The organism is Clostridium sp. FP1 (assembly GCF_011065975.2).
In the GTDB taxonomy this organism is placed as follows: Bacteria; Bacillota; Clostridia; order Clostridiales; family Clostridiaceae; genus Clostridium_AD; species Clostridium_AD tagluense.
Map to the genome: position 1 here is coordinate 3,483,803 of NZ_JAAMNJ020000001.1, position 57,671 is coordinate 3,541,473.

58 protein-coding genes and 2 pseudogenes (2 of these 60 running past the window's edge) are annotated in these 57,671 nt (G+C 30.6%); 1 reads left to right on the forward strand and 59 read right to left on the reverse strand.

Translation table 11 applies throughout. The features are described from left to right. The 30 genes from G9F70_RS17040 to G9F70_RS17185 all read right to left on the reverse strand — a co-directional run. On the reverse strand, positions 1–551 hold the 5' portion of the coding sequence (locus G9F70_RS17040) for a flagellar hook-basal body complex protein (protein ID WP_164944320.1). It extends 232 nt beyond the left edge of the window; 551 of the gene's 783 nt are visible here — the first part of the coding sequence; its start codon is at positions 549–551; its stop codon lies off the left edge, out of view. Between the two features lie 196 nt (positions 552–747). After that, positions 748–1,212 (reverse strand): DUF6115 domain-containing protein, encoded by a 465-nt coding sequence (locus G9F70_RS17045; protein WP_164944321.1) that lies wholly within the window; start codon positions 1,210–1,212, stop codon positions 748–750. Positions 1,213–1,229: 17 nt separating this feature from the next. Next, positions 1,230–1,961, reverse strand: a complete 732-nt coding sequence (locus tag G9F70_RS17050) for a FliA/WhiG family RNA polymerase sigma factor (RefSeq protein ID WP_164944322.1) — start codon at positions 1,959–1,961, stop codon at positions 1,230–1,232. An 11-nt stretch (positions 1,962–1,972) separates the two neighbouring features. Beyond that, the gene (locus tag G9F70_RS27315) at positions 1,973–2,617 is read right to left on the reverse strand and encodes a flagellar brake protein (protein ID WP_164944323.1); all 645 of its coding nucleotides are present in this window, start codon (positions 2,615–2,617) and stop codon (positions 1,973–1,975) included. 12 nt (positions 2,618–2,629) lie between these two features. After that, positions 2,630–3,490: a MinD/ParA family protein gene (locus tag G9F70_RS17060; RefSeq protein ID WP_164944324.1), complete on the reverse strand. Its 861-nt coding sequence runs from the start codon at positions 3,488–3,490 to the stop codon at positions 2,630–2,632. Then, positions 3,484–4,686, reverse strand: coding sequence for a flagellar biosynthesis protein FlhF (gene flhF / locus G9F70_RS17065; RefSeq protein WP_164944325.1), 1,203 nt, complete (start codon positions 4,684–4,686; stop codon positions 3,484–3,486). The genes G9F70_RS17060 and flhF overlap by 7 nt, the downstream gene beginning before the upstream one ends. Further along, a complete protein-coding gene (gene flhA / locus G9F70_RS17070) occupies positions 4,683–6,725 on the reverse strand; it encodes a flagellar biosynthesis protein FlhA (RefSeq protein WP_164944385.1) in 2,043 nt (680 codons plus the stop codon). The genes flhF and flhA overlap by 4 nt, the downstream gene beginning before the upstream one ends. Before the next feature lie 36 nt (positions 6,726–6,761). After that, a complete protein-coding gene (locus G9F70_RS17075; RefSeq protein WP_164944326.1) occupies positions 6,762–8,600 on the reverse strand; it encodes a fused FliR family export protein/FlhB family type III secretion system protein in 1,839 nt (612 codons plus the stop codon). 11 nt (positions 8,601–8,611) lie between these two features. Continuing rightward, positions 8,612–8,881, reverse strand: coding sequence for a flagellar biosynthesis protein FliQ (gene fliQ, locus G9F70_RS17080; RefSeq protein ID WP_164944327.1), 270 nt, complete (start codon positions 8,879–8,881; stop codon positions 8,612–8,614). Positions 8,882–8,891: 10 nt separating this feature from the next. After that, positions 8,892–9,716, reverse strand: a complete 825-nt coding sequence (locus G9F70_RS17085) for a flagellar type III secretion system pore protein FliP (RefSeq protein ID WP_411956023.1) — start codon at positions 9,714–9,716, stop codon at positions 8,892–8,894. Continuing rightward, a complete protein-coding gene (fliO, locus tag G9F70_RS17090; RefSeq protein WP_164944329.1) occupies positions 9,706–10,071 on the reverse strand; it encodes a flagellar biosynthetic protein FliO in 366 nt (121 codons plus the stop codon). Before fliO ends, G9F70_RS17085 begins: the two co-directional genes overlap by 11 nt. An 11-nt stretch (positions 10,072–10,082) precedes the next feature. Beyond that, positions 10,083–10,538 (reverse strand): flagellar basal body-associated protein FliL, encoded by a 456-nt coding sequence (gene fliL, locus G9F70_RS17095; RefSeq protein ID WP_164944330.1) that lies wholly within the window; start codon positions 10,536–10,538, stop codon positions 10,083–10,085. Beyond that, positions 10,535–11,269, reverse strand: coding sequence for a flagellar motor protein MotB (locus tag G9F70_RS17100; RefSeq protein WP_164944331.1), 735 nt, complete (start codon positions 11,267–11,269; stop codon positions 10,535–10,537). The genes fliL and G9F70_RS17100 overlap by 4 nt, the downstream gene beginning before the upstream one ends. Beyond that, positions 11,262–12,074: a motility protein A gene (locus tag G9F70_RS17105; protein WP_164944332.1), complete on the reverse strand. Its 813-nt coding sequence runs from the start codon at positions 12,072–12,074 to the stop codon at positions 11,262–11,264. The genes G9F70_RS17100 and G9F70_RS17105 overlap by 8 nt, the downstream gene beginning before the upstream one ends. Before the next feature lie 11 nt (positions 12,075–12,085). Then, positions 12,086–12,277, reverse strand: a complete 192-nt coding sequence (locus tag G9F70_RS17110; protein ID WP_164944333.1) for a flagellar FlbD family protein — start codon at positions 12,275–12,277, stop codon at positions 12,086–12,088. A 147-nt stretch (positions 12,278–12,424) separates the two neighbouring features. Further along, on the reverse strand, positions 12,425–13,510 hold the full coding sequence (locus G9F70_RS17115; protein ID WP_164944334.1) for a flagellar hook-basal body complex protein: 1,086 nt from the start codon (positions 13,508–13,510) through the stop codon (positions 12,425–12,427). Between the two features lie 122 nt (positions 13,511–13,632). Next, the gene (locus G9F70_RS17120; RefSeq protein ID WP_164944335.1) at positions 13,633–14,034 is read right to left on the reverse strand and encodes a TIGR02530 family flagellar biosynthesis protein; all 402 of its coding nucleotides are present in this window, start codon (positions 14,032–14,034) and stop codon (positions 13,633–13,635) included. A gap of 12 nt (positions 14,035–14,046) precedes the next feature. Next, positions 14,047–14,838 carry a flagellar hook capping FlgD N-terminal domain-containing protein gene (locus tag G9F70_RS17125; protein WP_164944336.1) on the reverse strand — a complete coding sequence of 264 codons (792 nt, stop codon included), beginning with the start codon at positions 14,836–14,838 and terminating at the stop codon, positions 14,047–14,049. A gap of 47 nt (positions 14,839–14,885) precedes the next feature. Then, positions 14,886–16,562, reverse strand: a complete 1,677-nt coding sequence (locus tag G9F70_RS17130; protein WP_164944337.1) for a flagellar hook-length control protein FliK — start codon at positions 16,560–16,562, stop codon at positions 14,886–14,888. Positions 16,563–16,567: 5 nt separating this feature from the next. Continuing rightward, the gene (fliJ, locus tag G9F70_RS17135) at positions 16,568–17,014 is read right to left on the reverse strand and encodes a flagellar export protein FliJ (protein ID WP_164944338.1); all 447 of its coding nucleotides are present in this window, start codon (positions 17,012–17,014) and stop codon (positions 16,568–16,570) included. Positions 17,015–17,084: 70 nt separating this feature from the next. After that, entirely contained in the window at positions 17,085–18,401 is a 1,317-nt protein-coding gene (gene fliI, locus G9F70_RS17140) for a flagellar protein export ATPase FliI (RefSeq protein WP_164944339.1), read from the reverse strand. A 16-nt stretch (positions 18,402–18,417) separates the two neighbouring features. Then, on the reverse strand, positions 18,418–19,170 hold the full coding sequence (locus tag G9F70_RS17145) for a flagellar assembly protein FliH (protein WP_164944340.1): 753 nt from the start codon (positions 19,168–19,170) through the stop codon (positions 18,418–18,420). Continuing rightward, on the reverse strand, positions 19,154–20,167 hold the full coding sequence (gene fliG / locus G9F70_RS17150; protein WP_164944341.1) for a flagellar motor switch protein FliG: 1,014 nt from the start codon (positions 20,165–20,167) through the stop codon (positions 19,154–19,156). The genes G9F70_RS17145 and fliG overlap by 17 nt, the downstream gene beginning before the upstream one ends. Positions 20,168–20,173: 6 nt before the next feature. Next, the gene (gene fliF / locus G9F70_RS17155; protein ID WP_164944342.1) at positions 20,174–21,733 is read right to left on the reverse strand and encodes a flagellar basal-body MS-ring/collar protein FliF; all 1,560 of its coding nucleotides are present in this window, start codon (positions 21,731–21,733) and stop codon (positions 20,174–20,176) included. Positions 21,734–21,747: 14 nt separating this feature from the next. Beyond that, a complete protein-coding gene (gene fliE, locus G9F70_RS17160) occupies positions 21,748–22,047 on the reverse strand; it encodes a flagellar hook-basal body complex protein FliE (protein ID WP_164944343.1) in 300 nt (99 codons plus the stop codon). An 11-nt stretch (positions 22,048–22,058) separates the two neighbouring features. Beyond that, entirely contained in the window at positions 22,059–22,493 is a 435-nt protein-coding gene (gene flgC, locus G9F70_RS17165; RefSeq protein WP_164944344.1) for a flagellar basal body rod protein FlgC, read from the reverse strand. A 6-nt stretch (positions 22,494–22,499) separates the two neighbouring features. After that, positions 22,500–22,904 carry a flagellar basal body rod protein FlgB gene (flgB, locus tag G9F70_RS17170; protein WP_224617639.1) on the reverse strand — a complete coding sequence of 135 codons (405 nt, stop codon included), beginning with the start codon at positions 22,902–22,904 and terminating at the stop codon, positions 22,500–22,502. Between the two features lie 460 nt (positions 22,905–23,364). Beyond that, positions 23,365–24,213 carry a flagellin gene (locus G9F70_RS17175; protein WP_164944345.1) on the reverse strand — a complete coding sequence of 283 codons (849 nt, stop codon included), beginning with the start codon at positions 24,211–24,213 and terminating at the stop codon, positions 23,365–23,367. A gap of 141 nt (positions 24,214–24,354) precedes the next feature. Beyond that, positions 24,355–24,696, reverse strand: coding sequence for a hypothetical protein (locus G9F70_RS17180; RefSeq protein WP_164944346.1), 342 nt, complete (start codon positions 24,694–24,696; stop codon positions 24,355–24,357). Positions 24,697–25,059: 363 nt separating this feature from the next. Beyond that, complete coding sequence (locus tag G9F70_RS17185; RefSeq protein ID WP_164944347.1) at positions 25,060–25,221, reverse strand: hypothetical protein; 162 nt, start codon at positions 25,219–25,221, stop codon at positions 25,060–25,062. 405 nt (positions 25,222–25,626) lie between these two features. Here G9F70_RS17185 and G9F70_RS17190 point away from each other — a divergent pair, with 405 nt between their 5' ends. Further along, entirely contained in the window at positions 25,627–25,800 is a 174-nt protein-coding gene (locus tag G9F70_RS17190; protein WP_164944149.1) for a hypothetical protein, read from the forward strand. Positions 25,801–26,083: 283 nt separating this feature from the next. Here the strand turns inward: G9F70_RS17190 and G9F70_RS17195 are convergent. From G9F70_RS17195 to G9F70_RS17335, 29 genes and pseudogenes are all read right to left on the reverse strand, one after another. Beyond that, positions 26,084–27,382 (reverse strand): annotated as a pseudogene (locus tag G9F70_RS17195) (transposase). 402 nt (positions 27,383–27,784) lie between these two features. Continuing rightward, on the reverse strand, positions 27,785–28,072 hold the full coding sequence (locus G9F70_RS17200; RefSeq protein ID WP_224617641.1) for a hypothetical protein: 288 nt from the start codon (positions 28,070–28,072) through the stop codon (positions 27,785–27,787). 270 nt (positions 28,073–28,342) lie between these two features. Next, the gene (locus tag G9F70_RS17205) at positions 28,343–28,522 is read right to left on the reverse strand and encodes a YjfB family protein (protein WP_164944348.1); all 180 of its coding nucleotides are present in this window, start codon (positions 28,520–28,522) and stop codon (positions 28,343–28,345) included. 189 nt (positions 28,523–28,711) lie between these two features. Then, the gene (locus tag G9F70_RS17210) at positions 28,712–29,518 is read right to left on the reverse strand and encodes a flagellin (protein WP_164944349.1); all 807 of its coding nucleotides are present in this window, start codon (positions 29,516–29,518) and stop codon (positions 28,712–28,714) included. Positions 29,519–29,633: 115 nt separating this feature from the next. Beyond that, positions 29,634–29,842 (reverse strand): annotated as a pseudogene (locus tag G9F70_RS17215) (polysaccharide biosynthesis protein); the annotation flags it as partial. A gap of 14 nt (positions 29,843–29,856) precedes the next feature. After that, positions 29,857–30,864, reverse strand: a complete 1,008-nt coding sequence (locus G9F70_RS17220) for a dTDP-glucose 4,6-dehydratase (RefSeq protein ID WP_164944350.1) — start codon at positions 30,862–30,864, stop codon at positions 29,857–29,859. 36 nt (positions 30,865–30,900) lie between these two features. Beyond that, the gene (locus tag G9F70_RS17225; RefSeq protein WP_224617643.1) at positions 30,901–31,068 is read right to left on the reverse strand and encodes a hypothetical protein; all 168 of its coding nucleotides are present in this window, start codon (positions 31,066–31,068) and stop codon (positions 30,901–30,903) included. Between the two features lie 367 nt (positions 31,069–31,435). Next, positions 31,436–32,452, reverse strand: coding sequence for an SDR family NAD(P)-dependent oxidoreductase (locus G9F70_RS17230; protein WP_164944351.1), 1,017 nt, complete (start codon positions 32,450–32,452; stop codon positions 31,436–31,438). 123 nt (positions 32,453–32,575) lie between these two features. Continuing rightward, positions 32,576–33,532, reverse strand: a complete 957-nt coding sequence (locus G9F70_RS17235) for an SDR family NAD(P)-dependent oxidoreductase (RefSeq protein WP_164944352.1) — start codon at positions 33,530–33,532, stop codon at positions 32,576–32,578. Next, positions 33,529–34,860: a UDP-glucose dehydrogenase family protein gene (locus tag G9F70_RS17240; protein WP_164944353.1), complete on the reverse strand. Its 1,332-nt coding sequence runs from the start codon at positions 34,858–34,860 to the stop codon at positions 33,529–33,531. The genes G9F70_RS17235 and G9F70_RS17240 overlap by 4 nt, the downstream gene beginning before the upstream one ends. A 54-nt stretch (positions 34,861–34,914) precedes the next feature. Then, positions 34,915–37,179, reverse strand: a complete 2,265-nt coding sequence (locus G9F70_RS17245) for an alpha-amylase (RefSeq protein WP_164944354.1) — start codon at positions 37,177–37,179, stop codon at positions 34,915–34,917. A 23-nt stretch (positions 37,180–37,202) separates the two neighbouring features. Next, the gene (locus tag G9F70_RS17250; protein WP_164944355.1) at positions 37,203–38,408 is read right to left on the reverse strand and encodes an ATP-grasp domain-containing protein; all 1,206 of its coding nucleotides are present in this window, start codon (positions 38,406–38,408) and stop codon (positions 37,203–37,205) included. Between the two features lie 69 nt (positions 38,409–38,477). Beyond that, a complete protein-coding gene (locus G9F70_RS17255; RefSeq protein ID WP_164944356.1) occupies positions 38,478–39,230 on the reverse strand; it encodes an SDR family NAD(P)-dependent oxidoreductase in 753 nt (250 codons plus the stop codon). A gap of 15 nt (positions 39,231–39,245) precedes the next feature. Further along, positions 39,246–40,955, reverse strand: coding sequence for a biosynthetic-type acetolactate synthase large subunit (ilvB, locus tag G9F70_RS17260; RefSeq protein ID WP_164944357.1), 1,710 nt, complete (start codon positions 40,953–40,955; stop codon positions 39,246–39,248). A gap of 248 nt (positions 40,956–41,203) precedes the next feature. Beyond that, entirely contained in the window at positions 41,204–42,289 is a 1,086-nt protein-coding gene (locus G9F70_RS17265; RefSeq protein WP_164944358.1) for a pyridoxal-phosphate-dependent aminotransferase family protein, read from the reverse strand. Between the two features lie 152 nt (positions 42,290–42,441). Continuing rightward, positions 42,442–43,152 (reverse strand): sugar phosphate nucleotidyltransferase, encoded by a 711-nt coding sequence (locus G9F70_RS17270; protein ID WP_164944359.1) that lies wholly within the window; start codon positions 43,150–43,152, stop codon positions 42,442–42,444. A gap of 120 nt (positions 43,153–43,272) precedes the next feature. Further along, on the reverse strand, positions 43,273–43,812 hold the full coding sequence (locus G9F70_RS17275) for a DUF2284 domain-containing protein (RefSeq protein WP_164944360.1): 540 nt from the start codon (positions 43,810–43,812) through the stop codon (positions 43,273–43,275). Positions 43,813–43,928: 116 nt separating this feature from the next. Then, complete coding sequence (locus tag G9F70_RS17280) at positions 43,929–45,713, reverse strand: sulfatase-like hydrolase/transferase (protein ID WP_164944361.1); 1,785 nt, start codon at positions 45,711–45,713, stop codon at positions 43,929–43,931. 114 nt (positions 45,714–45,827) lie between these two features. After that, positions 45,828–46,805 carry a radical SAM/SPASM domain-containing protein gene (locus tag G9F70_RS17285; RefSeq protein ID WP_164944362.1) on the reverse strand — a complete coding sequence of 326 codons (978 nt, stop codon included), beginning with the start codon at positions 46,803–46,805 and terminating at the stop codon, positions 45,828–45,830. Further along, on the reverse strand, positions 46,806–48,017 hold the full coding sequence (locus tag G9F70_RS17290) for a methyltransferase domain-containing protein (RefSeq protein WP_164944363.1): 1,212 nt from the start codon (positions 48,015–48,017) through the stop codon (positions 46,806–46,808). Between the two features lie 17 nt (positions 48,018–48,034). Next, positions 48,035–49,186, reverse strand: coding sequence for a class I SAM-dependent methyltransferase (locus tag G9F70_RS17295; RefSeq protein ID WP_164944364.1), 1,152 nt, complete (start codon positions 49,184–49,186; stop codon positions 48,035–48,037). Positions 49,187–49,213: 27 nt separating this feature from the next. After that, the gene (locus G9F70_RS17300; protein WP_164944365.1) at positions 49,214–50,062 is read right to left on the reverse strand and encodes a class I SAM-dependent methyltransferase; all 849 of its coding nucleotides are present in this window, start codon (positions 50,060–50,062) and stop codon (positions 49,214–49,216) included. Between the two features lies 1 nt (position 50,063). After that, positions 50,064–51,791 carry a cytidylyltransferase domain-containing protein gene (locus tag G9F70_RS17305; RefSeq protein WP_164944366.1) on the reverse strand — a complete coding sequence of 576 codons (1,728 nt, stop codon included), beginning with the start codon at positions 51,789–51,791 and terminating at the stop codon, positions 50,064–50,066. A gap of 21 nt (positions 51,792–51,812) precedes the next feature. After that, positions 51,813–52,820: an N-acetylneuraminate synthase family protein gene (locus G9F70_RS17310; RefSeq protein ID WP_164944367.1), complete on the reverse strand. Its 1,008-nt coding sequence runs from the start codon at positions 52,818–52,820 to the stop codon at positions 51,813–51,815. Positions 52,821–53,103: 283 nt separating this feature from the next. After that, entirely contained in the window at positions 53,104–54,321 is a 1,218-nt protein-coding gene (locus G9F70_RS17315; RefSeq protein ID WP_164944368.1) for a motility associated factor glycosyltransferase family protein, read from the reverse strand. 7 nt (positions 54,322–54,328) lie between these two features. Beyond that, entirely contained in the window at positions 54,329–54,679 is a 351-nt protein-coding gene (locus G9F70_RS17320; protein WP_164944369.1) for a hypothetical protein, read from the reverse strand. A gap of 26 nt (positions 54,680–54,705) precedes the next feature. Further along, positions 54,706–56,505: a motility associated factor glycosyltransferase family protein gene (locus G9F70_RS17325; protein WP_164944370.1), complete on the reverse strand. Its 1,800-nt coding sequence runs from the start codon at positions 56,503–56,505 to the stop codon at positions 54,706–54,708. Between the two features lie 125 nt (positions 56,506–56,630). After that, entirely contained in the window at positions 56,631–57,455 is an 825-nt protein-coding gene (locus G9F70_RS17330) for a flagellin (RefSeq protein WP_224617646.1), read from the reverse strand. A 98-nt stretch (positions 57,456–57,553) separates the two neighbouring features. After that, a protein-coding gene (locus tag G9F70_RS17335) for a flagellin (RefSeq protein WP_224617647.1) crosses the window boundary here: on the reverse strand, positions 57,554–57,671 show its 3' end. Its footprint extends 707 nt past the window's final position; the window shows 118 of its 825 coding nt (coding positions 708–825); its start codon lies off the right edge, out of view — the gene reads right to left on this strand; it ends in the stop codon at positions 57,554–57,556.

Genomic DNA, 57,671 nt, shown 5'->3' on the forward strand with positions numbered 1-57,671 from the left:
TCTGCAAAGTCCACTGTATTTAATTTATATAAATTTTCACCATTAACTGAGATATTTCCATATTTATCAGCTTTAAGTTTAGCATCACCAACAAATAGCGGTTGTACTGCATTTGTTGCTTTGTTCTTACATAACACCTTGTCTCCGCTATCTGTTACTAAATATCCCTGTCCATCAACATGAAAATTACCGCTTCTAGTGTAATAATCCTTATTATTAATACCATCATTCCTTTGCACTGTAAAAAATCCTTTTCCTTCAATTGCAAAATCTGTAGATTTATCCGTTGTTTGAATAAGACCTTGAGTAAATTCTGTGTTTATATCATCGATTCTACTTCCCATACTCAAAGAACCAATAGTATTTTTAGTGTTTTTGCCATTTACAATTTTATCATAGTTTTGTATTAATACATCATCAAATTTTTTAATAGAAAGATTTTCACTTTTAAAACCATTTGTATTGGCATTTGCTAAATTATTAGCTACTATACTTTGTTTAGCTTCTCCAGTTATAAGTCCTGTCACTGCTGTGTAAAGACCTCTAATCATTTTCCCACATCCTTATTATTAATAATTGGCATTTCATCAGGGTAGCGCATTCCATATCCTCTAGCCTTTATTTCAACCTTGCCTTTACTCATTTCATAATTTATCTTTGCACCACTTAATAAAACCGCAGAAATAATCAGACCAATTCCTATTCCTATTAGAATTTTACTATCACTTAGAAAGCCTATTAAATTTTTTATCTTATATATAAATCCTTTATTAATAGTACTTCCCCCTTACCTAAATGCAATATTTCCGATATTTCTCCCACAGATAATCCTTCGGCAAATAGTCTCTTTATTTCCTCTAGCTTTTCACTGTTTTTATTATGCGCTGCATCTATAATAATTTCATTTTCGTTTTCATCATCAATTTTCCCTCTATTTTCTCTATGTTTAGATTGCTCTATATATGAAATATCTAAGTTTTTATTTGTGGCCTCATTTTTTTTCATAATTTCTTTAATTTGCATTAATTCACTTTGAAGTTCCAAAATACTTTCAGAAAATTCTCGTCTAAGCTCTCCTATTCTAATGTCATAATCCTTGGTATTTTCTATAGCATTTCCTAGAGCTCCTTTAAAGGACTTGTTCTGCTTTTTTATAGATAAGACATTTAAAATTACAAGAATTAATCCAATAAAAATTAATAAACCCGTCATATAATTCACTCCAAATTCTATACTATTTCATATTTCAGTTTTACTAGAGCTTTTCTTAGATTTACAAGCGCCCTACTGTGAAGTTGACATACTCTTGATTCAGATACATTCAAAATATTCCCTATTTCTTTTAGTGTAAGTCCTTCGTAATAATATAAGGTTAAAACCATTTTATCTTTCTCTTTTAGGTTATCGAGGCCCAAGGATAAATATTCAACTTGCTCTTTCTCCTCTAATACTTTTTCTGGGCTTGGACTTTTATCATCCTTAATTGTACCACTAAGTGGCATTTCATCCTCATCCGAAAATATTAAATCTTCTAGTGAAACTACAGATATATAATTTATATTATTCTCAATATCAGCTACCTCATCAATTGTAATTCCGAGTTCCTTTGCAATTTCATAGTTTGAAGGCTCTCTATAAAGAAGTTTCTGTAGCCTCTCAATTGCTTCATTATACCTATTAAGCTTATCCATAGCGCCCTTAGAGATGGGGCTATTCTTACGAAGCTCATCAATCATAGCACCTTTTATTCTTATTGATGCATAACTTGAAAACTTCATGCCTTTAGTTGCATCGAATTTCCCTAGTGCATCCATAAGTCCAACCATTCCATAACTAATTAAATCTTCATATTGCACATATTTAGTTTTCCCAATTATTACTCTAGATGCAATATATTTAACTAAGGGTATATTGGTTTTAACAATTTGCTCTCGCACATCAGCTAAACTCGCTATGGACATATAAACGCCTCCTAAATTTTTTTCATCTGTTCTCTCATAAGTTGAAATATATATTTAATAATTCTTTCCCTTGTTAAACTATCTAGGAATTCAAAGCTGAGTCCACAAACAAATCTACCTTCATCATCTTTTTGGATTCTCTTTGCTTGTCCCACTATATGTATATCTTCATTATTAATCGTTAAATTTACCAAAATAAAATCATTCTTCACAATTTCTTCTGATACTCTGACCTTCATGCCACCACCACTTAAATCAACTATTGCAGCCTTCAAATATTCACTCTCATTTATGGTCCTTGGACTTATTTTAGGCTGATTCTTAAGGTTTTTATATTTAGCAGTATTTATCAATGATATCCTAACATATTTTCTTCTTTGAATCTTTTCTATTTCCACAGGTTTTGATATAAGCAAAATAGGTATATTTTCAATTTTACGTCCTATAACTGAAGACTTAAATTTATAAAGATTTTCATCTTCATAATAAATTACATCTATAATATCTCCCCTTGACAATGGAACATATTGACCTCCACTCATAGGAATACTAATTGCTATATATTCCTCTGTTAAATCTTGTATGTTAGTATTATAATATCTTTCATCAACTAATATTTCTACTTTCTTGTTTATGGCAAAATCAATCTTAATCACTACTTCAACCCCTTATGAAAAAATGCTAAAAATTTTCTTAAATAACCCTTCTATCCCCATACTACTTGTCTTATCATTCATACCTTCAATTTTACTTGCAATACTATTTATATCCCGGGCGGACTCTGAACTCGGATAACTTAGAATTACAGGTTGTTGAGCTCTTACTGCATAAGCTAATTTTTTATCCTCACTGATTTTACCTAAATATTCTAATTTCATATCAAGAAATTTAGTAACAGCATTATTAAACTTATTAAAAGTCATATTAGCTTCATTATTATCTAAGGATCTATTCACTATAACTTTCGCAGAATCTTTAATTTTAAAATGCTTAACAGCCTTAAGTAGACTATATGCATCTGTTAGTGAAGTAGGTTCTGGAGTTGTTACAATTATTAAATCCTCACAACAAGCAATAAAACCCAAAACGCTTTTATTTACACCAGCACCGGTATCCATTATTATATAATCTAGTCCTGTTAAAGCAGTAAGTTTATTTAAAAATGTATTCCTTTGAATTTCTGTCAAGTCCTCAACTTTCATAAGAGATGAGCCCCCTGGAAGAAGTTTGACCCCAAATGGTCCATTTATTACAACATCTTCAATTTCTTTACCATTGTTTATAACATCAAATACGTTGTACCTTGAAGCACATCCCATTATAATATCATCATTTCCCATGCCTATATCTGCATCAAAAATCATAACTTTCCTACCCATATTTTGAAGTGCAATAGATAAATTAACTACTATATTGCTTTTCCCCACTCCACCCTTACCGGATGTAACTGTTATAATTCTAGGCTTACTATCCAAACTATCAAGATTTTTCAATGCCATTTGTCTAAGTCCTTGTGCTTGGTCTAGCATATAGCATCCTCTCCTAATATAAGCCTAATAATTTTGTCCTCGGGTAACTCTTTAATATCATCAGGTACATTTTGACCAGTTGTCACAAAACTTAAGGGTTTTTGGGCAGTTTCTAATATATTAAGTATGGAACCATAAGTGGAAGTTTCGTCTAATTTAGTTACTATTATACTATTATAATTCAAAATTTGATATCCTTCAATAATATATTTAATATCTTTGTTCTTTGTTGTAGAACTTAGCACTAAATTGATGTTTTTTGTATCTGCTTTTTCCACAAAGGTTCGGAGTTCAGAGATTTGCATTTTGTTTTTACTACTTCTTCCAGTAGTATCAATTAACACCACCTCACAGTCACTCATAGACTCTATAGCATCATCCATATCCTTCATATTGTATACTACTTTAAAAGGTATGTTCATAATATCCGCATAAGTTTTAAGCTGTTCAACCGCACCAATTCTGTAAGTATCTACAGTAATTAGCCCTACTTTTTTCTTCTCAACTAGTGCTAACCTTCCTGCAAGTTTTGCAATAGTGGTAGTTTTCCCTACACCTGTTGGTCCTACCATCACTATTCTTCCTTGTAAATTCGGATTAATAACATGAATCATTTCTTTTAGTATAAGTTTCAATTTTTCATATTCACTAGTTTGCAGCTCATCTTTAGCTTTAAAATTTTGAATTCTCATCATTATATTTACGATAATTTCACTATCTACATCATTCTCTTCTAACATTTTTTCTATATCACTTTTATTATTATTTCCTGGGATATTATCACTGGTAAGTTTATTTATCATAGTTTTCATTTGTTTCATTTCACTCATTAGATCCATTGTGGAATCAATACTGTTAGCCTTTTTGTTAACAGTATTGCTCTCCTGCGCATACCCCGAATTTTTATGTGGGTTGCTAACTTCTTTTTCAAGCTCCCTAGGGTATGCTTTAATTTCATTTTGCTGCTGCACAACTTTTTTAATTGCCTCGATGCTTTCTTTCACATCTTGATTTTGCTCACTTATTTCATTTTCAATAGCTGCAGTAACTTCAATGATTTTGTGTGAAAATAATCCTTTTATTCCTGGTTTCCGGATTTTTCTTTGACTTATAATTACAGCTTCCGAGCCTAGTTCATATCTTATTCTTGTCATGGCTTCGTTCATGCTATTCACTACATATCGTTTTATAATCATTGTAGAGTCACAACCCCTTCAGTTTTAATCTCAACTTCATTTGGTATCTCATTGAGAGAAAGCACGCAAATAGTAGGAAATACCATTTCAATTAACCTTCTAAAAGCTGGCCTTATCTTTGGAGATACTAGTATTACTGGTTGATTATTATGAAAATAAATTGTGCTAATATTACTTTTAATGGAATTCAATATCTTACCTGTGGTACCCGGATCTACTGCTGGAAAAGATCCCTGTATGGACTTTTGAATATTACTAGAAATAATATTTTCAACTTCAGGTGAAAGGGTTATAATTGTTATACTTCCATTATCGTCAACTAGTCCATTACAAATACTTCTTCCCAGAGAAAAACGAACATATTCTGTTAATAATTCTATATCCTTAGTTATTCTAGAATTATCCGCCAAGGACTCGAGTATTGTAACCATATCCTTTATAGCTACTCTTTCTTTAAGTAAGCTTTGAAGAACCTTTTGAACCTCACCAATAGTCATAAGATCTGGTATTAATTCTTCCACTACAGTATTATATTTTTCTTTTACAGAATCAATTAATAGCTTAGTTTCCTGCCTGCCTAGGAGTTCAAAGGCATGATTTTTAATAGTTTCTGTTAAATGAGTAACCATTACAGTAGTTGGATCTACCACTGTTAGTCCCTTTATTTCCGCATCTTCTCTTTGATCATTATTTATCCACACTGCAGGCAATCCAAAAGTGGGTTCAATTGTATTAATACCTTGTATATTAATATCTTCAGAACTAGGGTCAATACAAAGTAGCATGCTTGGCATTAAATCACCTTTAATTATTACAGTTCCACGAATCTTAACTACGTATTCATTTGTTTTAAGTTGCAAATTATCTTTAATTCTAATGGGTTGAACAACGATTCCCATTTCAAGGGCACATTGTCTTCTTACTGAAGCAATTCGTTGTAATAGATCTCCTCCTGTAGCTTCGTCTGCCAGAGGGATTAGTCCATAGCCTATTTCTATTTCCATAGGTTCCACAGAAATCAGACTCATTACATTTTCTGGTTCTCTGTTTTCAGTTTCGAAATTTTCTTGTTCATCATTTTCTATTCTCATAATCTTTTGATCTTTTTCATCCTTATGCAAGAAATATGCACTGGTTGCCGTAGCAATGGATAACAAAATAAAAACAATATGAGGCATGCCTGGAATAGCAGCCAAAACTAATAGTACCACTGATGCTAGGGCAATAACCTTTGGAAATGCTGTAAGTTGCGACGTTACTTGAGTTCCTAAGTTTGTAGTGCTACCAGACCGCGTAACCAGAATACCTGAAGCAACTGATATTAAAAGCGCCGGAATCTGGCCTACAAGACCATCCCCTACTGTAAGGCGTACATAAGTAGTTGCGGCTTTTCCAATTGGCATTTTAAGCATCAGTACACCTATAATTATCCCACCAAAAATATTAATCATGGTAATAATTATACCAGCTATTGCATCTCCTTTTACAAATTTAGAAGCTCCATCCATCGCTCCATAAAAACTAGCTTCATCCTGCAATTTTATTCTTCTCGCTCTTGCCTCTTCTTCAGTTATAACACCTGCATTCAAATCAGCATCAATACTCATCTGTTTACCTGGCATAGCGTCTAGTGTAAATCTGGCAGAAACTTCTGAGACTCTACCTGCACCCGCTGTAATAACTATAAACTGTATAACAATTATTATTAAGAAAATAATTATTCCAACTACATAATTACCTCCAACAACAAATTCACCAAAGGCTTCAATTATATCTCCTGCATAAGCTTCTGTTAATACTAGCCTTGTAGACGAAATATTTAGCCCCAATCTTAAAAGTGTTGTAATAAGCAGTAATGTTGGGAAAACTGAAAATTGCAAAACTTCCGTTGTAAACATTGTTAATAGTAAAATTACAACTGCTAGTGTAATATTGAGTGCAATTATTACATCAAGGAGCTTTGGTGGTAATGGGATTATTATCATTAAAATTATCCCCATTACGCCAAATGCTACTAAAACATCCATATTATTTTTCATGTTAATTCTTACTTTTTCAGCCACAATTACCCTCCACTACTTTCTTTTCTTTAATTTGTATACCAGTGCTAATATCTCTGCCACAGCTCCATACATTTCAGTTGGAATTTCTGAGCCTATATCTAATTCTTTATATATTAACCTTGCTAGTGGTTTATTTTCAATAATTGGGATATCATTTTCTTTAGCAAGCTCTTTTATTTTTATAGCCACATTATCTGCACCAATAGCCACAACTATTGGCGCCCCTTCGCCTCCCTGCTCATATTTAATAGCAATAGCTAGATGAGTAGGGTTTGTGATAACCACAGTAGCATCGGGAACTGATTGCATCATTCTACTTGATGCCATTTCTCTTTGCTTTTGCCTAATTTTCGATTTAATCTGCGGGTCTCCTTCTTGTTGTTTGTATTCCTCTTTAACTTCCTGCATACTCATTTTAAGTTCTTTGTTATGCTTATATTTTTGGTATGCAAAATCAATTACGGATATTATAAGCATAATTATGGCGATTTTAAAAAATATATCTATTACCAATTTCCCAAAAACAACTAAAATGGCCTCTATTTTAAGACTTCCGTAATTCATTATATCTAAATAATTGCTTTTAATAAAATTATAAGCTACTATTCCTATGGTGGTAACTATAGCTAAATTTTTCAGTAAATCCACCAAGGATCTTGTAGAAAAAATTTTCTTAAATCCACTTATGGGACTTAGTTTTTTTAAATCAGGTTTAAGTGGTTCACCGGTAAGTATAAAACCAGATTGCATTAAACTTGCCACCACTCCCATTATCATAATAGGCACCAAAATTGGTAAAACCACAAGCCCAGATTTCATTGCGGAAACAAGAAGCACAGTTCTAAGAGTATACTCATTTACATTCAAGGTTAAATAATTGTTTAAGAAAAGACTTACTACACCTTTTAAAGTGTCTAATATATAAGAACCGAGCATTATGAGCAAAACTGTTGAGGTTAAAAGGGTAATGGTAGATGATAATTCCTTACTCTTTGCTACTTGCCCCTTTTTCTTTGAATCACTTTTCTTTTTTGGAGTAGCTTCTTCTGTTTTTTCACCACTATCCGCTGAGACAAAAATTAGCATAGGTATTACCTTATAGAAAGCTTTAATTATATCTGGAATAGTGTAAAAAGAATTTACTATTAACTTTATGACAATAGGTAGTACTAAAGCAAAACAACTGAGTCCTACTAGTATTTTTATTGGCATACCTAAAATCATAACATTTAATTGTGGTACAGTTCTTGATACCAGGCCCATAGCTAAATCTGTTATAATAATTATCAAAATAATTGGTATTGCTATTTTAAATCCAAGTGTAAAAAATTCTATGAAAATTTTCACCATCATCATAGCTGTTCCCTGTGAAAGTATAAACTTTCCAATATTAACAATGTTAAAAGAATCGATAATAGCCCTTATCAGCATATGATGGCCATCTACAACAAAAAACATTACCATACTTACCCAGTAAAGCAACCTTCCAAGCAGTGTAACATTCTCATTAGATATAGGATCAAACATGCTCATCATGGAAAAACCAACTTGGAAATCCATAAGCTGCCCAGCCATCTGCGCAGAGAAAAAACAAAACTTTGTTATATATCCTAATGTTAAACCAGTAATAACCTCATCTATACAGAACTTTATGAGTCCAGTGTTACTCGCAATTAAGCTTACATTTGCATAATTAACACCTGGCAAAATCAGAAAAGTGAAAACAACACAAAATCCAACTTTAACCATTGCAGGAGTACCCTTAGGAAAGAAAATTGGTATACCAATAACGAATGCTGATATTCGCAGTAGCACCATTATAAAGCCTAAATAATAAGCTGTATTAATCAATATATCTCCACCTAACCTCCCATATTAGCAATAAGTTCAAAAATCCTAGTAGTAAAATCAACTACGGTGTGAAGCATCCAACTGCCCATTAATAAACCAATAAGTGCTACTGCAAGTAACTTTGGCACAAAAGTCAACGTTTGCTCCTGTATTTGAGTAGTAGCTTGAAATATACTTACTATTAGCCCTACTAAAGTTGCTACAATAAGTATGGGAGCCGATACCAATATTGCAGTTTGAATAGCATCTTTTATTACAGATAACACAATATTCTCTGTCATTTAATTCACCTCAACTAAAGCTCATAATTAATGATTTTACAAGCAGATTCCAACCATCTACCATAATGAATAACAATAATTTAAATGGGAGAGAAATCATAACTGGTGGTAGCATCATCATTCCCATAGCCATAAGAATACTGCCTGTCACAATATCTATTATAATAAAAGGGATAAATAATAAAAATCCCATTTCGAAAGCTCGCCTTAGTTCACTTATTATAAAAGAAGGTACCACTGCATATAGAGGTACTTTATCATAGGTAAGTTTAGGCTTTCCTTTGCTCATTACCACTTTGCCCTTTGCATCAACTTCATTTTTAACCGTATCTTCTAATTTTCCCACTTCTAAAAAGAGCTTTAAGTCCTTAGCTCTGGTCTGTTTTAACATAAAATCTCTCATGGGTTTAGACCCCTTATCAATAGCAACAGATTGAGTTATTTTATTATTCAAATAGGGAGTTAAAGCATCCTTATTTACTTTTGTAAAGGTTGGTGCCATAGTAAAAAATGTTAAAAATAGAGCTAGTCCAATTATAACCTCTTTTGGTATTGCCTGTTGAACACCAATAGCAGTTTTAAATAAGGATAGCACTATAATTATCCTTACAAAACTGGTAGTCATTATAATAAATGAAGGAAGTAAGGTAAGTATAGTAAGAACCATTAACAGCTTAATATTATCTACATAATCCGTTGGAGTAGTTGCTTTATCAATAGAAAGATTAATTTTTGGTATTGGTAGTGTTTGAGGAGCTGCATTTACTACTTTTATTGTAACAATCCCCACTATTACCATAATCAAAGTAAAAATAACAATGTTTTTATTTTTTATTTTCATCTTTAGCACCCTTTTTCATAATATGTTTTTTGAATAGTTCCTTCATGTCATCATACTGAGGTAGCTCTTTAATATTTTCAATTGTACTAATCTCTTCCATTGGCAACTCAAATAAAATATTAATTTCCCTGGAACTAGAAGAAACTGCATAGGCTTTTCCTCCAATTTTCACAACTATAATGCTATTATCCTTAGATAGTGCAATTCGGTCTATTACTTTCATATATCTACCATTTTGCAATTTTTGAAGTTTATTACCACCATATTTTAAAGATAAATATAAAATAAGTAATATGAAAGGTAAAAACATTGTGATTTTTAAAAGTAATGTCCAAAATTCTAAATCCATGATTTTACCACCTACTGTACCAATATATCGTTAAAATATATATGGGATGCTTTTCCTTTTGTTAAAATAGGATTTATACTTTTAATTAGCTGACTCTTTATAGCGTCAACACCTGTTGCACTAAAGTCCGTAGTTTTTTTTGCTCTAAGAGTGGTAATGACTACATCTCTAATTATGGAGGTTTTTGCTGTTAGTTCTGCTGTTAAATCCGCATTATCTTCGTAGCCAATAACAACCTTCACCTTTAGATAACGCTTTCCATCCTCATCCATTAGATTCACTAAAAATTCCTCCAATGGGAAAGTTATTTCATTACTTTCCACAACTTTAACTATTGTGGTCTTGGCACCTGAACCTTTTTGACCAATTATATAGGCACCTGCAGCTGCACCACCTACTACAATTAATATTAATAGAACTATAATAACTATTTTTAAAGAATTTCCTTTTTTGGTTTTCTCGCTCATTTTTTAGTAGCCTCCTTTTCACTTGCAACAATTAAGATATTTACTCTTCTGTTTAATGCTCTGTTTGTTTCATTAGTATTTGGTACAATAGGTTGATATTCAGCGCAAGCAATAGATTTAAATCGCGCAGGATGAGACTGACCCTTAACCGTTACAAAATATTCAAGCACATTTAATGCTCTAGCAGAAGATAATTGCCAATTATTCTTATATTCAAAATTACTAATTGGTAAATTATCCGTATGCCCCTCTATTACAATATCATTGGGCAAAGTAGCTACTAGTGCATTTATTGAATCTAACACTGGCTTACTCTTATCTATAATTTCTGCTTTTCCACTTTGGAACAAAATATTTGCCTTAAGTTGAATAATAACACCCCTACTATCAGTTTTTATTACTACTGTACCTTCTAGTTTTTGCTTTTTTATAAAACTTTGAACCTTTTCATATATGTCTTGTGTATCTTTACTAGGTGTTGTAGTGGGTATTGGTTCCCCAACTAATGGAACTTCTCCATTTTTTACATTGAACTCTAAAATACTAGTTCCAGTTTCACCTGTGAGTACTGATTGAAGTGAGGATGCAATTTGTTTGAACTTAGCTGCATCAACTGTGGAAAAAGAATATAATAATACAAAAAAAGTAAGAAGAAGTGTCATTGTATCTGCAAAGGTAGCTAGCCACGCATCTGTTCGCATCTCTTCTCCAGCATTTTTTTTTCTAGACATTATCTGTCACCCCAACTGCTTTGGCTTGCTCCGCAGTAAATTTAGCTCTGTCAACTGGTGATAAGTAAGATGTCAATTTTTCTTCAACAATCCTTGGATTTACCCCGGATTGAATTGCAAGTATTCCCTCAAGCATCATTTCCCGATTATTTACTTCAATGCTAGATTTATAATTTAGATTTTGCGCCATAGGAACCAATATTAAGTTTGCAAGTAGTGCTCCATAGAATGTAGTTATTAACGCTTTTCCCATACCAGAAGCTAGGGCTGAGGAATCACTTAGATTTGCAAGCATTTGAATAAGTCCTATAAGGGTACCAAGCATACCAAAAGCTGGTGCATAAGCTGCCCAAGCTTTTAACATATTAGCTCCATCACTATGACGGCGCTCCATCTCTTCTATTTCTAGTTCCATAATATCCTTTATTGTTTCAGGTTCTAGACCATCCACCACCATTTGAAGCCCTTTTTTTAAAAACTCATTAGTTAATTGTACCATTTCATCTTCAAGAGATAAAAGTCCTTCTCTTCTTGCTTTTTTAGATAAATTTGTAAAACTATTAATAATTTCAGAACTAGAGGATGTACTTTCTTTAAAAGATTGTACAATGACCTTAAACACTTTATTCATAGCTCCAATAGGATAAGCTATTAGCAGTGCAGCAAATGAGCCCCCTACAGTAATTGCTATTGAAGCAGGGTCATAAAATATTTTTAAACTAGTTCCACCAGATGCCATACCCCATACAGTTAGCCCAAAACCTATTACAATCCCAATAGTGGTCAAAAAATCATGTTTTTTCATGCTATTGCCTCCTATAAATCCCCAGTAAATATCCTGTTTTTATATTTTATTATTTTATCAATTACTGCATCTGTGCTCTCAAGCACAATATACCTCTTGCCGTTTACTAAAGTTATTAATGTTTCTGGCATTGTTTCAATTTTTTCTATAACTTCAGCATTTAAGATAAATTCTTCTTTATTTAAGCCTGTAAGTTTTATCATGGGAACCTCCTATGATTTACGATTTACAATCCATTATTATAAACTATTTTCAAAAAAATAACTAAAATCAAAGGAATTTGGTAAATCTCAAATATTTTTAATATTTGAGACCTATTACAAATTCACTTTAGAATTTCCTAATTTACACTATCTCTTTAGGCCTATTATATCCTGTAATATTTCATCTCCTGTACTAATTGTCTTACCAGCTGCTTGGAAAGCTCTGGTTGCAATTATCATATCTGTAAATTGCTCAGCTAGGTCAACATTTGACATTTCAAGCATTCCTTGAAGCATATCACCGTAGCCTGCGCCATTGTCTAGAGCAGGATCAGTAGCAGCAGGATCAATATTCTTTCCTGTTCTTACTATTGCAGCACCAGAGTTAGACGTATTTTGATATATGTTTCCACCCACTTTAGATAAACCTGCAGGATTTTTAAATGAGGCTACAGCAATTTGCCCTAATATTGCTACTTTACCACCCTCTAAAACAGCTTTTATTACTCCATCTTTTTCTATAGAAAATGTTTTGACTCTAAAATCGCCAGCAGGAGTCACAGTACCTGCAGCATCAGTACTCTCCTCAAGATGAATCTTTTCTGGTATAACAAGAGGGACTAGTGTTGTGCTTGCGGTTAAGGTTGTGCTATCTGCATTAACATACGCTAAAGTTGGCGAAGTTGGTGGCTCAGTAGTTGACTTAGCCACGTCATAATCTATGCTTGGATTTGTGCCATCACCAATAGCATATCCTAGTACTCTTAACCCATCAGAATTTAATAAACTACCACTCTTATCTAAAGTTAAAGCACCGTCTCTCGTGTAGAATAAATCCGTTCCACTAGGAGGACTTGCTGTATGTTCAGTTGCATTTATACCCACACCATTTTCATTTGTAAGAGGTGTTCGACCTTTTGCTACCATTAAGTATCCTTCTCCATCCATAGCAATATCTAGAGGTCTAGATGTTGGTTGCATCCCTCCTTGGCCTACCAAGGTATCTATTCCTGCAACTTGTACTCCTAGCCCTACTTGCCTTGGGTTAATTCCTCCTTGACTTGCTCCTGGAGCTAATGCTTGAGACATACTTTGACTTACCATATCTTGAAATCTAACTCTTGAACCTTTAAAAGATGTAGTTCCACAGTTAGCTATATTATTTCCTATAACATCTAGTTTAACTTGATTTGCTTTCATTCCACTTATTCCTGCATATAATGATCTTAACATAATATTACCTCCATTTTTTTGTTTTTAGCTAAATTCCAATAGATTTATAACGTAATTCTAATTTTTCAGTAATGACTTTGCTTCTGTATTTCCACAAAGTTAAGCTTCCTTAAAGGTCCAGCTTATATCATAACTACACTATCTATATTGGTTATTATACTTGTTTCACTTTGATTTTTGTCCAAGGCAGTAATTACAGTCCTATTTTTAATACTGGTTATAAGTGCCATATCCTTATATAATATTAAGGCTTGTTTTGCACCTTTGTCCTCTGCCATATTTATTCCTTGGTTAATCTTCTTCATATCAGCATCATCAAAATCAATATTGCGACTATTAAGCCTTTGTGCTGCATGAGAGGATATGGTGAAACATTCTTCTTTTTTTATCTGTTTATCTAAAACTTGTTTAAAATCCGTAATTTCTTTATTATCTTTAACCTTATTTCCTTGCACGTTTCCATAAGAATAATCCGAAAAATCTTTTGCATCGTACAGTTTACCGTTTATCACTCTATATGACATAATATCACCTTACTATTTTCCATTAGATACTTGTTCTTGTACTTTTATTATATCAGCATAATTTATATCCTTGGTAATTTCTTGTCCATTTTCCTGCCATGCAATAGTTAAATTAACACCGTTTGCATCCCTGAAAACACTTTTAACTATACCAGTATAGTTTTTACCATCTTTTCCATCAGCATCTTTTGGCGCCAAAGCTTCCACTTGTTTGCCCATTAAACTTACTGCACTTGAAAAGCCTGTGTTTCCATTTATATAATCTAATCTATAATCTGGAACATCTAATATATCTGACAACGTATCGGCCGGAAAATTTTTCATAGACCCATCTGTAAGTTGTACTGCAAGTTTAGTTATACCTGCTTCTTTATAAACAGCCTTCACAGTGCCTCCATATTGCACTCCCTTTGCATCATAACTACTAAGAGCTACCATCTTACCCACTAGTGAAGAAGATGTTGAAAAAGCCACAGTGCTATTTAAATTTGTCATCTGCTCCAGTGTGGCAAATTGAGCCAATTGAGCTACAAATTCTGTACCATCCTTACCCTTAGTTGGATCTTGATTAGAAAGTTCCGCTGAAAGAATTTTTAAAAAAGAGTTTTTGTCCATCTCTTCACCCTTTTTAACAATTCTAGTCCCTCTGTTAGTTGCTCTTGCTGCACTATCTGCTTCCGTCTTCCCTGATTGAACAATTGCAGTACCATTTTCCGTTGTTTTTTGTGTTTTTTCTTGTCCTTTGGTAGTAATCGTACCGCTTGGTATAATTTGCGGTGCTATTACTGGCCCATCTATAGCCATATCTATCACCCCTTTACATTTTTCTTGTACAAAGTGTTAAATTATTTTTAAACAAATTTATTTACTTGATTTTCTTCTATAGAATAGTTATTGCTTATAGAAATATCTTCTTCATCTTCTAAACCCGTATTTCTGTTATTATTTTTACTTCCATTGTTATTTTTCTCATTTGAGTTCTTATTAAAAAATGTGGAGTCCTCATAAATATTTATATCTAAGCTTTGAATTTTAATATCCATGTTTTTTAATTTATCACTAATATCCTGAATGTTTTGATTTAACAAATTATAAGTGTCTTTATTTTGAGCCGATACACTAGCCTTCATTATCCCACTTTCCATAGTAAGCTTTATAGTTATTTCTCCAAGTTCCTTAGGATTCATTTTTACTGTTAAATCCTTAATATTATTAATTTCCATGAATTTTATATTTTTAATTACATCTACTGTAAAATTACTTTTATCAATGACTAAATTAACAGCTTGTACCTTAACTGTGTCTACAGTTTTTATAGTTTCAAATTGATTCATAAAATTAACTGCTTTTGATATTTTCATTTCATCCTTATCTTCGCTAAGCAAGTTACTAAGAAAATTTTCTTCTGAGGAACTATTCCCTGAAAATTTGCTTCCATTTTTAGAATCATTTGAGCTTTGCATTTGGCTTTTAGGAAGAGCCTGAGCAGTTGTACTTAGTTCCATTACCTTTTTTAGTAGATTATCCTTTATTGATTTGTCCTCGCTATTTTCGCTAAGAGTTTGGACAGTAGGAACTTTTAATAAACTCAAATCTCCCTTTAGATCTTCTACTACAGTAGTTAATTTTTGTAGCACTTCAATTATTTGAGAAGGCACCACATTGTCTGATTTTGATTTTTCTAACAACCCTACTATTTCACTAAGATTACTTTTTAACATAACCTTTGCATCAGAAGTTAATTGTTCGACCCCCATTGATCCTTTTTGTTTAATAGGATTAAGTCCTATTTCCTGAGGTATAGCCACTAAGGGTTCATTCCCTTTTGATTTTTCTTGCAATTCACCTATTTCACTAAGTCCATTTTTAAAAATGCTCTTTGCATCAGGAATTAATTGTTCTTCGCCAATTTCCTCAGTTATAGCTGCTAAAGTTTCATTTCCTTTTGATTTTCCTTGCAGTTCACCTATTTCACTAGGGCTATTTTTTAACATACTCTTTGCATCAGGAATTAATTGCTCTGTCCCCACTAAACTTTCTAAGTTAATAGAACCAAGTTCATTTTCACCCTTATCAGTGGTTGGAGTTTCCTCTACACTTTGAAGTAGCTTGTTGAATAATTGTAACAATTGCTGCATTTGAGCCATTTCCGCCCCAGATTCTTCACCCACAGCTTCCTTTGAAAGTTTCTCAGTGTTTTGCTTTAGTAAACCAATAGATCTTTCTATGCTATTAACTATCTTTGCTTTTACTTCATTATTATCATAAGCACTATTCGAATCCTTTGTGGAGTTTTTAACATCATCGCTCTGATTTTCGTTATTTACTTTATCCAAGCTTCCCTTATTGGTTTTATCTGAATTCTGATCTTTATTGTATTTTTTCTGGACATTTTCATTTGAGAAATCCTTAGAATTCAATTCATGGTTATCTAAAACCTTTTTAAACTCTTCACTTTTATTTGTTTGTTTTGGAGCATCAACTTTTTTAGAAGCAGTATATGTTATGACATTATTATTTACGTTCATTTTTTTCACCTCCTCTCCTTGTGATTATTTCTAATAAAAGCATAAAGCGCAAACTCATCATTAGTTTTCTGCTCTATTAAATTCTGCTCTTTTAAAAAAGCGCTCTTTTGATTTTCTTTTAAAATCTCAACAGTCTTCTTTTCAACTTGACATTGTTTCAGTTCTTGTCTTTTTTGCCCTAGAATCTCTTCTTTGCCCTCTAAAACTGCTGTGGTTTCGTCAATAGCCAAATTTAGAGCATTTAAATAATTTTGTTTCATTTTCTGCTCAACAACTGATTCATATGAATCTATATTTCTATAGATTTCATATTTTCCCTTTAAATTATTTAGCTGGTCCTCCACCAATTCTTTTTCTCTTTGTGCTTCTTTAAATTGGAGTTTACTTTTATCTTCAATATCTTTTCTAATATCAAGAAGCTTTTGCAATCTAAACTTATATACCTCTCCCAATTTAAAACTCCTCTCTAAAAACCTTCTTAAGAACCTCTATGTGAATCTTTAATTAAATCATCACTTAGGGTTATGAAATATCATTAAACATGTTTTTCAGCAATTCTAAACTAAGGCTAAAGTCTGTAGTATCATTTATACCCTGCTTTAAATAAGACTCTATGCTATCATTATACTTAATTGCCTTGTCAATTTTTTCGCTACTTCCTTTTACATAGGCTCCAATATTTATTAAATCTTCAGAATCTTTATAAGTTGCCATAAGCTCCCTTGCTGTTGAGGCCGCTTGTTTATGTTCCACTGTGGCAATTTCAGACATTAACCTACTTACACTACCTAGAACATCAATAGCTGGATAATGGTTTTTTGATGCTAGTGATCGAGATAAAACTATGTGTCCATCTAGTATACCTCGAACAGCATCTGCTATTGGTTCATTAAAATCATCACCATCAACAAGTACTGTATAAAAAGCTGTAATAGATCCCTTGAGTGACATTCCACTACGCTCCATTAATTTAGGCAGCATCGCAAACACTGATGGAGTATAGCCTTTAGTAGCTGGGGGCTCTCCTATAGCTAGTCCAATTTCTCGCTGGGCCATGGCAAATCTTGTTACTGAATCCATCATTAGAATGACTTTTTTTCCTTGATCTCTAAAGTATTCTGCAATAGCTGTAGCTGTAAATGCCCCCTTTAACCTTACTAGGGCTGACTTATCAGAAGTTGCACATACAATAATTGATTTTTTCATTCCTTTTTCACCTAAATCTTTTTCTATAAAATCCAGTACTTCTCGTCCTCTTTCTCCAATAAGCGCGATAACATTTACCTCTGCTTTTGCTTCTCTTGCTATCATTCCAAGAGTTGTACTCTTGCCTACTCCACTACCTGCAAAGATACCAATTCTTTGCCCTTCACCACAAGTTAAAAAGCCATCAATTGCTCTAATTCCAGTAGGTAAAATCTCTGTTATTCTACGTCTTTTTAGAGGATCTGGAGGGGATGCATTAAGTGGATAAGTTGTGTATTTACTAATTTCAGCGCCTTTTAATGGATTACCTAATCCATCTAGGACCTTTCCAAACAATTCATCAGAGCATTTAACTGTCAAAGGACTACCAGTTGGCACTACGGTGCAGCCTGGCGATATGCCCACTAATTCCCCAAGTGGCATTAGAATTACATTTTTGTCTCTAAATCCAACAACTTCACAAGCGATTTCCTCATTTGATATATTATAAATTTTACACACTTCACCAACAAAAGCCGTTATTCCTTGAACTTCAATAGTAAGTCCTATAACATTAACTACCACACCTTCGCAGTAAGTGTAGTTAATATCAGGAATTTTATTCATTAAATACTCAAAATTTAGATCTATCATAATAGTTCTCGCCCTTCTAAATTTGTATTTGCTCCTGCTGAAAAATTTCTATTATTTTTTCTATACCATAAGATATACTTACAATACTTTTACCTGTTTCTTTTTCAATAACAGCAGTTCCATCGTCTAAAAAATCATCCTCTATTACAAATATATCTCCTTGAAAAGCAAGTCTTCCTTTCCAATTTTCAATTTGATCCTTTATGGCAGCAAAATGAGAACTATTACTTTTTATAATATAAGATTTTATATTTCTTTCATCTTTTATACAATTAAAAATCATTTCGTCTAAGGCATTTTTTTCCACAACTTCTCTTTTTAATATATTTTCAGCTATACTTACAACTAAGGCTTTTATATGTTGTTCTTTTTCTATTAAATAATCATTATACTCCGCTTTTGCTGCAACTAATATAGAATCAGCCTTCCTTCTAACTTTCTGAGCCTCCTGCCTTGCCGCTTCAATAGCTTCATTATAACCATTTTCATAGCCTTCCTTGTGTCCTTCTTCTATCCCCTCTTTAAATGCTTGTGTTCTTGCCTCTGCTGCATCCACAAAAGCTTTGGAAATAATTTTCTCGCTTTCTTTTTGTGCATTCTCTACTATATTACTAGCTATATTCTCATAGCTAGTAATATTTTCCATTTTAGTTTCATAATTTTCCTCCGGGATTTCTCCAACAGAAGACCCACTTAACTGGGTGTTTATTTCCTTATTTCCCTGATTTATAACCCTTGAATTTTTTATAACATTAAAGGATGAGCGCATCTTCACCACCCCTTGAAAGTACAATTTCACCAGCTTCATCTAACCTTCTCAAAATACCAACAATTTTTTGTTGTGCTTTTTCAACATCCATAAGTCTAACTGGTCCTAGGAACTCCATGTCTTCTTTTAAAGATGCTGCGGCTCTCTTAGATTGATTTTTAAATATGCTATTTGCCACTTCTTCTGAACAGCCCTTTAATGCAAGAGATAAGTCCTTAGTATCTACTTCTCTTAAAATTCTTTGTATTGCAACATCATCCAAGGTGATAATATCCTCAAATACAAACATAGATTCTTTAATCTTTTCTGCAAGTTCTGCATCTTCTCTTTCAAGACCCTCGGTAATATTCTTTTCAGTAGTTCTATCTACTTGGTTTAAAATACCTACTAAGGATTCGATTCCGCCAACCACAGTAGTATCAGTTCTAATAACAGAATATAATTTTGCATCTAAAACTTTTTCAATTTCTTTAACAACCATAGGAGAAATACTACTCATAGTTGCAATTCTAAAAGACACTTCACTTTGCAAATCCAGTGGCAAAGCTGACATTATCTGCGCTGCTTTATCTTGCTGCATGTAACACATAATAAGTGCTATAGTCTGCGGATGCTCATTAGCTATAACATTCAAAAGTTGATGTGCATCTGCTTTTCTTGCAATAGCAAAGGGTCTATATTGTTGCGTTTCTTCCATAACCTTGTCTAATATCTCTTTTGCCCTTTGGTTACCAAGTGCTTTTGAAAGCAAATTCCTTGCATAGTCAACTCCACCTTCTAAAAGAAAATCCTTTGCCTTATTCATTTCCATAAATTCATCTAGAATTGCCTGTCTTTGATCAGCTTTAACTGAAACTATATTAGCAATTTCGTAGGTTATCTTTTGGATATCCTTTTCTGGTAATTTCTTTATTATACCTGATGAAGCGTCCGGTCCTAAGGTTATAAATAATATAGCCGCCTTCTGAATCCCTGTAAGTTTTTCACCTTTAGCCATTATTTATCACCTCTCATCTTCCGTCAGCCAAGACTTAATTATTTCCGCAACTTGTTCTGGTTTATCTGCCGCGTACTTCTTAACTTGTTTTTCCATATTTGATTTTTCATCGTTAACTTCAAATTCAATAGGATCAAAAAGTTCTTCCTGCTTTGGAGGGATATTATCTCCAATTATCATATCAATGCCTTCAGATTCTATTTCCTTCTTCTTACTAGACCTACGAATTACAAGAAGCAATATAATAAATAATAAGATAGCTAAAACCCCATATCCAATACGAGTGTATGTAACTTTTTTTGCAGCGGCTTTATCAGCATTCGCTATATCTAGCAGTGCTTTTTCCGCCTGCTTTTTACTATCACTATTAAAATACATTCCTTCTACACTTATAGAGTCCTTTCTCCCTTCAGAGTACCCTATAGCTTGCGCAACTAAATTATTTACAGAGGTTTTAGTATTTTGATCTAAATTACCGTCTAATACAACTGAAGTAGTAATTCTTTTAATTCCTCCAGGTGCCTTCACTAGATCTTCTTCTGTTTTTGAGTTCTCATAATTTTTTGTTGACTCTTTATTCACAATATTACCATCCTTAGTAGTTGTAGGTGAAGTGTTCTTTGCAGCCTCATCTACAGGACTAGTGGATAAACCAGTGCTAGTGCCTCCATTCCATGTCTCAATATCATGTGAACTCACTACTGCTCCCTTTTTTTCATCATAGGTAATATTTTTTCTTTCAATTGCATCAAAATCAAGCTCTGTATTAACGGAAACCCTTACTCCGCTTTTATATATAGGCTCTAGGACCTTCATTATTTTTGTTTCTAATTCCTTTTCAATTTGCGCTTTTAATACTTGTTGCTTATCTGTAGAACCAGTTAAAGTATCTTTTTCTTTATCATATAAACCCTCAGTTAAAAGCAGAAATTTATCAGATACTATGCTTACATTTTCCTTTGGAAGATTTTCTACAGCTCCGGTTAACAATGCAACTATTGCCTTTACCTGTTCATTCGCAAGTTTAGTATCTGGCTTAAGTTTTAATACAACAGAAGCACTAGCTGGCTCCGTCTCACGAACAAAAGCTGTATTTTCTGGTAAAACCAAATTAACCTTAGCTCCTTCAATTTCCGGAAAAGACTTAATAGCTCTTTCAATCTCCCCAGCTAAAGCCCGTTGATACATAATTTTAGTTTCTGTATCTGTAGGTGCCATTTTTCCATTATCAAAAAGTTCAAATCCTTGACTTCCCTCTGTAATCTTAACCTCTGACATAAGTTCCATTCTAAGGCTATCAATATCCGACTTAGGCACTAGTATGGAATTACCATTTACCTGATATGTAACTTTTTTTTCTTTTAACTTCGCTACAATAGCACCTGAATCCTCTGGTGTCATATTTGAGAATAACACATCATATTTAGTCTTCGATGCTACTACTATAAAAGATCCAAGGGCTACTATAATAACGCCTGCAAGTAAACTATAAGCTATTTTTTTGCTTTTACTTAATTTACCAAAGCCTTGCGAAATTTTATTCTTCATTTCAAATAGCTTACTCATATGCTGCCCCCCTACTATATCTGCATTCTATTAAATTCTTGATAGGCATCCACAAGTTTATTTCTAATTTGTACTGCTAGTTCCAGTGACAGTTTAGCTTCTTCTGTAGATAACATGACCTTATGTACATCCTCTTCTTCACCCTTTATAAACTTTTGAGTAAGGTTATCTGATTCTATTTGTTTATCATTAACCTCATTTAATTTTTCTTTTAATGTATCTAAAAAATCAGTACTTTTATTCTCATCCTCAACAGGATTCTTTTGAAGTTCATTAAATATTTTTGTATTATTGACATAAGCATTAATATTCATAAATCACTCTCCTATTTACCTATTTCTAAAGCTTTAGAAAACATACCTTTTATAGCATTCATAGAATTTACATTTGCCTCATATGCTCTTGTAGACGCGATCATATCCGCCATTTCATTTAAAATATTTACGTTGGGCATTTTCACATACCCGTCCACATCTGCATCTGGATGGGATGGATTATAAACACGCCTTAAAGGTGATTTATCATTTTCAATACCAACAGCCTTTACCCCTTTAAAACTATCTTTATATGTGCCTGTAGTTTTATCTAATTCTTGTTGCAGATTTTCTTGAAATACAGCTATTTTTCTTATGTACGGTTGTCCATTTTCTCCCCTAGTGGTAGCTACATTTGCTACATTAGAAGCTATGGTGTCCATCCTTAATCTTTCTGCAGTGAGTCCACTAGAACTTATTCTCATTCCCCTAAAAACATTATTCATTATGTACTATTTCCCTCCTCCAATAATATAACTTGTAAGTGCATTCTTACTATTGACTTGCTTAACCAGTGCGTTAAACATTAATGTATTTGCTGCCTGATTAGTCATTTCTAGGTCTATATCCACATTATTTCCGTCTTGTCTCATACTGGTAGTCTCGTCCCTTTTTACTGAAATATCGGAACTAGCACTACCGGTTTGCATATGTTTATTATTGTCAGTTTTCAATGTATCTTCACCCATGCTGTCATTTAATGTGTCTTCAAATGTAACATAGAATTTCTTATAACCTTTTGTATTGATATTTGCAACGTTGTTTGCAATAACTTTGCTTCTAAGCGCTGAAGCATCCATACTCTTTTTCAACAAGTTATACGTATTTTCGCTTACTGAACTCCCAATTATACCCACAATTCTTATCTCCCTTCATATGCCATTAGACATATCATATGAAATTACTTCTTAAAATCTTATTTTTTACTAAAAATAGCTAAATTTGCTTTGATATATAATATATTTCTAATTATATACTATTTTCTTACATTCGTGAATGTTTTCTTTTCTATTTTTTATAAAATATATTGATTTTAAAATTTAAACTGCCATATTTCGCTGTTAAAACGTCTATTTTTAAGGTTATGTTTCTTGTTAATGATTTTTATGAAGTTCACTCCTTGTTTACAATCTTCTTTTATATTATACATTATTGTAGTAATTTGTCTATTAATTTAACTATATTATACAAAAAAAGACTTAATTTTCATCAAGTCTCCTTTTGCGCTGTTATATTTAATAGTATCCTGAAACTCCCACATCTAAAAATATGGGTTTTCAGGTATTAAAACCAAAGAACTCATCATAACTGTGCTTTTTATCTACTTCTAACATTCTCGAGTATTCTTAATGCATCCTGTGGTATCTTATTGGATTGAACCATCATAGCATTCCCAGCTTCTATAAGAATATTATACTTAGAATATTCCATCATTTCCTCAGCCATATCCGTATCTCTTATACTACTTTCAGCGGATTGTATTTTATCAGCTATTTCAATTGTAGAATTATAACTGCTTTCCAATCTGTTCTCTAAAGCTCCAAATTTACTTCTAGCACTAATGATTATATCAAGGGCTTTATCTACATTTTCTAGAGAATCGCCTATTTTATTGACATCTACCTTGCCATCACTAAGGTCCAAACCTTTTCTAGTTAGATTGTATTTTGGTATGTCAATTTTTTCTCCTACATTAGCACCTGTTACCGTTTCTATAACGGTTGATCCCTTATTATCATTAGGAGGAACAGTATCATCAACTAAAAGCTTAACTCCATTAAATTCAGTATTTTTTGCCATGTCATCCGCGCCATTTAACATTTGATTTATTTCCTTTTGAATAACATCTTTATCCTCTTGGGTTGTAGCTCCTCCAGATTGTACCAATAGTTCTCTAACTCTTTGCAGGCTACTAGTAATACCTTCAATACCACCTTCTGTAGTTTGAATCATGCTAACTCCATCTTGAGTGTTTTTTGCCGCCATTTGAAGACCTCTTATCTGCATTCTAAGTCTCTCACTTTGAGCAATTGCATTAGGATTTTCTTTTGAACTATTTATTTTAACACCAGAGGATATTCTCCCTAATGCCCCACTTTGCTTAGTAAGATTCTTACTGTATGCTCTATATATATCTAAAGAGGCCATATTCTTACTTAATCTCATAAAATCAACTCCATTAATTTTTTTACTATCTATTTCATCATATCGGATATATTGAACTTTTCTTTAGGAATCGCCAGGTATTTTTCAATTCCTATTTTCAACATTCACTTCTTTATATGTTATTACTATAACTGAAGTACCCTAATATACCATCTTATCCGATGGGAACATACTTAAGTAACTTTCATAATAAGCCATAGCATCTACTTCTGATATCCTGCTACTGGTTAAATTTCTATATAACATATATAACTTAAAATGAAGCTCTGGATTAAGCTGCTTGACTTCAACCATTTTTTCATATATCAAATCTTTAGGAGATATTTTGATCCCCGCTTCAAGCAAACTAGAAACAGCCTTTTGTAGTCCTACAACTTTCATTTTTAAGTCTGGAGTAGAGCAAAGACTGCTAATTTCTTTTAACTCTTTAATAATTTCCCGCATTGTTTCAATGTTAATTGAAACTTGATTATTACTACTCACATATATCGCCTCTCTTAATTTAAATAATTTATAAAAATAGATGATTGACAAAGCTATTATCTTCACTTACTTAAGCATTATATAGTCTTATTAATAATCCATGACGAATTTTATATTCTCTTAATTGATACTTCGTTTAAATAGTTAATAACTTTATATAAATTTTCTTCTTTGCTTGAACTATTTGAATACTTCTATATTCAAATATAGATTTACATTAAAAATTTTCCAACTAATGTTTAAATAATACATTATATTTTTTAAATGTCCCTTATTGCTCAATTTTGTGAATAAGTATAAAGTATATCTATAATTGGGCGATAATGTTTATATATATATATTTAAAAGGTTTTGTTTAAAATTCTAGTTGGGATATGTAATTAATTCAGGAATGCCCGACACATTAAAAGTTACTGGTTTAGATGTAGGAAATATAGTTAAATCATCTCCTGAGTCGCTGCAATTAAAGACTTCAGAAGGAGATTTATCCACTTGTAGACCTCTGGAGCAGATAACAATTCTCAATTGTTATCCCCCCACTAAAGTTTTATTTTTGTTGTAGTATGTGGCCCTTCTTAAACAGCAAACTCATTGTCATTGATGCTGCTGTTATATCCATTTGATTACCTCTTGCTTACATTTTTTTACACGAATCACCAGATAGCAGGTAGCCTAGCAAGGTGTGAAATACCCAACTTACTCCTAAATAAACGTTAAGAAAATATTATATTGAAATATTTGTTACAATTAAATCTAAAAAGGAATTAAGACAGGTAAGGCATGACCTAGAGGATTCTATAGAAGATTTAAATATTTCAAAAGATGTTGATATTAAGTTGTATACAACTGCTAGATATAATGAAATATGCCTAGAGCCAAGTTTTGAGAAAAGCATATTAGAAGATTTAATAGATATAAGGGGTTGGTAATATGGTACAGAGAGATATGTTTTACTTTGCTGATATTGATGAGAAGTTTATAGATACAGCTAAAAACTGTGGCAGATTAGAAGATGGCATACTTGTGCATTGTCAACAGTGCGTAGAAAAAAATATAAAAGGCATTATATTGAATATGGAATGGTTAGTCGCGAGCATAGTTTAGTTGATTATTGGGCGTGTAAATAATTTTGTGTATTCTCTCTCTTAGGCAAAAAAATGTTAATTAAAGCCGATGAATACTTTTAATTCATCATCCTTATATAGTATATTATTCCCATTTTTAGTCAATAATATACATGTTTAGTAACAGGACAGGGCAATGCTGAGGGGCAACCCGAGCGGTTATTGATCTCCTATACAGGAACGGGTAGCCTTTTGGTGGCCCGTTTTGCATGTTCCTGTTAGAACTAAAGCGATAAACCTCAGGGGGAGATGGAGTCCCTAAGCTACGCTCCTGCATTTAGGATTTCATTAAATAATATATTGAGTTGGCTAATAACAAGATCCCAATTCGCGTATACTCGAGTCCATTTTTTGCTTACCTTTTCAGTAGCCAAATACAGCATTTTCATAAGACTCTCGTCACTCGGAAATATAAGTTTTGTCTTAGTTACTTTTCTGAATTGACTGTTAAGGCTTTCTATAGCATTTGTGGTATATATAATTCTACGAATATAATCTGGGAATACAAAGAAAGTTATAATATTATCCCAATTATCTTCCCAACTCTTTATTGCATTTAGATATTTATTCCCCCACTTTTTCTTTGCAGAAATTAAATTTTCAAGCGCAACATCCTCGTTTAATGCACTGTAAACAGCCTTTAGATCTTTGGCAAAAGCCTTTTTGTCTTTATGTGGTATATATTTCATGCTTGCTCTCAATTGATGAATTATACAACGTTGTATCTTTGCAAAGGGATATACGGATCCTATTGCTTCCTTAAATCCATTTAATCCATCTATGCAGAACAACAAAACGTTCTGTAAGCCTCTATATCTAGGGTCATTAAGCGCTAGCCAGAACTTACTGCTTTCATTTACACCTACCCATATACCAAGAGCCTCTTTTTCTTCGTCCATATATATTTAGCTGATTATTGTTAATTATTTGCTCCTTCTTGTTCGCCAATCCATATTCCAAGTATATCTTTATGTCCCCTCATATCAAGGGCCATACAGATGTATGTGGCCTTTGTAACTATCTTATTCTCTTCCAGTGGACTGCGTCCATATATACAATTGGGTAAATACTATCTAGTGTTCTATTTTGCCAATCTGCAGCAGCACCCATAACCTTATCGGTTATCTTAGAAATCATTGATGGTGAAACATCAATTCCATATAAATCTTCTAGCCCTGTTTGTATATCTATTGTTGGCATACCCCTTGCGTAAATTCCAATTATTTTGTTATCAAGCTCATCACAAACTGTTTCATATTTTTTTACTATCCTAGGTTCAAATTTAACGTTTCTATCTCTTGGAATATCAATTTCAACGTTTCCAAACCTACTTTTTATATTTTTTTCACTGTAACCATTTCTGTAGTTCCCATCTGAATCATCCTCAACTCTTTTGTACTTTTCTCTACCCAATAACTCCTCCATTTCCCCTTCCAGCATTTGCTGCATGACACCTTTTAGTAGTCTTTGCATTAAACCATTCTTACCAACTACATCCTCATAATCTTACATTTTTTAACCTCTGCCTTTAAATCAAAATCTGGTGCTTCAATTTCTTTCATAACCATTCCTCCTAACTTAATTATTAGATATCATTACCGCAACTACCATTTATTTATACAAAAAAAGAATGTAGCTAGATTTGTTTACACAAATCTAGCTACATTCCCAACTTAAAAAGTCATTTAATATAAGAAATATAAAAGAAAGTTCTAAGGTGTTTGAACAACTTTATGGCACCGGAAAGTCCTTATTTAAAAAACTTACACTATCCAAATTCATTTTCTATATCAATTTTCCAATGATTATATTCATTGATAAGTTTAGAATTTATAATATTTTCTATCATTTGTGTATTATTTTCATCAAGTGCATGCATTAATGCATTGAGTAGAGATTCTAAATTATTTGTTTCTAACTTTTATATTTTTATTATTTAAATCACCATCCATAGTTTTAATGCCTTATTTATAATATTTACAGCTACTATAGAAATTAAATACTATTTTCACCTGCAAGTTTGTATTATTTTTATGATTTCGCTCTATATAATTTAGAGCTTCTCCTAATGTATAAGAAATAGCTAAAATGTAATTTATCACCTCTGCCTGGTTTTTTATTTCTTTTTTAAAGACATGCTTATTAGTGTTATTTATAATTACTTTTCTTTCAAAATTTTTATTTTCCTTTAAAAGCATGCTTGTATTATGTATTTTAGCTAAAATGGATGTTATAAAAAATATTGTGCTCATTAGAAATATTATTCTAGCTTTATTGGTTTTATTTTTAATTTTATACTATTTATAATATTCACCTGCCGTCTAAAATCTTATTTTTTTATGGTTTTATAAGACACTTATCACTATTACCCTTATCAAATTTGACATAGTCATAAGATAACTAAATATAAATTAATAAATAATTCCTACAGCAAAATGAGCACCAATAGCTATTTCTGTAGCCACCAATGCTCATTCCAATATTGTTTAGCTTATCATGTAATTCTTATCTTTAATCTAAAATTATGCCATAACATCCAAGTGCTGTCCAACATTAGTATCTACTGCAACATTCTTCAGCATTTCCGTCATCTGTGTAGCCGTTTCTTTTCCAGTTTCCATTGCCATCTTCATTACTGATATACCTGCTAATTCTTGTACTCTTGATTGACTCGTTATCATTGATAATGCTGCTATATCCATTTTCGCCTCCTATTTACTATCTTTTTCCTAGTTCACAGTTACTTTAGTTTAGTGAAAAGCAACACACTTACATGCATTGCCCACTGTAGCTCTTGTTTAAATTCTTTTTTAGTTCTTCTCTTCTATTCATATTTATACCTATTTCTTGTTTTGATTCCAAAATTCACATGCCAGAGTACTTGCTATCATTTATTGAAGTATCTTCTGAACATTTTCAGCACTTTGCTTTACAGATGCATACAATATAGAATTGCAATTGGCTAGTAAGTCATTTTTAATTTTTTGCATCATTCCGCTTGCCATATCAATATCTTCTATTTTAGATAAAGATGCTGTTAAATTTTCAGTATTATTAGACGAAGATTTAATTGCAGACTGTAAACTATTAACATTTGAACCTAGATCACTTCTATATGAAAGTACTTTTGAAAGTGCAAGATTAATATCCCCTATAGACTTTTGGGATTGAACTGAATCTACAACTGAATTAGTATCTATCCCTATGCTTTTAGCTGTCATATCCTTAAATTGCAACTTGAAAATAGTATAGGGATTATATTCAACCTGTATCACAAGGGTTTTATCACTGTTCATCACCTTTATCCCATTAAACTCTGCTTGTTCTGCTATCCCAGTTATTCCTTCCTTTAGCTCTTGAAATTCTTTATCTACACATTTTCTATCTTCATCAGTTAAAGTACCATTAGAAGTTTGAATTGCTATTTCATTCATTCTATGTAAAGATTTTGTAACTTCATCTAGTGCTCCATCAACTACCTGAACCATAGAAATTGCATCTTGAGAATTTTTTTCTCCTTGAGATAAGCCTCTTATTTGAGATTTAAAGCTTTCAGATATACTAAGTCCTGCAGCATCATCTGCTGCTTTTACAATTCTCTTTCCTGAGGATAACTTCTGCATGGTACTATCCTCTCTTTTGTTTTTACCTGCAACCCTATTAAGAGAATCCAATGCACCATAACCATTAATAATCATATACTTCACATCCTATAACTATTCATTTAAAATTTTTGTTAGTATATTATCGACATATATTAGCAAAACTTTATATTCAAGCTTATTTTATTATTTATCAATAATTAAGCATTGTAGCTTGTACTAATTTTTCTGCTAAAAGCTTAGTAGCCCCATAAGAATTAGCTGGATTAATGGCTTTATCTGAACTTGTAAATACTACACATTCTATATCATTATTCATAGCCCTTTCTACTCTTTCATAATCTCTTACATCGCCAATAACAAATCCAAAATTTTGCCATCATTGAATTCATTTCCCATTATGAATTGTTTATATTCATCTCCCACTCCAATTATTATTTAAATAGTTTTGCACCTTTTATCCAGTGCTCTGTCTCTTCTATTCCCTGTTCTAAAGTAAACTCTGGCTTCCAATCCATAATCTCCTTAGCCTTATTATAGTTGCATTTAAGTTTCATAATTTCACTTTGTGGATGAATGTGTTTTACATGATTTATTTTAACTCTTTTATTTGTTATAATCTCTGCAAGTTCATTAACAGTAACATCCCTACCAGTGCCTGCATTTACTAATTCACCATTTACCTTTTGTGAGTAACCTGTCATAACAACAAAGCTAGCACAATCCTTAACATAAAGTAAATCTCTTGTCTGCTTCCCACTTCCATATATATTTATATCTCTTCCATGAAGTGAATTATTTATAAATATAGCAACAACTCCACCTTCTCCACCAGTCTTTTGAAAAGGTCCATAAGTATTAAAAGGTCTTATAACTACCGTTGGGAGTTTATAAGCATTGTAATATGACAGCACCATGTTTTCAGCTGCAATTTTACTTCCACCATAGGGTGACATAGGTTTTGTAGGATGATTTTCATCTATTCCACTATCATTTGCTGCATCATAAACCATACAGGTGCTCATAAATACTACCTTACATGGATAAGTATCCTCCTTAGAATCTAAAACCCATCCATCACCATCCATATTACCATTTTTGCCAAACATCTGAATCTTAGCTTTTTCAAGTATATTAAAAGTACCAACAGTATCATTGAAAAAAGTAGTTCTTGGATTATCAATACTATCTTGCACATTTATTGATGCTGCAAGATGATATATTATATCAAATTTTTCTTTAAAAACCTCATCCAAAGTCTTTTCGTTTTGTATATCGCCTTTTATAAATCTAAAACTATTATTCCCCTCAAACTCTTCTATATTTTCAAGTCTTCCATTTGACATATTATCAAATGCAGTTATTATATGACCATCTTCTAATAATCTTTTAACCACCCACCGACCTATAAATCCAGCGCCTCCAGTTACTAATATATTCATATGTATCCGCTCCCCTTAAATATATTTTATGTTTTTCTAATTTTTTATTAAAACTATCATACGTGAAAGTGTATTAAATTTACTTTCATTGAGTGTATCCATAAAGGATTTAATAAACACATTATTATGAATCACATCTCTTGAGAAAGAATAAATTAAATCCATAACCATTGTATCCGTTAATTCTTTATCACAAGAAGCCATTCCTGTTAACAATAATTTAATACTAAAATCATATACTCATTAAAAAAATTATCATCTTTATATGAAAACATTCTTTGAAACACATCATTAACTAAATAATTTTCAAAAATGTATTCCCTATCCTTTATATATGGTTCATAATACTCTTTTGTTACCTCTTTGTAGGCCTTTATACATTCCTCTATTTGAATTTCATATTCAATTTTAAGCTCTTTTTTAAATTATTCATAGTTTCTCCTCTTATTTTTGTAAAATTCGTTTATTAAAAGCGGTTGATATATAAAAGAGGCATCAATCACTTTAAGTAATTCCCTTAAGTAACAGCCCTACCCCTTCTCTTGATGAAATACAATATCTACACTAATAATTAAATAAGCCCATCTTCTCTTAATAAAGCTCTAACCTGCTCCTTTGTTATATGTACTCCTTCAGAGGAATTATAGCTTCCCACTTCTGCTTTTTTGTATTTTTCATAAGATACTTCCAATCCTCTTACAGAATCTGAACATAACACAGCATACATATCGCCTAAGTCATAAGCAACTTCTGATTCCTCTTTTGTCATAAGTTCCTCAAACTTTCTCTCTCCCGCTCTAAAGCCCATAGTTTGTATATCGATATCTTCTAAAGATACGTTAGTTTTCTTTGCTGTTTCCTCAACAACAACTTCTGCCAAATGCTGTAACTTTATTATTGGCATTTTCAATATAAAAACCTCTCCACCAAAAGATTTTTCAGCAGACGTCATAATAAGCTTTACTGATTGACTTAAAGTCATCATAAATCTCGTCATATCTGGATCCGTAACAGTTATCTTTCTAAAATCCTGTATCTGCTTTTTAAAAAGCGGAATTACAGAGCCTCTTGAGCCCATTACATTTCCGAATCTAACTGCAACAAACTTAGTTTTTGCCCTACCTTTACTATAATTAGCTGCTTGTACTAATTTTTCAGCTAAAAGCTTAGTAGCTCCATAGGAATTAGCAGGATTTATTGCCTTATCTGAACTTGTGAAGATCACAGTTTGTACATCATTATGCATAGCAGCTTTAATTACATTTTCCATACCTATAATATTAGTTTTTATTGCTTCTGAAGGATTATATTCACACGCTGGTACATGCTTCATAGCAGCTAAATTGAAAACAACATCTATTTCATCCATAGCCCTATCTACTCTATCATAATCCCTTACATCTCCTATTAGAAATCTTAACTTAGATTTATTTTCAATTTCATTTTCCATAATAAACTGTTTATATTCATCTCTACTTAATATTCTTATTACTGAAGGTTCCTGCTTTAATAGTTCTTTAATAAGTCCATTTCCTATAGTTCCAGTGCCACCAATAACTAGAATCTTTTTGCCTGTATAATAGCCCATATTAACCCTCCACATGCCTTATAAATCAATGTTTTTTCATTTGATTTCTTTCCTTAATTTAATATATATATATTTATCGTACAGTTCTGCTCTTACTTAAGTCTAAAAACCCTTTTCCGTTAACTAATATTTTTCATTAAGTTTATACCAATTGTAAAATTTCTGTATACCCTCTTTTATACTAGTCTTTGGATTATATCCAATCATATTTTGAGCCTTCGTTATATCTGCATAAGTAATAGGCACATCACCTTTTTGCATTTCTAGTCTATTTATTACTGCCTTTTTACCTACAACACTTTCTATTGTCCCTATCAAATCCTTAAGTTTTATAATATCATTATTTCCAAAGTTAAATATTTCAGATTTAAATTCTTTATTTATTAATAGAATTATCCCATCTACAATATCATCTACATATGTATAATCTCTTTCACTATTGCCATCTCCAAACATATTTATTGGGTTTCCTTCAGCAATATTCTTAGTAAACATATGTATTGCCATTTCTGGTCTTTGTCTAGGTCCGTATACAGTAAAGAATCTAAGACAAGCAACACTAATATCATATAATCTAGTATACGTAGAACAATATAACTCCATAGCTCTTTTGGCTGTAGCATAGGGTGATATTTGAAGTTCTACATTATCATCTTCTGAAAAAGGAACTTTAGAGTTAACTCCATATACCGAAGATGAAGAAGCAGCTATAACCTTTTTCACACCATTCTCCACACAAATTTGAAGTAAATTCACTGTTCCTTTAATATCCACATCCACATATTCTAAAGGATCACTTAAAGAATTTCTTACTCCAGCCATAGCAGCTAAATGAATTACAGCGTCTACTTTATTTTCATTAAATATTTTATTAATGAGCTTTTTATCAAGAATATCTCCTCTATATAATTTATAATTTTGATTTTTCAAAGCCTCACAAATATTACTTTCTTTTATGCTAGGATCATAATAATTATTAAAATTATCTATGTTTACAACATAGAATCCTAACTTCAGCAAACTATCACATAAATTAGAACCAATAAATCCCGCTCCACCAGTAACTAAAATAGTCTTCATTTTCTACCAACTCCTTCATATTCAAAACCTAATTCTTTCATTTCCTCTGGATCATATACATTTCTTAAATCTAAAAAAATTGACTTAGACATGTTTTTTATTATTTTTGTTAAGTTCAAGCTCCTAAATTGGTTCCATTCAGTAGCTAATACAACTACATCTACGTCTTCACAAGCTTCATATTCATTTTTGCAATAATTAATTTTTAATTCTGGATAAAGTTTTTTACAATTTTCCATAGCTATAGGATCATATGCATTTACTTCTACTCCTTCCTCTATAAGTCTTTTAGCTATATGAAGTGCAGGTGATTCTCTTAAATCGTCTGTTTCTGGTTTAAATGAAAGACCTAAAAGTGCAACTCTTTTATTTTCAATACTTCTTAGTTTAACTTTTATTTTTTCAACCATTCTTTCCTTTTGACTTTCATTAACCCTTATAACAGTTTCAATAATTTCAGATTTACTACCAAATTGTCTTGCTATTCTAGCTAAAGCTTGAGTATCCTTTGGAAAACAGCTTCCACCATATCCTGGACCAGGGTGTAAAAATTTTGAACCTATCCTCCCATCAAGTCCCATTGCTTTAGCAACATGATGCACATCTGCGCCAATATTCTCACATATATTTGCCATTTCATTAATAAAAGATATCTTTGTAGCTAAAAAGGCATTAGAAGCATATTTTATCATTTCTGCTGTTTCTAAATTTGTTACAACAAAAGGAACACTTATTAGATATAAAACTTTATATATCTGCTTCATTATTTCCTCTGCTTTTTTACTTTCAACTCCTATTACTACTCTATCTGGATGAGTAAAATCTTTAACTGCAGCCCCTTCTCTTAAAAATTCCGGGTTAGATACTACATCAAATTTATAATCAACTCCACGTCTGTTTAAAACTTCTGATATCTTACTTTTAACCTTTTTTCCAGTTCCAACTGGCACTGTACTTTTATCAACAATTATTTTATAATCATCTATATGGTCTGCTATTTCTTCTGCTGCTGAAAGCACATATTGCAAATCTGCTGTACCATCTTCTAGTGCTGGTGTACCAACAGCTATAAATATAACTTGGGAATTTTCAACAGCATATTTACAATCTGTTGTAAAACTTAGTCTACCTGCCTCTACATTTTTTTTAACAATTTCATAAAGTCCAGGCTCATATATAGGTATTACTCCCTTTTTTAGCTTTTCAATTTTATCTGCATCTTTATCCATACAAATAACGTTCATTCCAAATTCTGAAAGACATGCCCCACTAACTAAGCCTACATATCCGGTACCAATAACTGAGATATTATTATTAAATTTTCCCATTAAATTCACCCTCTATTCTAAAATAATATGATAGTACTTATAATGTAACCATTGTTAATTGCGTTCTATCTTTTTTACAAAAAATATTCCATTATTAAACAAATTACTTTGTGTATTAGTTATAGACATCTTAAATTTACTGTGCCCTCTCCAAAAAATGCTTCCTGTATCATCTGTTTCACTTAAGGAATGATATAATCTCATCATATACTTACCATCTATTTCTCTATATTCAAGCATAGGCGCTGTATATAAAAGAGAATTATCTCTTTGTATAACCACTTCTTTTTCATTATCACCTATTATAAATTTGCCATCAGTGGACCCCATACAGCTATTAGGAGATATATTTAAGCTTACCATGTCAGTTTGATTAAATTCTGTACCACTCAATTTGTACTCTTCTATTTTCCCACCATTATGTGTTTTATAGTTTAAGCTTTCCATGTTAAAACATTCTGGATTAAATGTTAAAATACCTGTTCTAAAAAATATAGGGCAAGTATCCTTAAATCTAAAATTGTATTCTATATCTACTCGATTTTGATTTATGTATATGTAATATATCTTCCATAATTCACCAAATTCACCATTTATTTTAGACTTTACCGGTATTCTTATATTAAATTTTCCATCCTTATGTGGATATATTATACTACTCTTATCTAGATCCGTTATTTGATTAAGAGATTTTTCTCTTAAAATAGTATGCCCTGAAAAATAATCTGCTGAATAGGTTATATCCTCATAATATCCGTGCTTAATCGAGCCTAAAATACTCTTATCACTAGCATCCTTTAATATTAAATTTTCAATAGTTCCTTTTTTCACTGTTGAAAATTCTATTTTCACCTTTTCAGTTTCTATAACATTATCCTTTATTATATATTGAGGATTTTCTTCACAATTAGCCCCTTTTAAAAATTTTCCATATGCTTTTTCTTGTGGTTTTATTAAGGGAAGCTCCATTACTACCTTGCAATTTCTTATACTTCCATCTCTATAGTATTCTATATCTTCAAATTGAAAATTCACTTTAACATCATTTATAAGAAGATAACATCCATCTTTAAATATCTGACCTTGTTTTAACTTTACAATACATTGGTATATAAACTTATCTTCTATGTTGTGTTCATTAGTATTAATTAAGCAAAAATCATATTCATCTTCATTAAATTTTTCTATCGAATCTAATTTTTCCTCTATTAACACCTGAGTTTTTCCTAATAAAGAATGATATTCAGTAAACTTTGACTGTGTAGTTTTTGTTCTATAATCAGAACCATAAAGCAGACATAAATTTCTCCACATTACTTCATTATCTTTATTAAAATTACTTAAAATAGTTAAATCTTCATATAATCTATTACATTCAGTATTCATTTTTGTATTCTGAAGCCCACTAACTGCCCATCTAGCCACATTGTACTTAGGTTGTTTTTTACACACTAAGGGATACTGCGCAGTTGATATGCTTATAAATTCATTAGAATTATTTAACCTTGCTACATCCTTTGGAAGTACGAATTCAAACTTATCACTGCTATTTAGAAATTCAAAAATATGATACAGTCTATCCATTTCCTCTGAACCTTTTGGATTATAGAACCAATCATAATTTCCTGGTTTATAATCAAATATTTCTAAATCAGAACCATACAAACATAATGCTCTATCTCTATTTTCGTCAAAGTGACTATTTAGATATTCTAAATACTCGCCTTCCGTAATCTGTCCAAAAGCATATCTTTGAAGCTTTTGAAAGGCAATAGAGCTATTCCAAACTAAATTTAATTCCCCGCATCCTGCTTTTATTTTATGAGATTTATACTTAAATTCTTTTGGATATTTATTAAATAAATTTGAGTTTTCATACTCCATAATTAAGTTTTTATATCTATTAATAGAATAACTCTCTGCTATACCATCAGAATAGCTTTGCTCATTTACATATCCAGTAATAGGTGTACTTCCTAAAATTTCTTCATATACCTTGTTACCTATCTCCATATTTTTCACATTTACCTTTTGGGGAATTAAAGGAAATATAGCTTGAGACATACCTGAACCTAAAAATTCACATTTACCTTTGCTGTGTAGTTCTTTTAGCTTTTCAATAAAGGTATAGTCTATTTCTTTAATTTTTTCAAGTGTATATCCTGTAAATTCTAATCCAAACTTAATATTTTCAAATTTCTCTAATATATCAAGCATAGGCCAATAGCATCTATCTATAGCCAATGCATATTGCTCCTCTGGAATAGATGAAAAAGCAAGATTTAGATGAAAAGCTGTATATAATTTTAGTTTTGTCATGTTTAACAATCTCCTTCTAAAAATTATTCAAATATAAATTCTACAGAATTTATAGCTTCTTCTGCAAATTTTACAGCTTCTTTTTTATCTTTACCAACTGCTATAACATACCCTACTCTAGTTGTATGGTTAGCTTGTTGTTCTATTACCTGCCCTTTTTCTACAAAAAAATCTATTTTTTTAATATTTTTCATTTTTTTAACCTTATCAAGACCTATTATTTCTTTTATTTTTCCTGTACCTGGGAAAAAATATCTTTGGGCTACGCCCTTTTCAAATTTAGGTTTAAAACATTCTACATCTATAGGATTACCTACAGCCATATCAATATATGCATCTACTATATCAACACCTGTTCCTAAGGGCACATGATCATAACAGAAATTCCCACCACTTAATCTAGCTGCAATTTCTACTACATAAGATTTTCCATTACTATAAATCATATCCCCTTTACCTGGTCCCCAATTTATACCTAAAGCTCTAACTGCTTTTTCAAATTCAACATTAACCAACTTTTTAGCCTCTTGTGAAAGTGCAGTTGGTGAATCTCCACCATCTTCTATAATGTTAGGGAAAAATTTTTCTAGATTTTCATAATTTCTATCTGCAAATCCCGTAACATAAAATTCACCCTCGCACATAATACCTTCTGTACTTATTTGAGGTCCCTTTAAAAATTTTTCTACCATTATATCTCCGCTTCTTGAATTGCTTTTACTTTCAGCAAAAGCCCAACTTAAATCCACATTCTCAGTTAATATTAAAACTCCTCTAGCGCCTGAATTATCAATTGGCTTAATTACTACTGGATACTCATATTCATCTATAAACCCCTGCAACTCTTTTGTAGATGTTATTTTTCTAAAGGTCGGTATGTTCACTCCTGCCTCTTTTAAAGCTTCCTTCATTTTAAACTTATCTACAGCTAAATCTGCTGCCTTTACAGGTATATGTTTTACACCAATCTCCTGTGCTACTCTTGACACCATATGAGGTATATCACTAGCTATAGTTATTACTCCATCTATTTTTTTATCATAGTTCTTTATGAAACCTATTAAAGCTTCTTCGTCTCTTATGCTAATTATATGATGCTCATCTGCATATTTAAAGCCTTCTGCCTTTGGATTCATATCCAATACTATAGTATATATACCTTTGTTTTTTGCTCTTGTTATAGCTGGTACTTGTTCTTTTCCAGCACCTAATATAAGTAATGTTTTCATATTAATTAGTCCTCTCTTTCAAAAATAGGCAAGTGAAAAATCACCTGCCTTTAATTATATCATGATATTTTATACGTTAAATAACATTCCACCATTTGCATTTAGAGTTTGACCTGTCATATAACTTGCATCTTCACTAGCTAAAAATACTGCTATTCTTCCTATTTCTTCTGGCTTCGCTGATCTATTTATAGGTATATTTTTCAATTTTTCTTTACCTGCTTCTGTTTCCATTTCTTTAGCCGCCATTTCAGTTAAAACCAAACCTGGTGATATACAATTTGTATTAATTCCATCTTTAGAGTATATTTTCGCTAAAGATCTAGTTAGACTTATTATACCAGCTTTAGTTGCAGAATAATGTACTGCTAAGTTTCCACCCCACTGTCCTCCTATAGAGGATATGTTTATTATTCTTCCAAAATTATTTTTTAGCATGTATGGAATACACTCCTGAGAACAAATAAAAGGACCCTTCATGTTAACTTCAAACATTTTATCCCATTCTTCATCTGTAATAGTTTCAAAAGGTTTTTGATGAAGGATTCCTGCATTGTTAACCAATATATGTATATCGCCAAATTTTTGAATAGCTATATCTATCATTTTTTTAACTTCATTTCTTTTAGATATATCTGCTTTTACAGCAATTGCAATTCCTTGATTATTTTCTATTTCCTCAACAGCTTCCATTGCCTTTTCCTTACTATTATTATAATTTACTACTATTTTAGCGCCTTCTTTAGCCATTTCTAATGCTATCGCTTTTCCTATACCTCTACTTGCTCCTGTAACTATAGCAACTTTATCCTTTAACCTCATAAACTCACCTTCTACTTAATTATTGTAAGGATATTGATTATCTATATAATGTCCACCTTCAAGTTCTGGTATTGCTAATTCATTACTATCTATGCAACATTCTACTATAACCGTTCCATTATACTCTAACGCTTCTTTTATTACGCTTTTAATCTCATCTGGTTTCGTTATCTTTAAACCTTTTACTCCATAAGCTTCAGCTAACTTAATGAAATCCGGATTATATTCAATAATCGTAGATGTAGCTTTCCCCAAAAATGTTTTATCTTGAAACTGTTTAACCATGCCTAAAGTATTATTTTTCATTATAAATATTTTTACAGGTAAATTATACTGAACTGCGGTTCCCAGCTCTTGCATGTTCATCTGAAAGCTTCCATCACCAGTTATATTTACTGCATACATATCTTGTCTAGCATATTTAGCTGCTATAGCTGCTGGTAATCCATATCCCATATTTCCAAGACCACCAGAAGTTAAGTTAGTTCTTGTATTTTTATATTTATAAAATTGCGCTGTCCACATCTGATGTTGACCAACATCTGTTGTAATTATAGCATTACCCTCTGTTAAATTACTTATTTCCTTTATTATATATTGTGGTCTTACTTTATCATATTCTGTAGATAAATTATACTCACTCTCTAAGCTAAATTCATCTTTTAATTGAGCTATATGGCCAAACCATGCTCTTTTATCTGAATTAATTTTTTCTAATTTATCTATAACTAATTTCAATACTTCTTTTACATCACCATTGATAGCTAAATTAGCTCTAACTCTATTGTTTAATTCAGCCTTATCAATATCAATATGCACTATAAATTTATCTTCTTGAAACTTACTAGCTTCAGTTCCTATAGCTTTCACATCAAATCTGTTCCCTAAAGCTATTATTAAATCTGCTTCTGCTATAGCTTTATTACAAAATCTACTTCCGTAGCCTCCCATTAATCCTAATGCAAGTTTGTTGTCTAAATCAAAACTTCCAAGCCCCATTAATGTATTTGCTACTGGTATTCGTAGCTTTTCAGCTAAAGTTTTAAGCTCATTTTCTGCATTACTTAAAACAACCCCACCACCTGCAATTATGATTGGTTTAGTGCATGAATTTACTTTTTGTATTAATAAATTTATCTTTTCTTGACTTACAATATTCTTTTCCCTTATTATTTCTACGGGTTCTAATATATCCATCTCTTGTAACATGCTTCTTTGAACATCCATTGGAATATCTATCAAAACTGGTCCTGGTCTTCCTGCTTTAGCAATTCTAAATGCTTCATCAATAACTCTAGATATTTCTTCTGGCTTTGTTATCATATAAGCCCATTTTACAACTGGCTTTACAATGCTGACTATATCCGCTTCTTGAAATCCTATTTGTCTTGTTTCCTTACTGCCTTTTAATGATCCAGTACCAACTTGCCCTGTTATAGCAACTAATGGTATCGAATCATAATAAGCATTTGCAATACCTGTCACTAAATTAGTAGCTCCAGGACCTACAGTAGCCATACATACTCCAACTTCACCTGTTATTCTAGAATATGCATCTGCCATAAGAGAAGCTGCTTGGTCATTTCTAGTAACTATTAAATCTATTTTCCCATCTAATTTTATAGCATCAAGCATCGGTGCTATGTTTCCACCTGGATATTCAAAAACTACTTTACAGTTATTTTGTTTTAATTTATCAATAATGATTTTACTTACACTTATCATGAATTATCAACCCCTATTTATAAGTTTTTCTATTCTTAAATTATATAAGATATCACAAAAATTTTACCTTTGCATCCACTTTTTCTATTGTATCTTTAATAATTTTATTAATTAAAGCTATAATTTTTTCATAATCTTTTATAGAATAAACCTCTGCTCAAAAAAATCAGCACCCAAATATAATTGGTCATGTATGATATATATATCTATTTATGCTTGTTCCTCTACCGCTACCCTTATTTATACGTTTATATTAATCCTTGCATCTCCATTTCTTTTAATGCTTTTATTAATTCATCATTGTCTTCTACTGTTAAATTGCCCATATGACCTACTCTAAATACTGTATCCTTTAGATCTCCACCATTAGGACAAACATATATATTGTATTTGCTTTTTAAATGCAAATATATATCATTGGCACTTATAGTTGTTCTAGGTCTCAGTGGAGTTAATGCATTAGATAAGCTTTCTGAAGGTATTTCAAATGGAAATTTTTTAATTTTTTCTCTAAAGTCTTTAGCTAAATTTGATGTATTGTTAATAAAGCTGTCAACCCCTACTTCGTTAATCTTTTCTAATTTTTCATTTAATTGTAATAGTATTCCTACTGCTGGTGTAAATGGAGTTTGCCCTCTCTCCATATTATTGAAATAATCTGAAAACCTAAAATAAAATGACTTAACCTCATTATTTAGTATTTTATTTGAAGTTTTTTCATTAATAATGATTATTGAAATTCCTGGTGGTAATGCTAATGCTTTTTGTGAGCTAACAATGGTAATGTCTATATTCCATTCATCCATAAAAAATGGATCCGCTAAAAATGAGCTAATAGCATCTACAACAAAAATTAATCCTTCTTCTTTACAAAAATCCCCTATCATCGGTAAATCATAATAAACACCAGTTGAAGTTTCTTGTGCATTTGCTAAAAGACCAGTATATCCCTTTGCTCTGTAACCTTCAACCATTTCTTTTTTTAATTTTTTGCCTTGTTCAACATAAATCGCAGTATTTGGTATTTTATGAACATCACATATTTCTTTAAACCTCTTTCCAAAACCGCCACCTACTACAATTAATAATTTATCATTTGAGTTAAATGTATTAATTATAGCTGCTTCCATAGCTCCAGTCCCAGATGCAGTTAAAAAAACTGTTTTAGAGGTCTCACTTGTATTTGTGATTTTTTTCATCAGTTCACTTGTTCTAAGCATAATCTGTGAAAATTCTTGGGTTCTAAAATATGGAAGTCTCATTGAACCAATGTTTAAAATATCCTCATCCATTTCAACGGGTCCAAGAACAAACAATTTAAAATCATTATTCATTACTTATCATCCTTTATTTTTTTATTTATAATTTTAATACAATAGAGTTATACTGATAGATTTCACTTAAAAATAAAATACAACTCTCCATCTAATTTTACAAAGTCAACAATTGTCACTATATTTTTATTCCGGTATTCAATTATAATTTTTTATATTTTATCAAGTCCAATTATTTTTTTAGCTTTTATTAAATCGTTAATACTATCTATTTCAGCCCATTCATAATCGCTTATATCACAAGGACTTAGTTCAAAATCATCATTAAATATCATATCGACTAATGCCGTTTCATACCATTCGTTAAGAACTTCATTCTTAACCATACTATCTATCTTATTTTTAACTTCTATACTTGCTAGTTTTGAAAACTTTGTAATTCCTATATATTCACCATCATATTCTTTTAATTCCTTACTCATAACTATAACTTTACCATTTGCAACCGACACCTTATAATCAGCATTATCACCTATTGACGAATCATAAAATACAGTAGCATAATTATCAGTTTCTAGTATCTTTTGAAATAACTTTTCCGTGATTATTACATCAGCATTGATTACAAGTGTTTCATCATTCATATATTCTTTTGCAAACCATAAAGATGCTATACTATTTGTAATCCTAAAAAACGGATTACAAATAACTTTACAATTATCATCTAATTGCAATTCGTTTATTTTATTATTCATATATCCAGAAATTATAATAACATTGCATTTACAATTTCTGTTTATTATCTGGATGGTTCTTTCCAAAACCGTTTGAGATTTTTCAACTTTTAATAAACTCTTAGGGGTATTTTGTGTCAAAGGGCTTAATCTTGAACCAATCCCAGCTGCTAAAATAATTATATTCAATTTGCTTCCACCTTCCTTATCCTATTAATTTAATTGTTTTGTTTATGAATAAACATCGCCTTGAAAGTTTTGTAGGAACACAAACTCAATAATAGAGATTGAATTTGCATATATTTATGGTTACCAAAGTAAAAGTCCTACTCTGAATAAAACTTTCTTCGGCGGAAATATGAGTTCAATACCTGTGCTCTTTTGAAATAGCTGCATTACATTTACTCCTGTTGCCTCTAAAGGAATCCTAGCCTGTTGAGGTAATCTGCATTCATCTTTACCACATCCATCTTTGCATAACTTGCACGATCCGCCAATAAAAGATGTAGCTAAAGGATAATTTGTTTTGTACAGTCCCTCTTCAAGTTTTAGTAATGTTTTATGCAACAAATTAGTGGATTCCCTTCTAATTTGTTCAAATTCCTCTAAATCATCAAATGAAATTTTACAATACACTAATACTGCATTTTCATATTCTTCAAACATTTTTTTATATCTTATATTAGGAATCTTAGGAGGGCAAGTCCAACTTTTATTATATTTTTTACATTGAAAACACTTCATAGATACTCTTTCTTCCAATTTTATATCTTCAATGTTTATTTCTTTATAATATAGTGAATGTGAACTCTTCTTCAATATATCATCTATAATTTTATATACCTGCATTAAAATCATTCCTTTTTAGTCCTATGTGCCCTTCTATTTTATCATCTGTAACCCTAGTAGTTTCTAATACCTACGTTTGTTAAAGGCTAAAAAGATATATTTTACATTTGTGTTGTTTAATCACAAATATTCGGAAATTCACATTTAATATTTTTTTTAATATTCATTATATCTTCTTGATACCTATCATCATCAATGTTATTAGTTTCCTCATTAGGCAAAATATAGTATCTTTCTGCACCATTAGACGTCAACACATATTTAGTATTTTCAGTTCTAATTGCCTTAAATGCCATTGTCCATTCATTGTAGTCACAATCAATAAATCTATCTATAATTTTTTTATTATAAATTGCACCTAATTGAATTTCTGCATATTGATATTTTGGTATTTCAAGTTTTCCATCTATAAGCTTACTTAATAATTCCGAAAAATTCTTCATGCTAAATAATTTGTCATATTTTAAACTTTCAAATTTACAACTATTTATAATAAAGGCGACATGTATTCTTTCCTCACGCCAATTTGGACCAATTTCTTTGGTTGAAGATACTGCCTTCTCAATACTTTGACCATGATCACTGTATATTATCTTTATCATATTTTCAGGAAGCATTTCTAAAAAAAACTGTAATTGTTTATCAATATAATTTAGGCTCTCCTCATATTGATTTATAAAATCCATTTGCGTATAACTAATCTTATTAAAATCTAAATCTCCTGAATATTCAGCCAAGTGTACATGGGGTTGCATTTTATGATATCCACAAATATGGGGTGGATGCGTTTCATTTGAAAAATGCAGATTTGAAATCATAGGTTTATCGATATTTTTGCACAACATGCAAATCAAATCCCAACATAATTTAGAAGCATACTCATAATTGTTTTTTGAGTTTACCCTTCCATCTTCAATATTTTTCCAAGAATCAGAACTGAGAAGATTTATAATATATCCTTGGTTATAAGCCTTTGTAAAAAACTCGCTATCATCAAAATTCATTAATTTACTTTTATACAACCCATCATCTAAAACATCTTTTCCTGTAAACATAGAAGATAGACTTTCGTATGTAAATGCAGATGAACTGATTGCCTTTGTAAAAACAACTGATTCATCAGAAATGCTTCTTAAATATGGCATTTTAATTTTATTTTCGTAAACATCTTTAGCTCGCAAAGCGTCTAAAAGAAACATAGAAATATCGTTAGTATTACGAAGCTTCATTCTATTTTTTATATCTTCAAATAGTATATAAAGCTCTTTCTTGAATTGTCTTAATTTTTCATATCCGCTATATTTTTCTTCTATATATTTATCAATAAATTCAAGTGCAAAGCAAAAATCTCTTATTTCTAAATACTCACTAATTAATTCCCAAAGATGCTTTTGTTTTAATAAAATATTTTCTTCTCTAATATATTCTTCTTTAATTTTATATAGCTTAATATAGTTATAGCAATTACTATAAAATGGACCTGCTAACTCTATACCTTTTTTTTCTAGTTCAGCGTAAAAATCAATATGTTTGCATTCAGGCAATAGTGTATCTTTTTCTTCAACAATCTGCATTTTACTTGCAAATGATGAAACTATAATCACATCTAGTTTACACTCATTTGCCTTTTGTGGTTCTACTACTAAATATCCATATTTTTTTTTATTATATAAACTACAATCATTATCTATTATGCATATGACATTTTTTTCATTGAAATTATACGTATTTAGTAGTTGTTCAGTATGTTCCCCACCTCCCCATATACCTACCCTTGTTTTGCAATCAATCCTATCTATAATTTCCGTTATAATACTAATCAAAGAAAAGTTTTTATTCAAAGAATTTAATTTATACTTTTCTATTAATACTCGGATTTCAACATCACAATCCACGTTCATCTTTCCACCCTTCTACCAATTCACATTTACTTACTCTATTGAAAATTTATCCAATCTCAAAGTTATAAATTCTTACATACATCTTCTGTAGAACTTACCTACCTATATAATGTTTTATAACGGCCATTTATAACTTCCAAATTCTTTTTCTAATTCATCATGCGTATAATTCTTTTCCATAAACTCAAATAGTTTAACATCTACAATTCTTTGACAATTTAACCAACACTTATTGCAGCTTAAACTTCGCTCTTGACTTTCTGTTGTTTCAGTCTTTAGCATAATATCCTGTAAGGTTGTCTCATTTAAATTTCCTAATATTATTTCATCTCTCATATGACATAATGGTATATCTCCATTAGGGTATACTACAATCGTTTCTCTAACATTTAAACAAGGCAAATAAACTTTACCTTCAAAATAGTTACTAGTGTTTCTTATGAAACTGCTATTTTCCAATAAATCACTGATGTCAAAAAGATATTCTGAAACATCCTTATTTCCAGTATCAAAAAAACTAATAGGATACATAGGTTGAATACCATGTTTAAAATTGTTTTTATTACAAAACTCTCTAACCCATTTTAAATCCTCATATGTATTCCAAGGATTGATGGTTGAATCTATATGAATTTCAGTTTTATCTTTAATAGCTTCAATAGTATTCATTAAGTTCCCAAAACCATCAATTCCCCTTACATTCTTATATGTATCCCTAGGTCCATCTAATGAAAAAGCTATTCTTTTAACGCTATATTTTTCAATGGCATCTGCTATTTTTTTAGTAAACTGACCATTAGATATTATACAGTATTCTACATTTTTTGCCATTTCAAGTATTTTTTCATATTGAGGATGTAAAAAAAACTCTCCTCCCTCAAAATATATAACACAATCATTACGCTTAGATGCAAAATCGATTATTGATTTAATTGCCTCTAAACTTAAGCTCTCATCTTCTTTCTTATAGATATTACAAGTTTTGCATCTAGAATTACACCTTGTTGTACTATATACAAAAATTTGCTTTAACTTAAAGCTCGTTTCTTTTAAAAATTGTGGTCTTATTTTTTCATAAAAATTAGTATTCATTTATTTATAACTCCCTTTCTTACAAATTGCCATCATTCCATTGCCTTTTTCATCATTAGTATATATCCCATTTTTGGAACCATATATCCTTTCTAAATAAAAATATTTAGATAATATATCTTTAAACTCTTTTAAACTATATTCCTTTACATGCCACGGAACTAGAGGTATATCTCCATTACCATTTTGTGGTGTAGTACATATAAAAACGCCATCATCTTTTAGAACTCTTTTCATTTCATTTAAATAGTCATCAATTAACTCCAATGGTATATGTTCAAAAGTTTCCATACTTAATACAACATCAAACTGATTTTTAGAAAATGTTGTTTTTGTAGCATCTTGTACTTGAAAATCTATATTCAAATAGTTTTTTTTATTATATTTAATAGCATTTTCACTTAAATCTGCTCCTATAATATTTTTTGTAACTTCATCATATACATACTTTGTTCCATATCCACTACCACAAGCTATATCTAATACACATTCTTGCTGTTTTATATGTTTTATAGCAAATTTATATCTTTCAAGAAAAAAATTCCCATTCTCTACTTGATTTTCATAATCTATACCTGTCGTTTCACCTTCTTCATAAATCTGTTTAGATTTTTCTCTGATGCTAATTAAATATTCTTTACTGTATTCAGGTATATCTTCATAAACCACAACATTAAATTTATCTTTATTAGCTTTAACAAAAGACATAGGTCTTGCTAAATTTTTTTTTATTTTTTCATTATCTTCCTTCTGAATATGATGGTTTATATTTATGAGCAAATCACTTTTAAAAATTTCAGCCGTAAATTTTGTTTCGAAATCATCTGGTGTTTGTAAAAAATCCACATCCTTATTTGTCTCCATAACATCCAACATATTATTTAATAATTCTGTATCTATAAAACAATTCTGGCCTAAAGTTTTAACAATAATATCACAATCCATTTCTTTTGCAGCATTTGTAAATCTTTCTAAAACATTAGCTATAGAACCTGAGTAGCACTTAACTCCATGCTGTTTAGCTATTTCATTAAATATATAATTATTTTCTATATTGGGTACAGCAATAACTATTTCATCTATATTAGTATTGTTTTTAATTTTCTCTACTACATGTTCTATTAAATATTTATTGTCTATTTTTTTCATACAATAATCTTCTGTTCCATCCCACCCATATCTATTAGCTTGTATAATACATCCTACTTTCATTATTTAACCCACTCTCATTAATATAATTTAATGATATTTTTTTCCGGAAATTTTTTCGTTAAAAAATTATATATTTCTTCTTGATAAGCACTAGAAGAAATTAAAATATCATAAAATTTTGATTTATCTACCTCGTCAATACTACAAACTTTAATTCCCGCCAAATTCATTCCATATTTATTTTTATCAGAATCGCATACACCTACTAATTTAAACTTATCAAAATCCATTATTTGCATAAGTTGTGTTGTATGTGCACCTGCTCCATAAATAAGTAATCCATTAGAATTTATATTCTCTAAAATATGCACTAAGTTAGCTATTTTATTTTCTCTTTCATTTAGATAATCTATTACTATTTTCTTGTTTCTTTCATACTGATTTTTAAATTCTAACGTAATATCATTACTAATATTACAGATAACATTTATAGATGAACCTTTAATATTATATTTAATTATATTAAAACCATTTCTTTGTAATAAAGAAACTAAGCTATCCACTGTAAAGTACTGCAAATGCTGAAAACCAAAATAGTTAGAAATATTGTTAATATTTCTATCATTTATACATTCATCAAAGTTAGGAACACTAATAAATAAATATCCATTAGAATTAAGCTTGTTATAAATATCACTTACAATCTTACTTGGGTTTTTAATATGCTCTAAAACGTTAGTTAACATAATAAGATCAAATTGTTTATCTTTGACTATTTCATTGCTAAACATACCTTTTATTACTGGTATCAATACTTCATTTAGATATTTTACATTACACTCCGAAGGCTCTATTCCTAATATATGTTTATTGTCATTTTTAAATATTTCAAGCATTTCTCCTCGTCTACATCCGATATCTAAAACTTTGTTAATACACTCATAATTGGTATTCCTCTTTATAAATGTATACATTTCACAATACTCATTTCTTATAACATTTGATTGCTCAATAGTATCTGATTGTAAATTATAGTATTCATTAAGACTTGTTTCATTTGGTACGGGATTTTGAAATACAAATCCACATTTTTTACATATACTTATATTAACTTTAACTTTTATTAACCCATGTAAAATAACTTCATTTATTTCACTCTCAAATATTTTATCTGTATCATTGTTTTCACACACAGGACAATTTATCTTTTCATAATTTATATCCATCATATTTAACCCTCTCAAATGTATAATCTACTATTTTAATTTAAAAAATGCTACCATAGAATCTCCTAAATTTGACCTTTGTGCTATATCTCTATATGCATCCTTTATGTTTTGATCCTTTAAATATTTTTTATCTGTTAAGATTCTGTCAATATATATACCTTCTGTTTCTAATTCTAAAAGTTCATAACCACACTTATTCATAATTCTTTCTAATGTATCAGGAGTGAAATCACACATATGGTCTTCAGGATGTTGATTTATCCATTTATTCAAATTACTCCTAAAAGTAACCCCATCTGCATTTGGAACTTTTATTCCTATAATTCCGTCAGGGTTAAGCCATTTTTTTATATATAATAAAGTATTAATTGGATTCACCATATGTTCAAGCACTAACCACATAGTTATAACATCAAACTGTTCCTCTTCAAATTGAATGTTTTCTAATGTATTATTAAATATATTTTCAGTTTTTAACAATTGTTTGGCATATTCAGCTGCATATGTGGACACCTCTATACCAAATACATCCCATCCGCAATTTTGTGCATATTCAAGATAAAATCCCATAGCACAACCTATATCCAATATAGTTCCTGCTTTTTTATATTTATGTATAGTATTAAATCTCTTTTCAACAAAGTTTAATATATTTGGTTTATCCTTTAAATAATCATAGTCTACTTTTTCGTTTCCATTTACATACGTATCTTTAAAATAGTCATCGTCATATATATTAAGTAATTCTTCATTAGTTAATCTATATAACATGTAGATATGACCACATAACATGCATTTCACAAGGAAATTTTCTTTAACTTTTCCTAGAATTTTATAGTTATCATTTTCACATAAATCACAATTTACTTTGTACAAATTATAACACCTCTACAATTTTTTCGTAAATAAATTCAAAATCACTTATTTTAGCATTTAAATTCGAAGTGAATTGAATATTATTAATAAATTTTTCTATTTTTTCTACATCTAAATTGTACTTAGTTCCACAATAATTTCCTATACCTAAATTTGACATTTTTTGAAATTCACTTTCATAAATTTCATCTGAAACTATATCAATTGTAGGTATTCCTAAAAATTTAAATTCATAAAAACTGACACCATAATATGTTATTCCTAATTTACAGTTTTTAATTTCTTCTGCTACATTTTTAGGATTTATAACAATTTTATATTTATATTTAAATTTAGTAAGCTCTTGTTTAATTTCATTTATAAATTTAAAATAAGGTCCAACTATTATTTTGTAAACATAATTAGTTTTAATATCTATATTATTTAATAATTCAATCATTTTAGTAGTTAAATTATTAATATCTGTACCACCAAACGAAATTACTATTTCATTTTTAGGCTGCCACTCTACTTTTCTAAAATCATTGTTAATGAATACAGTTTTAAATCCATGTAAAACCTTATTATTACCTTTTACCTTTTCCTCAAACTCATCACTCTGTATTCCTTGGATTATCATTAAATCCACAAAATTATTTTTAATATATTTATCTATTAATATTATTTTCTTTACACCAGATTGTTTTTTTATATTTTCAAAATTATAATTAGTGCTTCCCTCTAATTTTTGAACATCAATTATAAGAATATCTGGTTCATACTCTTTAATTAATCTGATAAGTTCTTCTTCACTTTCAGCGTAATTGTAATCAAATATGTACCCTTTTCCCTCTAGTATATTTTTAGATATTTCATCATAATTTATTGCATACCGTACACCATTGTTTTTATTTTCGTTTAAAAACTGACCTAATGCCATCATTCTTTTTATATGGCCTAATCCTTTATCCTCTGATGCCTCTGTTTTTATTAAAAATTTGTAGGTTTTTTCACCCTTTTTCTTTTGCTGAACATGCAAATTTTCATTTAATAATTCCTTGTTTTCTTTAACTAACTCTATAACATTCCCTAAATTAAAATCTTTATTTTTATCTTTAATAGCCGTAAAACACTTATTCATAAATCTTAAATCTGCCATATTATCTACAGATATTCTAAACTTATTTTCTAAATATTTGTCTTCTAAGCTAAAATAGCCTACCTTAACTAATTGAGGATGCTCCCTAATAATTATTCCGAAATTTTCTCTATCATAGGATGTCTTACTATTTTCATTAATATATTCTATACATTTTGATGAATATGAATCTATTCCTTCATGAATACATGGTTTGGTCGGTCTACAATAGTCATAACCCTTCTGCAGTAATTGTAATTGCGCATTTATAACCTCTTTATCCACAAGGGGACAATCGCCAGAAATTACAACTATATAGTCAGCATTTACATCTTTTAATGCATTATAATGTCTACCAACAACATCATTAATATCACCATCAAAACCGTAAAATCCAATACATTTTCGCTCTGCATACTCATTTAAAGGTTTATCAGAATCATCACTAGTTGTAGATATAATTATTTCATCAATCTCATTTATATCTTTTAACCTATCTACTACCCAATCCATAAGCATCTTATCTCCAATATATCGAAAATGCTTTAGAGGAAGTCTAGTTGATGTACATCTTGCTTGTATTACGGCTACAACCTTTTTTCCATTTAACATATAATCACATCCTTAGAAAAACTACGCTAAATCTTCCCAACACACTGCTTCATCTTCTTTTAAATCTTTATTAAGCTTTCTTCCTATAACTTCTTTATAATACTTACTTTCTATACCATTCACTGGCCTTACATAATCTAAGTGCTTTTCTTCTATTAAATCGCCAGCTTTTAAACTACAAGCTGCTATTATTCCCCTTCTTGCATAATGTCTTTCTGCAAATTCTGCTTTTACAGGAACTTTAGCTCCATTACCCATAGCTTTTTCTACTTTTCTTATTTCTTCTACCATTTGCTTTAATTCTTCTGGCTCTAATGCATAGAAATGATCCATACCTTCTAATTCTCTTGAAATAGTAAAGTGTTTTTCTATAATTTTAGCGCCCATAGCTACTGCTGCAATAGGTAGAGTTATTCCCATAGAATGATCAGAAAGTCCTACTGGTATCTCTAATTCTTGCTTCATAGTTTTAAGAACATTAAGATTTATATCCTCATCTCTAGGTGGATAGTTTGAAATACAGTGAAGCACTGCTATTTCTTGTGTTTTTCCTTGTTTTATTCTATTTACTGCTTCTTTAACTTCATCCATATAAGCCATTCCAGTTGCTAATATAACTGGTTTCCCTGTGTTTGATATGTAATCTAAAAGTGAATAGTAATCCATATCTCCTGATGCTACCTTATATGCTTCTGCTTCTAATTCTTCTAATAAATCCACTGCATCTTTTTGAAAAGGAGTAGTCATAAACATAATCCCTTTACTATCACAGTATTCCTTTATCTCTTTATGCCATTCTAATTTAAATTCATATTTTTTAACAATTTCATTAGCTAGATGAGATTTTGAGAATAATTTATCCCCCGTAAATGTTTGAAATTTAACTGCATCTACACCTGCTTCTACTGCTATATCCACAAGCTTTTTTGCTTGATTTATATCTCCATTATGATTACTTCCTGCTTCTGCTATTATAAAACATGGATTCTCATTTCCTATTATGTATTTTCCAATTTTTATTTCCTTCAAAATTATCACTCCTATTTGAATAAATTAATGTATAAAAAAAAGGATGGTTGGTAAACCCAGCCTTTTTTGCCAGCTGCAAAATTGACAAATTTTATAATTCTTCATGATTACACTAAATTCACACCTAAAATTCTATCTAAGTTCACTCTTAATTTTCGTATATTTTTTTTAAAACTTTACACATACAAACAAAAAAAATCCAAGAAATCTTTAATTGTTTTATGATTTCTCAGATTGATAAAGTTATATTAAATTTTCCATTAATATTACTCCTAGTATGCTTTTATAAAAGCGACTCTACGACTTTTACCAAATCCATTTCCATTGTACCTTTTATCCTAGCCCCTTTGCTACAATTTATAAATCTGACATTTGGGTTCTCTTCTATTTCTTTTTCTATTTGTCTTTTAAAATACATATAACCATCATTTGTGTTTATCATATTACCATTAACACTTAATACCTTTTTATAAACACCATCTTCTGGAACATCATTAATTATTCCAGCATGGCTTTTATTATCTAAATATCCTAAATCTTGTCCCACAAATATGATTTCCTTAGCTCCAGCCTTTATTGCTATGTCCAGTGTTGCTACTGCTACAGTTTTTCCTGTATTTATTATTATATCATCTTCATTTTCTTCATTATAAAACATATATTTGGGACCCTTATATTTTTCCACAGCCCACCTAGATGCAGTATTTAAAAAACATAATGGAATATCTAAATTTTCATATCCTTTTAACTGATTATATACAATCTCCTGCGAATCTATTATAGTAATCATATCTGGATTAATTCCATTTTCCATAAATGTTATTAAGGCTCTTCCAACAGAGAATACCTTAACTTTTCCATTTAGTTTTTTTAATGTATTTATATTATAATCTAAAGATGGTCCAGCTGCTACTATTATTACTGTTTCACCTTTAACCTTTATCCTATTAAAAAACTCTTTAATTGTAGGAGTTTTTAGCCTTAAGTTATGTTCATAATTTTCACTCATAACTTCACTAAATGCTTCTACCGATATTTTAGCCACATTATAATCTTCAAGTGTATTTTTTAAAGGCATATATTCATCTGAAAGTAACTTAACAGAAGGTTTATATATCAATATATCATCTACCATCTCTGATATCCTTACAAAATCCTGCAAAAACTTTTGTGAATAGTTATCAAATATTTTCACTCTTTTATCTTTTCTTATATCCTCTAAGTTACCCAAATTCTCGGCTATAGCTAATATTTCTTTATCTGCATCAAAAACATATATTATACATTTTTCATTACATTTTTTTAGTAATTCTTTAATATGATATCCAAGGCCTAAACCATAGACCATTACCACGTCTTTGTTTTTATAAAACTTTTCATTTAATTCTATAAATTTTTGTCCTTCTTTTAAGGGGTAGTACTTACTATGAAGGAAAACATTTTCTACTAGTAAAGTTGTATTGGATTCTCTAGTATTTACTATTTCAATTTTTCTATTCATATAATGATCACCCTTTTGCTAGTATCTTGTTAATATTCTTTTGAATATCCTCAAGTATTGGTGTTAATTCATATTGAAATAAATCCCCAATTAAAATAAAATCCCCATTTTCTAGAGCATCAACTATTTCACTTAACCTCTCATTCATATCCTGTAAATTTATATCCTGTTTATGTATGTCTTTTGTAATCATTAATGCATCACTCATCCATTGCATTCCTTCTGTAATAGGGAAAATCAATTCACAACCTTTTCTATCTTCTCCCCCCTGAAAATATTCCACTACCTTTTCTATTCCATTTATCAAATTCACCATATATTCACTTACGGTTTTTAACGTGTCAAATTCCTCATTCATATGTAATTCCTCCAATATTTTTTAATCTATATTAGGTCTTTTGCCACTTTTTCAAATTCAATTTTCACTTCCTTCATTATTTCTAACAAACCTTTGTATATTTCTTCACTTTTTAACGCAAGCCTCTTGCCCTTTTCTTTTTCACTTTCTCCTTGTTTTTCTTTAAATTCATCTGAAATCATAATTTTTGCCACTAGTGGTGCATATAATTTTTTAATGCTTTGTACTTTTTCAACTTCTTTATTCAACTTAGAATCTACCTTATCTAACTTATCTAAAATATAATTTATATCTAATAAAATATTTTTATCATAATACTTGTACATCTTAGAAGTGTCTACAATAGCATTTTTGCATAGTTCTTCTATGGTTTTAATAGATTTTAAAATTTTTATTATATTTTTATATACTATTTGCTTATTTACTAAAGGTTTGCTATTTAGTAAATCTTCTATATTTTTATCTATACATTCATTATAAGAGTATTCATTAATAGACTGCTGTAAAGACTTTATTAAGGTTCCTTTAATATGAGCTCCACCTTCTGTGCTGTTAATAAAAGTAACATTTTTATATTCTAACATCATTGCCTCTATCTTTTTCCTGTAAAAATCTAGTGCTATTGTAGTAGGTACCTTTTCACCATATATATCATCTACGTATATATAATCATCATCTTTATCAATTACATTATTTCTATTGGTTTTTGCACTGTCTGCATGGTATTTATTATTAGTATAAGCTAAATCCTGACCTATAAAAACAATATTATCACAACCTAAATATGCGCCTAAACTTATGCACACATGTGCTACAGATCCCCCTTGCCACAAGCAATCCACATCTACACCTAATAGGTTATCAGTTATATCTTTAAAATCTATATCTTTGAAAAATACTTTCCCCCCCTTATATTCTTCCACCAGTTCGTGGTTACTTACTTCACTAAACACTAAAGTTACATCACTATGCAATTCCTTTTCAAATACTTTATAAGAATATTCTCCTGGATCTACGGAACATACAAAGTCTGGTTTTACTCCTTCATTCAAAAGAGTTTTTAAGGTTCTTCCACCCGTTATGATAATAAACTTATCTTGAATAGCCTTCAATAAGTCGATGTTTTTTTCTAGTGAAGGTCCTGCTGATACTATTATAGCAGGCATACCCTTAAATTTATCCTTCAATTGATTTACCATAGTGCTATCTGTTATTTTATTAATATTACGTGCAAAACACTTAAAATACTGTTTTGAAAAATGTAGTGACGTGCTTATCCCTATAATTGAATCATTTACAAATTCAATAAATCCCTTACTAAACTCCTTATATTCTTCACTATACACTTTATCATAGTTTGCATATGTTGCAATCTTTGTATTGTTAATTTCTACATCTTTTATATTTTTGCTTAAAAATTTTTTCATATTTTCTTTTTCATAATTTAATATAAAAACTCTATCATCTTTAAATATATTTTCTATGTTATTAGATAATATATTTTCTATTAATATTTTTTCGTCAGGTTCAATAATAAGGATTTTGTTAGTACTAGATACTTCTTTTAACAAATCTAAAATATGTTCTCCTGTGCCAAATCCCCATATTATAATAATACTATTAGCATTTATTTCTTTTATTGTAGCTTTTAAAATCTCAACATCTCTATCCACGGTATATTTACTTCCTAAATAAATAAACTTACCATCTGTGTTTATCCTTATTATTTTTTTATTATCTTTACTAGTTTCTATCTTATATCTTTCTTCATCTTTTAAAGTAATTCGTTTCAGATGATTTAATATTTCTCCATTACTCTCATTCATATATAATTCCTCCAAAAACTTATGCTTATATGTATATATATCGTATAAAATAAAAAATACTTTAGCAAAGAAAAAAAGAACAGAAATTAATTCTGTTCCTTTTTTGTTAACTATTTATTCTTTAATTATCTTAATAATTGAAGAACTCCTTGAGGCTGTTGATTAGCTTGTGAAAGCATTGCTTGAGCTGCTTGCGCAAGAATGTTGTTCTTTGAGAAGTTCATCATTTCTTTTGCCATATCAACATCTCTAATTCTTGATTCTGATGATTGTAAGTTTTCTGATGATGTATTTAAGTTATTTATTGTGTGTTCTAATCTGTTTTGCACTGAACCAAGATTAGCTCTTTCAGTTGATACTGCTGCTATAGCATCATTTACTCCTGTAATTGCAGCTTGTGCACCTGTATCTGTAGATATACTTAGAGAACTTACTTTTAATCCAGTCGCTCCTGCTGTCATATTACCAATTTTTAAATTAATTACTTGACTTGCATTTGCTCCTACTTGGAAGTCTAAACTACTAGACATAGTTCCACCAGATAAAAGTTTTTTAGTGTTAAATTCTGTTTGAGTACCTATTCTTGTAATTTCTTGTTTCATTTGGTTAAATTCTGTAGCAAGTGCTCCTCTATCTACAGTTGTGTTTGTTGCAGTTGCTGATTGAACTGATATTTCTCTCATTCTTTGAAGAATTGAGTGAGTTTCATTTAAAGCACCCTCTGCAGTTTGGATTAGAGAAATAGCATCCTGTGCATTTCTTGATCCTTGATCAAGTCCTCTAATCTGTCCTCTCATTTTTTCAGATATAGCAAGACCTGCAGCGTCATCTCCAGCTCTGTTAATTCGAAGTCCTGAAGAAAGTTTTTCCATTGATTTTCCAGCATTAGCTGTGTTTCCTATCATTTGTCTGTGTGCGTTCATTGCGTTCATATTGTGATTGATTATCATAATAAATTCCTCCTTGAGTTTTAAGTGTACTTCCTTGCACACTGTTTTTTTATGAGCTGCTAATTGTTAATTGCATTCTATCAACTGTAATATCAGCATTATCTTAATAATTGAAGAACTCCTTGAGGCTGTTGATTAGCTTGTGAAAGCATTGCTTGAGCTGCTTGCGCAAGAATGTTGTTCTTTGAGAAGTTCATCATTTCTTTTGCCATATCA

Excerpts from the sequence above, each read along its gene's own strand:
- G9F70_RS17295 (WP_164944364.1), bottom strand. The coding sequence starts at position 49,186 with ATGATGGATATAAATTATGAAAAGATAAATTGTCCTGTGTGTGAAAAC.
- G9F70_RS17210 (WP_164944349.1), bottom strand. The coding sequence starts at position 29,518 with ATGATTATTAATGGTTATGGTGCATTGGATTCTCTTAATAGGGTTGCA.
- fliI (WP_164944339.1), bottom strand. The coding sequence starts at position 18,401 with ATGATAGATCTAAATTTTGAGTATTTAATGAATAAAATTCCTGATATT.
- G9F70_RS17175 (WP_164944345.1), bottom strand. The coding sequence starts at position 24,213 with ATGAGATTAAGTAAGAATATGGCCTCTTTAGATATATATAGAGCATAC.
- G9F70_RS17110 (WP_164944333.1), bottom strand. The coding sequence starts at position 12,277 with ATGATAAAACTTACAGGCTTAAATAAAGAAGAATTTATCTTAAATGCT.
- G9F70_RS17305 (WP_164944366.1), bottom strand. The coding sequence starts at position 51,791 with ATGTTAAATGGAAAAAAGGTTGTAGCCGTAATACAAGCAAGATGTACA.
- G9F70_RS17225 (WP_224617643.1), bottom strand. The coding sequence starts at position 31,068 with ATGGCTTCTTGTGATAAAGAATTAACGGATACAATGGTTATGGATTTA.
- G9F70_RS17265 (WP_164944358.1), bottom strand. The coding sequence starts at position 42,289 with ATGAATAATGATTTTAAATTGTTTGTTCTTGGACCCGTTGAAATGGAT.
- G9F70_RS17125 (WP_164944336.1), bottom strand. The coding sequence starts at position 14,838 with ATGGCTATAGATGGGCCAGTAATAGCACCGCAAATTATACCAAGCGGT.
- G9F70_RS17205 (WP_164944348.1), bottom strand. The coding sequence starts at position 28,522 with ATGGATATAGCAGCATTATCAATGATAACGAGTCAATCAAGAGTACAA.
- G9F70_RS17245 (WP_164944354.1), bottom strand. The coding sequence starts at position 37,179 with ATGACAAAACTAAAATTATATACAGCTTTTCATCTAAATCTTGCTTTT.
- fliF (WP_164944342.1), bottom strand. The coding sequence starts at position 21,733 with ATGAGTAAGCTATTTGAAATGAAGAATAAAATTTCGCAAGGCTTTGGT.
- G9F70_RS17120 (WP_164944335.1), bottom strand. The coding sequence starts at position 14,034 with ATGTCATATAGAGTGATAAACGGTAAACTGTACGATGCAAAAGATTTT.
- G9F70_RS17240 (WP_164944353.1), bottom strand. The coding sequence starts at position 34,860 with ATGGGAAAATTTAATAATAATATCTCAGTTATTGGTACCGGATATGTA.
- G9F70_RS17320 (WP_164944369.1), bottom strand. The coding sequence starts at position 54,679 with ATGAATGAGGAATTTGACACGTTAAAAACCGTAAGTGAATATATGGTG.
- G9F70_RS17045 (WP_164944321.1), bottom strand. The coding sequence starts at position 1,212 with ATGACGGGTTTATTAATTTTTATTGGATTAATTCTTGTAATTTTAAAT.
- G9F70_RS17235 (WP_164944352.1), bottom strand. The coding sequence starts at position 33,532 with ATGAAGACTATTTTAGTTACTGGTGGAGCGGGATTTATTGGTTCTAAT.
- G9F70_RS17060 (WP_164944324.1), bottom strand. The coding sequence starts at position 3,490 with ATGCTAGACCAAGCACAAGGACTTAGACAAATGGCATTGAAAAATCTT.
- G9F70_RS17050 (WP_164944322.1), bottom strand. The coding sequence starts at position 1,961 with ATGTCCATAGCGAGTTTAGCTGATGTGCGAGAGCAAATTGTTAAAACC.
- G9F70_RS17100 (WP_164944331.1), bottom strand. The coding sequence starts at position 11,269 with ATGTCTAGAAAAAAAAATGCTGGAGAAGAGATGCGAACAGATGCGTGG.
- ilvB (WP_164944357.1), bottom strand. The coding sequence starts at position 40,955 with ATGATAAGTGTAAGTAAAATCATTATTGATAAATTAAAACAAAATAAC.
- flhF (WP_164944325.1), bottom strand. The coding sequence starts at position 4,686 with ATGATTATAAAACGATATGTAGTGAATAGCATGAACGAAGCCATGACA.
- G9F70_RS17190 (WP_164944149.1), top strand. The coding sequence starts at position 25,627 with ATGGTACAGAGAGATATGTTTTACTTTGCTGATATTGATGAGAAGTTT.
- G9F70_RS17105 (WP_164944332.1), bottom strand. The coding sequence starts at position 12,074 with ATGAAAAAACATGATTTTTTGACCACTATTGGGATTGTAATAGGTTTT.
- G9F70_RS17250 (WP_164944355.1), bottom strand. The coding sequence starts at position 38,408 with ATGAAAACATTACTTATATTAGGTGCTGGAAAAGAACAAGTACCAGCT.
- fliL (WP_164944330.1), bottom strand. The coding sequence starts at position 10,538 with ATGAGCGAGAAAACCAAAAAAGGAAATTCTTTAAAAATAGTTATTATA.
- fliQ (WP_164944327.1), bottom strand. The coding sequence starts at position 8,881 with ATGACAGAGAATATTGTGTTATCTGTAATAAAAGATGCTATTCAAACT.
- G9F70_RS17275 (WP_164944360.1), bottom strand. The coding sequence starts at position 43,812 with ATGCAGGTATATAAAATTATAGATGATATATTGAAGAAGAGTTCACAT.
- flgC (WP_164944344.1), bottom strand. The coding sequence starts at position 22,493 with ATGAATAATGTTTTTAGGGGAATGAGAATAAGTTCTAGTGGACTCACT.
- G9F70_RS17220 (WP_164944350.1), bottom strand. The coding sequence starts at position 30,864 with ATGAATATATTAGTAACTGGAGGCGCTGGATTTATAGGTCGGTGGGTG.
- G9F70_RS17315 (WP_164944368.1), bottom strand. The coding sequence starts at position 54,321 with ATGAATAGAAAAATTGAAATAGTAAATACTAGAGAATCCAATACAACT.
- G9F70_RS17330 (WP_224617646.1), bottom strand. The coding sequence starts at position 57,455 with ATGATAATCAATCACAATATGAACGCAATGAACGCACACAGACAAATG.
- fliE (WP_164944343.1), bottom strand. The coding sequence starts at position 22,047 with ATGAATATTAATGCTTATGTCAATAATACAAAAATATTTAATGAACTT.
- G9F70_RS17200 (WP_224617641.1), bottom strand. The coding sequence starts at position 28,072 with ATGAGCACAATATTTTTTATAACATCCATTTTAGCTAAAATACATAAT.
- G9F70_RS17255 (WP_164944356.1), bottom strand. The coding sequence starts at position 39,230 with ATGAGGTTAAAGGATAAAGTTGCTATAGTTACAGGAGCAAGTAGAGGT.
- fliG (WP_164944341.1), bottom strand. The coding sequence starts at position 20,167 with ATGGCTAAAGGTGAAAAACTTACAGGGATTCAGAAGGCGGCTATATTA.
- G9F70_RS17325 (WP_164944370.1), bottom strand. The coding sequence starts at position 56,505 with ATGAATGAGAGTAATGGAGAAATATTAAATCATCTGAAACGAATTACT.
- G9F70_RS17145 (WP_164944340.1), bottom strand. The coding sequence starts at position 19,170 with ATGCGCTCATCCTTTAATGTTATAAAAAATTCAAGGGTTATAAATCAG.
- flhA (WP_164944385.1), bottom strand. The coding sequence starts at position 6,725 with ATGAAAAATAATATGGATGTTTTAGTAGCATTTGGCGTAATGGGGATA.
- G9F70_RS17115 (WP_164944334.1), bottom strand. The coding sequence starts at position 13,510 with ATGTTAAGATCATTATATGCAGGAATAAGTGGAATGAAAGCAAATCAA.
- G9F70_RS17280 (WP_164944361.1), bottom strand. The coding sequence starts at position 45,713 with ATGAACGTGGATTGTGATGTTGAAATCCGAGTATTAATAGAAAAGTAT.
- G9F70_RS17285 (WP_164944362.1), bottom strand. The coding sequence starts at position 46,805 with ATGAATACTAATTTTTATGAAAAAATAAGACCACAATTTTTAAAAGAA.
- G9F70_RS17230 (WP_164944351.1), bottom strand. The coding sequence starts at position 32,452 with ATGGGCTATTATACAGGCAAAAAGATTCTAGTTATTGGTGGCACTGGA.
- G9F70_RS17290 (WP_164944363.1), bottom strand. The coding sequence starts at position 48,017 with ATGAAAGTAGGATGTATTATACAAGCTAATAGATATGGGTGGGATGGA.
- fliO (WP_164944329.1), bottom strand. The coding sequence starts at position 10,071 with ATGGATTTAGAATTTTGGACATTACTTTTAAAAATCACAATGTTTTTA.
- G9F70_RS17130 (WP_164944337.1), bottom strand. The coding sequence starts at position 16,562 with ATGAACGTAAATAATAATGTCATAACATATACTGCTTCTAAAAAAGTT.